General features: G+C 53.8%; 54 protein-coding genes, 1 tRNA gene and 2 pseudogenes (1 of these 57 cut by a window edge). 31 read left to right on the plus strand and 26 right to left on the minus strand.

The genetic code is table 11. The features are described 5' to 3' along the window. Positions 1-311: 311 nt before the first annotated feature. The 3 genes from RBR41_RS11075 to RBR41_RS11085 form a co-directional block, all read right to left on the minus strand. Positions 312-1,010 carry an outer membrane protein gene (locus tag RBR41_RS11075; protein ID WP_320352656.1) on the minus strand — a complete coding sequence of 233 codons (699 nt, stop codon included), beginning with the start codon at positions 1,008-1,010 and terminating at the stop codon, positions 312-314. Positions 1,011-1,293: 283 nt separating this feature from the next. Next, on the minus strand, positions 1,294-2,040 hold the full coding sequence (locus RBR41_RS11080) for a class I SAM-dependent methyltransferase (RefSeq protein WP_320352657.1): 747 nt from the start codon (positions 2,038-2,040) through the stop codon (positions 1,294-1,296). A 326-nt stretch (positions 2,041-2,366) separates the two neighbouring features. Next, complete coding sequence (locus RBR41_RS11085) at positions 2,367-2,618, minus strand: HypC/HybG/HupF family hydrogenase formation chaperone (protein WP_179980679.1); 252 nt, start codon at positions 2,616-2,618, stop codon at positions 2,367-2,369. A 293-nt stretch (positions 2,619-2,911) separates the two neighbouring features. Here RBR41_RS11085 and ileS point away from each other — a divergent pair, with 293 nt between their 5' ends. The 23 genes from ileS to RBR41_RS11200 all read left to right on the plus strand — a co-directional run bounded on the left by ileS (position 2,912) and on the right by RBR41_RS11200 (position 26,097). Continuing rightward, on the plus strand, positions 2,912-5,728 hold the full coding sequence (ileS, locus tag RBR41_RS11090; RefSeq protein WP_320352658.1) for an isoleucine--tRNA ligase: 2,817 nt from the start codon (positions 2,912-2,914) through the stop codon (positions 5,726-5,728). 5 nt (positions 5,729-5,733) lie between these two features. Continuing rightward, positions 5,734-6,270 (plus strand): signal peptidase II, encoded by a 537-nt coding sequence (gene lspA / locus RBR41_RS11095; RefSeq protein WP_413785152.1) that lies wholly within the window; start codon positions 5,734-5,736, stop codon positions 6,268-6,270. Next, the gene (locus RBR41_RS11100) at positions 6,267-6,473 is read left to right on the plus strand and encodes a PLDc N-terminal domain-containing protein (RefSeq protein ID WP_179980681.1); all 207 of its coding nucleotides are present in this window, start codon (positions 6,267-6,269) and stop codon (positions 6,471-6,473) included. The genes lspA and RBR41_RS11100 overlap by 4 nt, the downstream gene beginning before the upstream one ends. Before the next feature lie 13 nt (positions 6,474-6,486). Beyond that, positions 6,487-7,497 carry a tol-pal system protein YbgF gene (ybgF, locus tag RBR41_RS11105; RefSeq protein ID WP_320352659.1) on the plus strand — a complete coding sequence of 337 codons (1,011 nt, stop codon included), beginning with the start codon at positions 6,487-6,489 and terminating at the stop codon, positions 7,495-7,497. 87 nt (positions 7,498-7,584) lie between these two features. Then, a complete protein-coding gene (locus RBR41_RS11110) occupies positions 7,585-8,223 on the plus strand; it encodes a protein phosphatase CheZ (protein ID WP_320352660.1) in 639 nt (212 codons plus the stop codon). A 101-nt stretch (positions 8,224-8,324) separates the two neighbouring features. Beyond that, the gene (locus RBR41_RS11115) at positions 8,325-9,149 is read left to right on the plus strand and encodes a nitroreductase family protein (RefSeq protein ID WP_320352662.1); all 825 of its coding nucleotides are present in this window, start codon (positions 8,325-8,327) and stop codon (positions 9,147-9,149) included. A 182-nt stretch (positions 9,150-9,331) separates the two neighbouring features. Further along, on the plus strand, positions 9,332-10,129 hold the full coding sequence (locus RBR41_RS11120; RefSeq protein WP_320352663.1) for a flagellar hook-basal body protein: 798 nt from the start codon (positions 9,332-9,334) through the stop codon (positions 10,127-10,129). A 184-nt stretch (positions 10,130-10,313) separates the two neighbouring features. Then, positions 10,314-11,099: a flagellar basal-body rod protein FlgG gene (gene flgG, locus RBR41_RS11125; RefSeq protein WP_320352664.1), complete on the plus strand. Its 786-nt coding sequence runs from the start codon at positions 10,314-10,316 to the stop codon at positions 11,097-11,099. A gap of 14 nt (positions 11,100-11,113) precedes the next feature. Beyond that, a complete protein-coding gene (gene flgA / locus RBR41_RS11130; RefSeq protein ID WP_320352665.1) occupies positions 11,114-12,379 on the plus strand; it encodes a flagellar basal body P-ring formation chaperone FlgA in 1,266 nt (421 codons plus the stop codon). A gap of 50 nt (positions 12,380-12,429) precedes the next feature. Beyond that, positions 12,430-13,149 (plus strand): flagellar basal body L-ring protein FlgH, encoded by a 720-nt coding sequence (locus RBR41_RS11135; RefSeq protein WP_320352666.1) that lies wholly within the window; start codon positions 12,430-12,432, stop codon positions 13,147-13,149. Between the two features lie 594 nt (positions 13,150-13,743). After that, positions 13,744-13,830, plus strand: a tRNA-Leu gene (locus RBR41_RS11140). Between the two features lie 336 nt (positions 13,831-14,166). After that, positions 14,167-15,372, plus strand: coding sequence for a tyrosine-type recombinase/integrase (locus RBR41_RS11145; RefSeq protein ID WP_320352667.1), 1,206 nt, complete (start codon positions 14,167-14,169; stop codon positions 15,370-15,372). Position 15,373: 1 nt separating this feature from the next. Continuing rightward, a complete protein-coding gene (locus tag RBR41_RS11150) occupies positions 15,374-15,715 on the plus strand; it encodes a hypothetical protein (RefSeq protein WP_320352668.1) in 342 nt (113 codons plus the stop codon). A 33-nt stretch (positions 15,716-15,748) separates the two neighbouring features. After that, positions 15,749-16,318 (plus strand): hypothetical protein, encoded by a 570-nt coding sequence (locus tag RBR41_RS11155; RefSeq protein WP_320352669.1) that lies wholly within the window; start codon positions 15,749-15,751, stop codon positions 16,316-16,318. A 222-nt stretch (positions 16,319-16,540) separates the two neighbouring features. Beyond that, complete coding sequence (locus RBR41_RS14625) at positions 16,541-16,657, plus strand: helix-turn-helix transcriptional regulator (RefSeq protein WP_413785153.1); 117 nt, start codon at positions 16,541-16,543, stop codon at positions 16,655-16,657. 9 nt (positions 16,658-16,666) lie between these two features. Continuing rightward, complete coding sequence (locus tag RBR41_RS11165) at positions 16,667-17,770, plus strand: hypothetical protein (protein WP_320352670.1); 1,104 nt, start codon at positions 16,667-16,669, stop codon at positions 17,768-17,770. After that, complete coding sequence (locus RBR41_RS11170; protein WP_320352671.1) at positions 17,767-18,429, plus strand: DUF6475 domain-containing protein; 663 nt, start codon at positions 17,767-17,769, stop codon at positions 18,427-18,429. The genes RBR41_RS11165 and RBR41_RS11170 overlap by 4 nt, the downstream gene beginning before the upstream one ends. Further along, complete coding sequence (locus RBR41_RS11175) at positions 18,426-18,662, plus strand: helix-turn-helix domain-containing protein (RefSeq protein WP_320352672.1); 237 nt, start codon at positions 18,426-18,428, stop codon at positions 18,660-18,662. The genes RBR41_RS11170 and RBR41_RS11175 overlap by 4 nt, the downstream gene beginning before the upstream one ends. Continuing rightward, on the plus strand, positions 18,652-19,278 hold the full coding sequence (locus RBR41_RS11180) for a tyrosine-type recombinase/integrase (protein WP_320352673.1): 627 nt from the start codon (positions 18,652-18,654) through the stop codon (positions 19,276-19,278). The genes RBR41_RS11175 and RBR41_RS11180 overlap by 11 nt, the downstream gene beginning before the upstream one ends. Before the next feature lie 307 nt (positions 19,279-19,585). Further along, positions 19,586-19,858, plus strand: a complete 273-nt coding sequence (locus RBR41_RS11185) for a hypothetical protein (RefSeq protein WP_320352675.1) — start codon at positions 19,586-19,588, stop codon at positions 19,856-19,858. 44 nt (positions 19,859-19,902) lie between these two features. Beyond that, positions 19,903-21,546 carry a hypothetical protein gene (locus RBR41_RS11190; protein WP_320352676.1) on the plus strand — a complete coding sequence of 548 codons (1,644 nt, stop codon included), beginning with the start codon at positions 19,903-19,905 and terminating at the stop codon, positions 21,544-21,546. Further along, entirely contained in the window at positions 21,543-25,676 is a 4,134-nt protein-coding gene (locus tag RBR41_RS11195; protein WP_320352677.1) for an LPD38 domain-containing protein, read from the plus strand. Before RBR41_RS11190 ends, RBR41_RS11195 begins: the two co-directional genes overlap by 4 nt. Positions 25,677-25,869: 193 nt before the next feature. Beyond that, positions 25,870-26,097 (plus strand): hypothetical protein, encoded by a 228-nt coding sequence (locus RBR41_RS11200; protein ID WP_320352678.1) that lies wholly within the window; start codon positions 25,870-25,872, stop codon positions 26,095-26,097. A gap of 48 nt (positions 26,098-26,145) precedes the next feature. Here the strand turns inward: RBR41_RS11200 and RBR41_RS11205 are convergent, their stop codons facing one another. Both RBR41_RS11205 and RBR41_RS11210 read right to left on the minus strand, forming a co-directional pair. Then, on the minus strand, positions 26,146-26,370 hold the full coding sequence (locus RBR41_RS11205) for a hypothetical protein (protein WP_320352679.1): 225 nt from the start codon (positions 26,368-26,370) through the stop codon (positions 26,146-26,148). A gap of 73 nt (positions 26,371-26,443) precedes the next feature. Further along, entirely contained in the window at positions 26,444-26,656 is a 213-nt protein-coding gene (locus RBR41_RS11210; RefSeq protein ID WP_320352681.1) for a helix-turn-helix domain-containing protein, read from the minus strand. 232 nt (positions 26,657-26,888) lie between these two features. Between RBR41_RS11210 and RBR41_RS11215 the strand changes: the two genes are divergently transcribed. Beyond that, positions 26,889-27,452, plus strand: coding sequence for a recombinase family protein (locus tag RBR41_RS11215; protein ID WP_320352682.1), 564 nt, complete (start codon positions 26,889-26,891; stop codon positions 27,450-27,452). 196 nt (positions 27,453-27,648) lie between these two features. Continuing rightward, on the plus strand, positions 27,649-29,208 hold the full coding sequence (locus RBR41_RS11220) for an SIR2 family protein (RefSeq protein ID WP_320352683.1): 1,560 nt from the start codon (positions 27,649-27,651) through the stop codon (positions 29,206-29,208). A gap of 718 nt (positions 29,209-29,926) precedes the next feature. On the opposite strand, the gene RBR41_RS11225 is transcribed toward RBR41_RS11220, so the two are convergent. The 16 genes from RBR41_RS11225 to RBR41_RS11300 form a co-directional block, all read right to left on the minus strand. Continuing rightward, positions 29,927-31,006 (minus strand): glycosyltransferase family 1 protein, encoded by a 1,080-nt coding sequence (locus RBR41_RS11225; protein WP_320352684.1) that lies wholly within the window; start codon positions 31,004-31,006, stop codon positions 29,927-29,929. Next, a complete protein-coding gene (locus RBR41_RS11230; RefSeq protein ID WP_320352685.1) occupies positions 30,987-32,057 on the minus strand; it encodes a glycosyltransferase family 2 protein in 1,071 nt (356 codons plus the stop codon). The genes RBR41_RS11225 and RBR41_RS11230 overlap by 20 nt, the downstream gene beginning before the upstream one ends. Continuing rightward, entirely contained in the window at positions 32,057-32,908 is an 852-nt protein-coding gene (locus RBR41_RS11235) for a glycosyltransferase family A protein (protein ID WP_320352686.1), read from the minus strand. Before RBR41_RS11235 ends, RBR41_RS11230 begins: the two co-directional genes overlap by 1 nt. Beyond that, the gene (locus RBR41_RS11240) at positions 32,905-33,747 is read right to left on the minus strand and encodes a glycosyltransferase family 2 protein (RefSeq protein ID WP_320352688.1); all 843 of its coding nucleotides are present in this window, start codon (positions 33,745-33,747) and stop codon (positions 32,905-32,907) included. The genes RBR41_RS11235 and RBR41_RS11240 overlap by 4 nt, the downstream gene beginning before the upstream one ends. A gap of 6 nt (positions 33,748-33,753) precedes the next feature. Then, positions 33,754-34,704 (minus strand): glycosyltransferase, encoded by a 951-nt coding sequence (locus tag RBR41_RS11245; RefSeq protein WP_320352689.1) that lies wholly within the window; start codon positions 34,702-34,704, stop codon positions 33,754-33,756. A gap of 73 nt (positions 34,705-34,777) precedes the next feature. Beyond that, positions 34,778-35,758 carry a glycosyl transferase gene (locus RBR41_RS11250; RefSeq protein WP_320352690.1) on the minus strand — a complete coding sequence of 327 codons (981 nt, stop codon included), beginning with the start codon at positions 35,756-35,758 and terminating at the stop codon, positions 34,778-34,780. Further along, positions 35,755-36,732: an NAD-dependent epimerase/dehydratase family protein gene (locus tag RBR41_RS11255; RefSeq protein ID WP_320352691.1), complete on the minus strand. Its 978-nt coding sequence runs from the start codon at positions 36,730-36,732 to the stop codon at positions 35,755-35,757. The genes RBR41_RS11250 and RBR41_RS11255 overlap by 4 nt, the downstream gene beginning before the upstream one ends. Before the next feature lie 22 nt (positions 36,733-36,754). Further along, positions 36,755-37,903 (minus strand): DegT/DnrJ/EryC1/StrS family aminotransferase, encoded by a 1,149-nt coding sequence (locus RBR41_RS11260; protein WP_320352692.1) that lies wholly within the window; start codon positions 37,901-37,903, stop codon positions 36,755-36,757. Continuing rightward, a complete protein-coding gene (locus tag RBR41_RS11265; protein ID WP_320352693.1) occupies positions 37,900-38,646 on the minus strand; it encodes a class I SAM-dependent methyltransferase in 747 nt (248 codons plus the stop codon). The genes RBR41_RS11260 and RBR41_RS11265 overlap by 4 nt, the downstream gene beginning before the upstream one ends. Further along, complete coding sequence (locus RBR41_RS11270; protein ID WP_320352694.1) at positions 38,630-40,324, minus strand: methyltransferase, TIGR04325 family; 1,695 nt, start codon at positions 40,322-40,324, stop codon at positions 38,630-38,632. The genes RBR41_RS11265 and RBR41_RS11270 overlap by 17 nt, the downstream gene beginning before the upstream one ends. 6 nt (positions 40,325-40,330) lie before the next feature. Then, on the minus strand, positions 40,331-41,032 hold the full coding sequence (locus tag RBR41_RS11275) for a class I SAM-dependent methyltransferase (protein ID WP_320352695.1): 702 nt from the start codon (positions 41,030-41,032) through the stop codon (positions 40,331-40,333). Next, positions 41,025-42,251, minus strand: a complete 1,227-nt coding sequence (locus RBR41_RS11280) for a polysaccharide ABC transporter ATP-binding protein (protein WP_320352696.1) — start codon at positions 42,249-42,251, stop codon at positions 41,025-41,027. The genes RBR41_RS11275 and RBR41_RS11280 overlap by 8 nt, the downstream gene beginning before the upstream one ends. 9 nt (positions 42,252-42,260) lie before the next feature. Then, the gene (locus tag RBR41_RS11285) at positions 42,261-43,082 is read right to left on the minus strand and encodes an ABC transporter permease (protein WP_320352697.1); all 822 of its coding nucleotides are present in this window, start codon (positions 43,080-43,082) and stop codon (positions 42,261-42,263) included. A 5-nt stretch (positions 43,083-43,087) separates the two neighbouring features. After that, positions 43,088-44,029 (minus strand): GDP-L-fucose synthase, encoded by a 942-nt coding sequence (gene fcl / locus RBR41_RS11290; protein WP_320352698.1) that lies wholly within the window; start codon positions 44,027-44,029, stop codon positions 43,088-43,090. A 6-nt stretch (positions 44,030-44,035) separates the two neighbouring features. Beyond that, a complete protein-coding gene (gene gmd, locus RBR41_RS11295; RefSeq protein ID WP_320352700.1) occupies positions 44,036-45,184 on the minus strand; it encodes a GDP-mannose 4,6-dehydratase in 1,149 nt (382 codons plus the stop codon). Positions 45,185-45,299: 115 nt separating this feature from the next. Beyond that, complete coding sequence (locus tag RBR41_RS11300) at positions 45,300-46,727, minus strand: mannose-1-phosphate guanylyltransferase/mannose-6-phosphate isomerase (RefSeq protein WP_320352701.1); 1,428 nt, start codon at positions 46,725-46,727, stop codon at positions 45,300-45,302. A gap of 94 nt (positions 46,728-46,821) precedes the next feature. Between RBR41_RS11300 and RBR41_RS14630 the strand changes: the two are divergent. After that, positions 46,822-46,971, plus strand: a pseudogene (locus tag RBR41_RS14630) (hypothetical protein); the annotation flags it as partial. On the opposite strand, the pseudogene RBR41_RS11305 reads toward RBR41_RS14630, so the two are convergent. Both RBR41_RS11305 and RBR41_RS11310 read right to left on the minus strand, forming a co-directional pair. Then, positions 46,935-48,416, minus strand: a pseudogene (locus RBR41_RS11305) (hypothetical protein); the annotation flags it as partial. The pseudogenes RBR41_RS14630 and RBR41_RS11305 sit on opposite strands and share 37 nt — an antisense overlap. Positions 48,417-48,700: 284 nt before the next feature. Beyond that, positions 48,701-49,741, minus strand: a complete 1,041-nt coding sequence (locus tag RBR41_RS11310; RefSeq protein ID WP_320352703.1) for an ADP-ribosylglycohydrolase family protein — start codon at positions 49,739-49,741, stop codon at positions 48,701-48,703. Positions 49,742-49,822: 81 nt separating this feature from the next. Between RBR41_RS11310 and RBR41_RS11315 the strand changes: the two genes are divergently transcribed. Next, positions 49,823-50,836 carry a WYL domain-containing protein gene (locus RBR41_RS11315; protein WP_320352704.1) on the plus strand — a complete coding sequence of 338 codons (1,014 nt, stop codon included), beginning with the start codon at positions 49,823-49,825 and terminating at the stop codon, positions 50,834-50,836. Here the strand turns inward: RBR41_RS11315 and RBR41_RS11320 are convergent. The 3 genes from RBR41_RS11320 to RBR41_RS11330 form a co-directional block, all read right to left on the minus strand. Then, positions 50,824-51,495, minus strand: coding sequence for a hypothetical protein (locus tag RBR41_RS11320; protein ID WP_320352705.1), 672 nt, complete (start codon positions 51,493-51,495; stop codon positions 50,824-50,826). The genes RBR41_RS11315 and RBR41_RS11320 overlap by 13 nt on opposite strands. Beyond that, positions 51,495-52,361 carry a PD-(D/E)XK nuclease family protein gene (locus tag RBR41_RS11325; RefSeq protein WP_320352706.1) on the minus strand — a complete coding sequence of 289 codons (867 nt, stop codon included), beginning with the start codon at positions 52,359-52,361 and terminating at the stop codon, positions 51,495-51,497. Before RBR41_RS11325 ends, RBR41_RS11320 begins: the two co-directional genes overlap by 1 nt. A gap of 119 nt (positions 52,362-52,480) precedes the next feature. Beyond that, positions 52,481-53,005: a hypothetical protein gene (locus RBR41_RS11330; RefSeq protein WP_320352708.1), complete on the minus strand. Its 525-nt coding sequence runs from the start codon at positions 53,003-53,005 to the stop codon at positions 52,481-52,483. 727 nt (positions 53,006-53,732) lie between these two features. Between RBR41_RS11330 and RBR41_RS11335 the strand changes: the two genes are divergently transcribed. From RBR41_RS11335 to RBR41_RS11350, 4 genes are all read left to right on the plus strand, one after another. Continuing rightward, positions 53,733-54,512 (plus strand): ABC transporter ATP-binding protein, encoded by a 780-nt coding sequence (locus RBR41_RS11335; protein WP_320352710.1) that lies wholly within the window; start codon positions 53,733-53,735, stop codon positions 54,510-54,512. A 105-nt stretch (positions 54,513-54,617) separates the two neighbouring features. Next, entirely contained in the window at positions 54,618-55,649 is a 1,032-nt protein-coding gene (locus tag RBR41_RS11340) for an ABC transporter substrate-binding protein (protein ID WP_320352711.1), read from the plus strand. A gap of 9 nt (positions 55,650-55,658) precedes the next feature. Continuing rightward, positions 55,659-56,510, plus strand: a complete 852-nt coding sequence (locus RBR41_RS11345; RefSeq protein WP_320352712.1) for an ABC transporter permease — start codon at positions 55,659-55,661, stop codon at positions 56,508-56,510. A gap of 403 nt (positions 56,511-56,913) precedes the next feature. Further along, on the plus strand, positions 56,914-57,394 hold the 5' end (the start) of the coding sequence (locus RBR41_RS11350) for an acyclic terpene utilization AtuA family protein (RefSeq protein ID WP_320352713.1). The gene runs 872 nt beyond the window's last position; 481 of the gene's 1,353 nt are visible here — the first part of the coding sequence; the start codon lies at positions 56,914-56,916; its stop codon lies beyond the right edge, outside the window.

The raw sequence follows: 57,394 nt of genomic DNA on the forward strand, positions 1-57,394 counted from the left end.
GCCCCGCCTTGCCGCCCGCCGGAGGCGGCCCAAACAACAGAAAAGAAAAGCTCCCGTGCCCGCAGGGCACAAAAGCCACCTCTCAAAGGACAAGCCCTGCTTCATTTTCTTCAGAGCGCCAGTCCGCAGCCCACACTACGTCGCCCGCCGCGCAGGCGGCCCAAACAACATAAAATAAGAGCCCCCGTGAACGAACACTCTGAAATGTGAAGTATTTCAGAGTTAATCTGCCCTGATCCCAGGGGGCGAGGCGAGGAAAAAAAGGGCCGCGCGAGGCGGCCCAAGGAAAGGAAATCCATTAAAAATCCAGGTTAAAACGAGTACCGCAGGCCAAGACTGAATTCATTGGCGTAGGGAGCCACTCCGACGGAGTTTTTTTCTCCATCAAATTTTTTGCTGACTTCGGTGTAGCCCAATCCTACGAAGCGATACGCCAAGTCCGCAGAAAAATGCTCCGTGAAGGCATAAGAACAGCCTGCACCAGCGTTCCAGGCAAAAACTGTATCATACTGAGTTAAGCTGCCGCTGACTCCCTCGTCCGGATCGCTTAATTCTGACTTATATTTGCTCTTTATAAATCCCAAACCTGCGCCGGCACCAATGTATGGGGTAAATGCTGTGCTGTTATGAAAATCCCAGTAGGCGTTCAAAAACAGTGTTTGAACGTTCCATTCTCCCTTTGTTGATGCTTTTACATCCTTTCCTGCGAGGTTAAAATTATTATCCCATGTTTTGCTCATGTTGCTCCGGATGGCATATTCGAGTTCCGTCCTGACAGGAACTTGATACTGTGGGTAGAAATCATACCCAACAAAGATCCCCCCGCCTACAGTGTTCTGCGAATACTCACTCATGCCCAGCGAATTAAAATCTCCGCCTTTTGAAAATTTGCCCGTGCTCTGGATGGAGTCAAGGAATTTAAGCCCAGCATACACCCCAGAGGTCTCAGCCGCAGCGGGACCTGCAAGTGCAACCATTAGAATGAGGGGTAGAACCACACGCTTGAACATAGGAATCTCCTTCTCTAATGCCGGTTAAATGAAACCGATATAATTTCTACTACTCTCACTACTTTCGTATAGCAATAGAACCCTCAGGTCAGCAGATGATCTTTTTCATTTTACTACTAATGGTCAGGTTGACCAATGGCCAGGTTGACCAATGGCCAGCCCCCGGGGCGCACCGCCTATCTATTTTGGCTGGCCTCGGCATCAACACCGGAAGCAGCATACCGGCGCCTTGCAATCATTGGTCATGGCAGCGGGCTCTTGACCGGGCTATCCGCGATGGCAATTAGCGCGCCATCAGGGCAAACACGCCCCACCCGAGGTATTTACGGCTGTAGGTAACATAGCGCAAGGGCTCGGTCGTCAGCTGGTCCCGAACTTCCTTTGCAAAATCATCGTCAGGGTTGGCTTCGAGCCAGCGGCGCATGGTCAGCCACTTGGCCGCTTCGTACCTGTCCCACCCTTCCTGGTCGGCCAGCACCATCTCCACAACGTCGTAGTTGAGGTCGTGGAAATGGGCCACAAGATCGGGGAGCCTACGGAAATCGGCGATGGAACCGGCATGGCATCCCCTGGCGGCTTCTTCCGTTGGCGGCAGCTGCAGCCAGTAGGGTTCGCCCACAAGAATAATCCCTCCGGCGCAAAGGCTCTTTTCGAGAAGTTCAATGGTGCCGTCGATCCCGCCGCCGATCCAGGTAGCGCCTATACAGGCCGCCACATCAACCTTTACGTCCGCGATGTAGCCAGCGGCATCGTTGTGAATGAACGCGACCTTGTCCACAACGCCGAGCTCAGCGGCGCGCTGCTTGGCCTGCTCGGAAAAGAGCGTGCTCATATCAACGCCAATGCCGATAATTCCGTAATCTCGCGCCCAGGTACACAGCATTTCGCCTGACCCGCTGCCAAGGTCCAGTATGCGCATTCCTGCTTTGAGCCGTAAGGCCGCGCCCAGCACGGCGAGCTTTTCCGGCGTGTAGGGGTTATGGATGCGGTGGGCGCTTTCAGTAATGGTGAATATGCGTGGGATATCCAAAGTAGGTTCCCCTTCATTAAGTAGCTTCTGATGCTGTTCTGCGGATAAATACCTGTATAAAAGTTTGGTTATTAAATGGCAATATTTATAGGCCAGACTGATTCATCGACATCACGCGGTGCAGTGACCAACGTAGTTACGGCCAGCAGGGCAGTGCATGCATAAAAAAAGCCCTCTGAAGGTTCAGAGGGCTTCGCGGAAAGTACGGAAAATTTTTGCAGGGTGGCTGATTGACCGGTTTCGTCACGTGCCGGGGATCTGGCGGATGCCCGCCAAGGTACACAAGGCGGCTCAGACATGGTCAGGCCCAAAAGGAAGTCAGGTCGCTAAAATTGCGGCGGGCCGTCTTCCAGAGCCTGGGCCAGTTCGCGCAGGGCAGACAGGCTTTCTTCCGCTTCAATGGGAGTCAGCGTGTGCAGGGCAAAACCCGCATGCACAATAACATAGTCGCCGATATTGGGTTCTTCAGGCAAAAGCATGACAGAAGCGTTCAAAAAAGTCTGGCTTTCACCCACGCGAACGCGGGCCATACCTTCACCAAAAAGTTCTTCAATACGCGCGGGAATGGCAAGACACATAGTTACCTCTTGTCAGGCAGATAAACACTGTTGCGGTTTCGGCAAGCCTTGATGCGTCCACAAGCCACCGCAAACTGAGGGAAATGCAGCTTATCAGCCCGGACAGGAGTAGGCAAGCAGCCGGGGCGGAAGATCTTTTTGGCAAAATTGTTTTGTTTGCCGCAGCAGGGGCGTCACACAACGCGAGGTACTTGCGAATCCTTGACTTTAGGCGGCTCTTTGCCCAAACTACAGTGATTTTTCTCACTGCCAATGACATTTATTTTCTTGCGACATCAGTGCCGGGAGCCCCAATGAGTGATTATAAGAAAACGCTGAATTTGCCCCAAACCGCCTTTCCAATGAAAGCCAATCTGGCCCAGCGCGAGCCGGAAACCCTCAAGAAGTGGGAATCCATTAATGCCTGTGCCGCCATGGTGGAAGCTTCGGGCAGCAAGGGAACCTACATCCTGCATGACGGCCCGCCCTACGCCAACGGGCACATTCATATGGGCACGGCGCTGAACAAGATTCTCAAGGACATTATCGTCAAGTCCCGCAACATGGCGGGCTATACCTCGCGTTATGTTCCCGGCTGGGACTGCCACGGCCTGCCCATCGAACACAAGGTCGAGCAGGAACTCAAGGAAAAGAAAAAGGAACTGCCGGCCCATGTGGTGCGCAAGCTCTGCCGTGAGTACGCCTCCAAGTGGATTGACGTGCAGCGCAAGGAATTCAAGCGCCTGGGCGTGCTCGGCAACTGGGAAGATCCCTATATGAGCATGAAGCCCGCCTATGAGGCGGCCACGGCTGACGAACTGGCCAAGTTTGTGGCCACTGGCGGCGTGGTGCGCTCCAAAAAGCCCATTTACTGGTGCTGCTCCTGCCATACGGCGCTGGCCGAGGCCGAGGTGGAATACTATGACCACACCTCGCCTTCAATCTATGTGCGCTTCGCCCTGCCCGACGAGGGCCTCAAAAAGGTCTTTGCCGCTGCCGACCCCTCTCGCGCGCATGTGGTCATCTGGACCACGACGCCCTGGACGCTCCCCGACAACATGGGCGTCTGCCTGCACCCCGAATTCACTTACGCCCTGGTGGAAGCCGACGGCAGCCAGTATATTCTCGCCGAAGAACTGGTGAAATCCTGCGCCGCCACCTTTGGCTGGAGCGACTACACCATCCTTGACCGCGCGCCCGGCGTGAAGTTTGAAGGCCTCAAGGCGCGGCACCCCTTCTATGACAGGGACTCCCTCGTCATTCTGGGCCAGCATGTGACCCTGGACGCGGGTACGGGCTGCGTGCACACCGCGCCTGGCCATGGCCGCGAAGACTATGAGGTGGGCCTCAAATACGGCCTGGAAGTCTATTCGCCCATGGACGACGCGGGGCGCTTTTTGCCCAGCGTGGAATTTTTCGCTGGCCTGAATGTTTTTGAAGCCAACCCCAAGGTTATCGAAAAGCTGGAAGAAGTTGGCGCGCTGTTGCAAAAGGCCAAGATCAGGCACTCCTACCCGCACTGCTGGCGCTGCAAGGAGCCTGTCATTTTTCGCGCGACCACCCAGTGGTTTATCAGCATGGAAAAGAATGACCTGCGCGGCCGCGCCCTCAATGCCATTGACGAACAGGTGCGCTGGATTCCCGCCTGGGGTCGTGAGCGCATCCATAATATGGTGGAGTTCCGCCCCGACTGGTGCATCTCGCGCCAGCGCCAGTGGGGCGTGCCTATCATGGCCCTGCTGTGCGAAGACTGCGGCGAGGCCTGGAACGATGCCAATTGGATGCATGAAATGGCCGCGCGCTTCGCCAGCCATCCCACGGGCTGCGACTACTGGTACGAAGCCGATCTGAAGGATATCGTGCCCGAAGGGCTGGCCTGCCCGCAGTGCGGCGGCAATCACTGGAAGCGCGAAACGGACATCCTGGACGTGTGGTTTGACTCCGGCACAAGCTTTGCCGCTGTGTTGGAAAAACGCCCCGAACTGGGCTTTCCGGCTGATCTGTATATGGAAGGCTCCGACCAGCACCGTGGCTGGTTCCACAGTTCCCTTCTGGTCAGCGAAGGCACGCGGGGCTGCGCGCCTTACCGCTCCGTGCTTACCCACGGCTACGTGGTGGACGGCGAAGGGCGCAAGATGTCCAAATCCATCGGCAACGTCATCGCGCCGCAGGAACTCATTGAAAAATTCGGGGCCGAAATCGTGCGCCTGTGGGTTTCTTCCGTGGAATACCGCGAAGACATCCGCATTTCGGACGAAATCCTTGGCCGCCTTGTGGACGCCTATCGCCGCATCCGCAATACCTGCCGCTACATCCTCGGCAACCTGAACGACGTTTCCGCCCACGATCTGCTGCCGCTGGACACGCTGGAGTCTCTTGACCGCTTTGCCCTTGATGCGGCCGGTCGCGTGCACGAGCGTGTGCAGCAGGCCTATATGGATTTTGACTTCCACAAGGTTTACCACACCCTGCACAACTATTGCGTCACCGACCTTTCGTCCGTGTATCTGGATATTCTTAAGGATCGTCTCTACGCTTCGGCCCCGGCCAGTCACGAGCGGCGTTCGGCCCAGACGGCCCTGTGGCACATCCTGTGCCTGCTGCTGCGCGACATGGCTCCGGTGCTGTCTTTCACCGCCGAGGAAATCTTCAGCCATCTCCCCGAAAGCCTGCGTGGCCCGGAACTCACGGTGTTTGCCCTGCCGCCGCTGGAAGCCGCGCCCTACCTTCTTGACGAAGGCACGCGCGACGACTGGAACGTGCTGCTGGCCGTGCGCGGCGCTGTGACCAGGGCCATCGAACCCATGCGCCGCGAAGGCATCATCGGGCATTCGCTGGACACGCGCGTTACCCTTTTTGTGGCCGACGAGCTGCGCCAGCGGCTTGAGGGCCTGCATACCGACCTGCGTGCCGTGTGCATTGTGTCGCAACTGCATATGGAAGCTCTGGACCGCGCGCCCCAGGCGGCGTATCAGGATGAAGAGGTGGCGGGCCTTGCCATTGGCGTTGAAAAGGCGCGCGGCGAAAAATGCGAGCGCTGCTGGATCTACAGCACCGAGCTTGGAACCGATCCCGCTCATCCCGCCTTGTGCCCGCGCTGCACGGCGGTTATCAAGGCTATGGAATCCTGAGGATTATGCGCAAACGCTACCGTATTCTCGGGGGCATGGCCCTGCTGGCACTGGCGCTTGATCAATTGAGCAAGTATATTGTCATGCAGACCATCCCGGAGCACAGACCCGTTCCGGTGATCCAGGGTCTGTTTGACCTTGTGAACATACGTAACCGTGGAGCGGCCTTTGGTTTTTTGAACCGCTCCGATATCGAGTGGCAGTTCTGGCTGTTTCTGGTCGCAACGGCAGTGGCCGCGTGGGCCATATTCATGCTGGTTCGCAGCTCGCATGAAGACCCCTGGCTGTTTGCAGGCCTGGGGCTGGTTCTGGGCGGGGCATTGGGCAACCTGGTGGACCGCGTCCGCTTTCGGGCGGTTGTGGACTTTCTGGATGTCTACTGGGGCGACTGGCACTGGCCTGCCTTTAACGTGGCCGATTCGGCCATCTTTGTGGGGGCCGCCCTGGCCTGCCTCGCCATGTGGCGTCAGCCTTCCGGGGCCGGAGACAAAACGGGCCGTAACGCCGGGAAAGCCTCCGGCAAGGGAGGTAATGCCGCATGATGTTTCATTGGTGGCATGTGGTTCTGGTTATGATTCCTATGATCCCCACGCTGTGGAGCCTCATCCACATATGGGGGCATGAGTTTCCCACACCGCAGCAACGGGCGCTGTGGCTCGTGCTGGTGGTTTTTTTACCGGTTATCGGCGGTATCATCTATATTTTCACAGGGCGTAAAAAAGCCCTGGGAAAAGTGCAAATTTGAAAAAGAGGATATTATGCGCACATTCCGTACATTGTGCTTTGTCACGCTGGCTTGCGCTGCTCTGCCGCTGAGCGCCTGCGTATCGGGCGGCAGCTCCAGCGGGGGCAGCCTCAGCCTTGAACAGCAGGTGCAGCAGCACGATGTGCAGCTGCGTCAGATGCAGCCCTCGCAGGCTGACGCCTGGAATCAGATTCAGGCTTTGCGGCAGGAACTGAATACCATGAAAGGGCAGATGGATGACCTTAACAATGCCGGCGGCGCGCGCGCCCTTGTGGATCGTGTGAACCGGCATGACGAGGCCCTGCGCCAGGTTGAGCGCAGCATGGCGCTGAACCTGAACCTTGGCGAAGCGCCGTCCGCCACTTCCGCTGCCGCGCCTGTCGCACCCATAAGTCAGGCCACGCCTTCCACCCAGACAGCGCTTCAGACTCCCAGCTACGGTCAGCCCACCTACGGGCAGGCCGCTGCAGCCGGTGCAGCCGGGTCCGTGGCCGCCGGTTCCACCGGTTATGCCGCGGCCGTGCCCGAAGGCGTGCAGCCTTACGGCGGCCAGGCCGCTGCCGCCCAGGCGTCCGCTGCGGCTCCTGCCGCCAGCACCTGGGGCCAGCCCTCTCCGCAGCCGCAACCGCAGGTACAGGCGCCGCAAAAGGACATCTCGCTGGCGCTCTATGACGCTGGCGTCAACGCCTATAATGCCCGCAAGTACGACGAGGCCCAGCGCTCCTTTGCGGACTTTCTGAAAAACTACAAGAGCCATAACCTGGCTCCCGAGGCCCAGTTCTACATGGCCGAGTGCTACTTCCAGCGTAATCAGTATGCGGACGCGGCCCTCGCCTATGACAAGGTCATCAAGGACTACCCCAAGTCCTCCAGTGCGCCCGGCGCTTACCTCAAGCAGGGCATAAGCTTCAGCAAGCTCAATCAGGGCGCGGCCTCCAAGGCCCGTCTGGAAGAGCTCATCAAAAAGTATCCCAACTCGCCCGAAGCAGCCCGCGCCAAGACCTTCCTCAAGACCAACAAGTAGATTCTCTTCATGCCGCCGTGCCGAACCTCGGCGCGGCGGCCATCTATTGCCTTTCCCCAACAGCGCCCGAAGCGCAAAGGTACACGCATGAGCGACAAAAAGGCCGAACCCGCCGTGTACAGGCAGTTGAGCGCGGACATGCGGCAGGGGCTCAAGGATATCTATCAGCAGATTTCCACAGCCTCGCAGAGCAAGCCTCTGACCGATGCCGACACGGATGCGCTTTTCCACGAAGCCACCGCCCAACTGGCCGAAGTGCTCAAAGCCACAGAAAGCGCCACCATGTCCATTATGGAAGTTGTGGAGCGGCATCTTGACTTGCAGGCGCAGAATACGGAACTCCTGGCGGCAGTGCGCGAGGGCAGGGCGTCGCAGGGGCAGATTTCGCGGCTTGAAAAAAATAATGCCCTGCTTGGCGACGATCTTACCGGCCTGCTGACTGCCCTGAGCTTTCAGGACATCACGGGGCAGCGCATCAAACGGGTGGTGACGGCGCTGAACAAGATCGAAAATACCGTGGTGGAGCTGTATATTTCTTCGGGCCTCATCATGGACGGAGCGGCAAAAGACCCGAACAAGGATACGGAGTCCCTGCAGACCGAGGCCCGTAAAGCTGTGGAGGATTTTCGCCAGAACCGCATGAAAGCCGACGGCCTCAAAGGCCCCGACGGCAACGGCGTGTCGCAGAGCGCCATTGACGATATGCTCAGTCAGCTTGGCATGTAACACGCCTGCTTCCCGGTATTTTTCAAGGCATCTTGTACATGCGAGATGCCTTTTGCTTGCCGGGCACGGCACACGCTGCCGTTGCCCCAGAGGAGAAAGTCATGAACGTATTTACTGTTGACCACGATCTGTGCCGTAAGGATGGCATCTGCGCCATGGTTTGTCCGGTGCATATAATTGACGCCGAGGTGGGCGCGTATCCCACCATGGACAAGCACAAGGCCGCCTATTGCATTGGCTGTGGCCAGTGTATGGCCTTTTGCCCTACCCAGGCCTGCGCAGCGCCAGGGCTTGACCGCAAGGACTGTAAGATCCTGCGCCCAGAGCACATGCCCACGGCGGAACAGGTTGAAGAGCTTGCGGTGTCCCGCAGGTCTGTGCGCAATTTTAAGAACAGGAACATTCCCAGGGAGCAGTTTGAACGGCTGCTGGCAGCGGCCCGTTTTGCCCCCACTGCCAAGAATACCCAGAACCTGCGCTGGATTGTGCTTGAATCGCGCGAGCAGGTGGTAAGGCTGGCGGAACTGGTGGTGGACTGGCTGCGTATTCTGCCGCAGGCCGACGCCACCATGAGTGAAGGCGTACATGCCCGCGGCCTTGTGAGCGCATGGGACAAGGGGATTGACGTGATTACCCGCACGGCTCCGCACCTGGCGGTGGTGGTCGCCCCCCAGTGGCACTGGGGACGGACGGATTCCGCCATTGCCGCTACCTATCTTGAACTGCTGGCCCACGCGCAGGGCATAGGCTGCTGTTGGGGCGGCTACATCTGCACGGCCCTGGAACACCCGGAGGCGCAGCCTGTACGGGACTTCCTCGGCATCGGGCCGGATGAGATGGCCTTTGCCGCGCAGATGATGGGCTATCCCCTTTTCAAGTCCAAGGCGCGTCCTGTGCGCAAACAGCCTGATGTGACCTGGAAGTAGACGGCCTGGCCCGATCTGACGCGCCAACGTAATTCAGCCCGGATCACGCTTGCAGCCCCCCGCCTGTGCGGGGGGCTTTTTTTTGGCCCGTACTTTGCAATGATTCTGGCACGGGCCACCGGGCCCGGGGAAAAGATGGCCGCGCACCCGTTTCAGCGCGTCTGCCAACCAAGGAGAAGCACATGCAAGCTGGCATGTTTAGCGGACTTTTTGCCGCACTCAGCACCGAGCACCGCATGAATTATGTCGCCAATAATTTGGCGAATGCCAATACGCGCGGCTATAAACGCGACACCGTGGCGTTCAAGGACACCATGGTCAGCTATGCCTTTGACGAAATTCGCGAGCCGCTCCTGAACCTCAAGTCAGATCCCCTGTTTCCCGAGCCGCTCAATGCCTCAAGGGTTCGGCTGGCGGTGTCAAAGATAGATTTTGCCCAGGGCTCCATGCAGTACTCGGGCAATCCTCTGGACGTGGCCATAAACGGCGAAAACGCCTTTTTCCGTGTGGCCACGCCAACAGGACAATTCTTGACGCGCAACGGCGCCTTTGTGCTGTCTGAAGACGGCACCATCATGACGCCGCAGGGCTATCCGGTACAGGCGCAGGGCGGCGGCAACATCACCATTCCGCAGGGTACGCGGCATATCCAGATAAGCGGCGACGGCCAGGTCATTGCCGACAACGACGTGATAGGGCAAATCGCTCTGGCCAATGTGGATAATCCGCAGAACCTTGAGAAGATGGGCAATAATCTGTACCGCCCGCGGCAGAACGTGCAGGTGGCAGAAGGCGACGCCTACGCAACCGGAGGCCGCCTGGAACAAGGCTTTACAGAAGCCGCCAACGTCGAGGTGGTACCCGAGATGGTGAACATGATTGAAGTGCAACGCCAGTTTGAAGCGTACCAGAAGGTCATGCAGACCTCGGATACGCTGGATCGCGCGGCCACGGAAAAATTGGGCCGCCGACAGGGTTAGGGCATTTTCATTCTGAAAGATCTCTTACGGCTGCGTGAGCAGACGCTCGCCGTGAAGGCGCAGGCGCGGTTCATCTGCGCTGGCAAGCGCCGGAACGGGCGTACCGTAAACTTTGAGAATGCGTATTCGCAAAGGTAGTCTGCTCAAGGGCTGACAGCGAAGGCTGAAACAAGGAGAGTTTTCCATGATGCGTTCCCTTTGGACTGGAGCCACCGGCATGGTGGCACAGCAACTCAATATTGACGTCATTTCCAACAACCTGGCCAACGTCAATACGACGGGCTTCAAGAAAAGCCGCGCCGAATTTGAAGACCTCATGTACCAGACCATGCGTATGGCCGGGTCCATAACCGAGGGCGACAACCGCCTGCCGGTGGGCATCCAGGTGGGCATGGGCACGCGCCCCACGGCCGTACACAAGTTTTTCACCCAGGGCGACTTTCAGAATACCGGCAACACGCTGGACGTGGCCATTGAAGGCGACGGCTTTTTTCAGGTGGATGTGAACGGCGAGCTCATGTACACCCGCGCCGGTTCCTTCAAGCTCAACCAGGACGGCACGGTGGTCACGGCCAATGGCTACATTTTGCAGCCGGAATTTGCCGTGCCTGCGGAAACCAAGAATATTTCCATTTCTTCGTCCGGGCATATAGCCGCGTTGGACGCCCAGGGGCAGGAACTCGCGGGAGCGGAAATTCCGCTGTACACCTTCATCAACCCCGCTGGTCTCGACGCGCGCGGACGCAACCTTTTCACGCCCACGCAGGCTTCGGCCGACGCGGTGGAAGGCGTGCCCGGAACGGCCAATGTGGGCACTCTGGCACAGGGATTTTTGGAAATGTCCAACGTGGAAGTGGTGGACGAAATGGTCAACATGATTGTTGGCCAGCGCGCCTATGAGGTCAACTCCAAGTCCATCCAGACGTCAGACTCCATGCTTGGCATCGCGGTACAGCTCAAGCGCAGTTAGGCGGTAGCAATATCATGAAATTATTGGCGGTACATATATCCACAACGGCAGATACGGTCGGGGCAGGGCGCAACGCGCGGCTTGTCAGGCTGGTCTGGTTTGCCGTGTCCGTTGTTCTGCTGGCGCTGACGCTGGCCTGCCTGTGGCAGGCCGGGCCTGTGCTGGCGGCGGGCGGTGTGCCGCAGGCCGTATGGCAGGATACTGACCGCAATCACCGGCGTTCGCCCGCACAGGTGAAAACCCAATTGCGGCAGCCACAGGTTCGCGCCGGGCAAATGCCCCTGAGCCCCGAAGCCCAGGACGCCAGAGCCGCCAAAACTAGTTCTCAACTGGCCGCCAATGCTGTGCCCCTGGCCCAGGAAGGGCAGCTGAACATGCTGGAGCAGGGCGACTGGCGGCTCAAAATCGTCTCCGCCGCCGTGACCGGTACCAGCATGGTGCTGCTGGGAGATATCGCCGTGCCCATCGGGCATATGGATCAGGCGCAGTGGGACGCCTTGCGCGCCACCCCCCTGTGGGAAGCGCCGCCAGAAGAAGGCAAGCCTCTGCAAATCAACCGCTCCCGCCTGTCGCAGGCATTACGGCAGGCCCTGGGGCAGGATGTGGCCGGGCGCTGCATTTTGCCCACGTCCCTCGTGATCCAGCGCGGCGGCCTGGTCTTCAGGGAAGACGATTTGCGCAACTATGTCGTCAAAAGCCTGACTCCCCAAATGGCGGCCATGCCGGGAGAGGCCGAACTCACGGATTTTCGTCTGCCGGAATACATTTTTCTTGCCCACAGCCAGCAGCGCGTACAGCTTGAGCCGGGCAAACTGGCTCCGGGGCGTGTGCCCCTGCGCTTTGCCGTGCAGGAGGCGGACGGCACGGTTCTGCGGCGGGTGGCGGGCACAGCCACGCTGGCCCTGTGGCTTACGGTGCCCACGGCGGCCCAGTCCATGAACAAGGGCGACGCCCTGACAGCCCAAAGCGTCACCTTTATGCGCGTCAACGCCGGGCAGTTGCGCGACCTGCCCTGGGACGGACACGGCGGCCCCTGGCAACTGGCCCGCGCCATCAATGCCGGAGACACCATCCTGCAAAGCGATCTGGCCAACCAGCTTATGGTCAAACGCGGGGATGTGGTCACACTCATATTTTCCAGAAATAACCTGCGCATCACCACGCAAGCGCAGGCTCTGGCCGACGGCGAACCCGGCGCGACCATTCCGCTGCGGAACTTGCAAACCAAAAAACAGGTCTTCGGCATTGTCAAAAACGGCAATACCGTGGAGATACACTAGGCGTTGCGGCCGTACTGACGGCAGGGCGCGGTCACCAAGGAGAGAAGCAAATGCAGGCACGTCATGTCATACCCGTTCTGGCGCTGGTCTTTGCGCTGTGCGCCGCCTGCGGCGGCGGGCCGCGCAAGCATCCGGCCTTGCAACCGCCTGTTGTCGATCCGCAGGAATACAGGCAGGAAGCCAATGCGGCAAACAACCCCGGCTCGCTTTTTGCGGCCAGTGAGCAGGATACGCTTTTTTCCGACAGCCGCGCCCGCAGGGTAGGGGATATCGTTGTGGTCAAGCTGGTGGAAAACACCAAGGCCCAGAACAAGGCTGAAACCTCATCGAAAAAGAACAGCGGCAACGATTATCAGGTGGGCGCGCTTTTCGGGCAGAGCTCTAGTGGTTTTATTCCTTTGCTGGGCGTTGGACCCACCAGCAAGGTGGGGGTTCCGGCCCTGACCTCGAGCTCGGCCAGCGACCTTTCTGCCACGGGCAAGACCAAGCGCGAAAACTACGTCACCACCTCACTGGCGGCTCGCGTCATCCGGGTGTTGCCGGGTGGTCTGCTGCAGATCGAAGGCGCGCGTGAAATCCGCGTCAACGAGGAAACAGAGTATATGGTGGTGCGCGGCATGGTGCGTACCAAGGACGTGAGCGCAGACAACAGCGTGCTTTCAACCCAGATCGCCGATGCCAGCATTGAATACTATGGCCGCGGCGTACTGGCCGACAAGCAGAAGCCCGGATGGTTCACGCGCCTTATGGATAACGTCTGGCCGTTCTAGCTTTAGCACGCCCCTTCTGGATTGGCGTGGCGCTTTGAAGTGCGTAGTGGGAGAGGGATGTGAACGCAGGCCGATCCGACAGAAACGCACCACGGTGAAGTGCTTTGTGGGGAAGGGATGTGGTTGGCCCGTCGATGGCGATGTGGAATGTTTTGTGGGGAAGGGATGTGGTTGGCCCGTCGATGGCGACGCGGAATGCTTTGTGGGGGAGGGACCCTTTTGCAAAAGGGTCTCCTCCCCCACGCCCCCACCCCCTAAAACCTTTATTGCCGTTAGGGCGTATTGGCTTTGAATGGGTTGCGCACTGACGCTGCACTACAGGGACGGACGTGGGCCGGGGCGCGTGTGGGCTGGGACGGGCGCTGTACGAGAGTGACCGGCGTGGGCGCAGGGATGGGGTTGCGCGGACAACGACAGGCTTGGACTGGAGCGGTTCGCAGGGCAGAGCAGGCCTGCTGTATGGGTGCCGCTTGCACTGCGTGGAAGGATATTTCCGGCCCAGCATTGTATACTGAGCCGAAAAGCCATAATTTTTTGACCCGCAGGCAAAAAAAGCTTGCCAAGCCCTGCCCGTTCGGGTAAATCAATCTTCGCGCCGAAGTGGTGGAATTGGTAGACACGCTAGGTTCAGGGTCTAGTTCTCGCAAGGGAGTGGGAGTTCGAGTCTCCCCTTCGGCACCATCTTGAACTCCAAGAGAGTTCAAAGAAGCCCGCTAAGCTAACAGCTTGGCGGGTTTTCTGCTTTTTAAGGCTCCAACTAAGTTCATCTACGTCTTTTGACATACCCCAATATTGGGGGTAGTTCTGGGGGTACGGAGTCTAAAGAGGTGGTTGGAAGCCATTTCAATACCCCCAGAGTGCAAAGCATTGCTGGCCGCCTGTTTTCCAACATTTCCCGTCTTCCACCTCTCGCAGACCGCACCGATACCCCCACGGGGGAAGCATATACCCCCAAATTGTAGGTTCGATACCCCCCCACCGTGAGGAATACCCCCACAAAGCGGAGGCGATACCCCCATGCCCCTTTCTGACATCAGCGTTCGCAATGCCAAGCCACAACAAAAACCCGCCAAGCTGTTCGATGGTGGCGGCCTCTTCCTCTTTATCGCCCCAACTGGCGGCAAGATGTGGCGGCTAAAATACCGCTTCCAAGGGAAAGAAAAGCTCTTGGCCTTGGGGGTATACCCAGACGTGGGTTTAAAAGAGGCCCGCAAAAGGCGGGACGAAGCCAGAGAACAACTTGCCATGGGCAATGACCCCGGCGAAGTCAAAAAAGAAATCAGGGTCACTGCACGAGCGATAGAAAGAGAACGGCAAAATACGTTTGAAGTTGCCGCGCGCGAATGGTTCGCCTCATACTCTCCAGCGCTTACCCCAAAGCATGCGGCCAAACTTCAGCGTTACCTTGACACAATCCTATTCCCTTACCTGGGCAATAAATCCGTAACCGATTTAGAACCGTCTGACTTTCTAGGGGTTATCCGCCCCACTGAAAACAAAGGGCATATCACCACCGCTCACAAGCTCATGCAACTTTGTGGGCAGGTAATGAAGTATGCCCACCTGACAGGAAGGATCCGTTACAACCCGGCAGCAGGCTTAAGCGCAGCATTACAGCCGCTGCGCCACGAGAACCTTGCAGCGGTTACTGACCCTGCGGACATTGGCCGACTACTGAGGGATTTAGATGCCTATGAAGGGTTTCCTTCTATAACGGCCTTTTTGCGAATACTGCCCTACGTCTTCACGCGACCATCTGAATTACGCCGCGCTGAATGGAGCGAGTTCAATTTTACTGAGGCTCTTTGGCGCATTCCTGCGAGCAGAATGAAAATGCGCCGACAGCATACCGTCCCCCTATCCTTGCAGGTAATGGACCAGCTTGAAGAACTGCGGGCGTTTTCTGGATCAGGAAAATATCTTTTCCCCAGTGTTCGGGCCAGGACGGCAGTTATTTCAGACGCTGGCCCTTTGGCTGCCCTTCGGCGCTTGGGCTATGAATCTGGAGAAATGTGCCTGCATGGCTTCAGGGCCATGGCCAGCACCCGGCTTAATGAGCTGGGCTACCGCGCGGACGTAATAGAGGCGCAGTTGGCCCACAAGGAGCCAGATGCGGTGCGCTTGGCATACAACCGGGCGGAATACACCGATGAACGCCGAAAGCTTATGCAGGAATGGGCGGATTACTTGGACAGCTTAAAAGCCACCCGCGCAGGAGTGTAGAATGGACACAGAATTATTCAACCGTGCATTGGGCCTGGTAGAACCTTGGACGGTATCTGGCTATAAAATTGATGAGGACAAAGAAAGAATAACATTTTTTGTTGAGCCTGAAGAAAATTCTTTATTAATGTGTCCACATTGTAAAGAAAGCTATGCGACATGCAATGACTATAAAATTTTTGATTTCGATTACTTAAGTTTTTTTAAATATGAATGCTGCTTAGAAGTAAGAGTTCCATTACTTACCTGCATAGAGCATGGAAAAACTCCCGCTTGTTTTTACATTAAACTTAATAAATATTCTGAACTCTATCCTTTTCCAGAGTCATATAAGCTTAAATAACTTTAAAACAATATAAACAGAGAATTTTTACATATGAAATGGAACAATATTGAATACATGACATTTCAAGAAATATTTGAATCAAGGAATGTTAGCGAAATAGACACAATACATCACATTGAGATTGCATTAAAGCAAGAGATTTATTTTGCTTACTACGAGCAAAACGGAATTCTCGTTCAATATTCTGAAACAAAACTACCAGATTCTTTAGCATTTAGATTATATAATAAAAACACGAACCCTGGTAGATATAAAAGTTCAGATCACTTAATGTTTTTCTTACAAAGACTTTGCCCAAAAGAACGTATAGCAAAAGCAACTTCTATTGAAAAAATTACAGTGAATATTTCTTCATCACTTTGGGCAGGGCTTACAAAAGAGAAGTCCTTCTCAGCATTGAGCGCAGAAGGTTTTTCAGACGAAGTAATAGCATTTATTCTTATAGAAAAACTATCCACCGCCAAGGGTGAGGCGGGTCGCTTATTTTATTCAGATGAAATAGCAAAAGGAGAAGAACGAGACCTTTCAACTTACATAAGAAAAATTGACAGCTTACTTAATCGCGCCAACAAGAAGTATTTATTTACTTTTTCAGAATAAAATATGCCTAATGCAAGCGTTGTGCAAATAAAGCGCAATTTTTTTGCATAGCACTTTGCGGCAACGCACTGGTTTACTCTTTCAAGAAGCTCACAGAGATTCAAGAAGGAGTTTTTTTATGTCTCAACAACAGCCTGCCCCATCAATCCCTCACACTGGTTTTCTTCGCTTAGATCAAGTTCTCCAACTTTCCCCATCAGCCAAAGTTCTTGGTATTCTGGTATAAAGACTGGTCGATTCCCTCAGCCCGTTAAACTTGGGCCGAGAACTACAGCATACCGCGCTGAAGACATTCGCAAACTGATTGACGAACTTAGTGTTCAGAGCCCCGCTCAATAGGCGGATGTCATGAACACTGACATTCGGCTTTCCGTCAATTTCTTCACCCACCCCAAGACGGTGAAATTAGAACGCCAGTTAGGGCTAGACGGCGTTGTTTCGCTTCTTCGCCTATGGCTGTGGGCTGTGCAAAACAGGCCAAGCGGCGCGCTCACAGGCATGGATGATGAAGATATTGAAATCGTATCCGGCTGGCCTGGGGACGCTGGCGCATTTATCAGAGCCATTGTTGCATTAAGGCTTCTTGACCTCGCTGAGGCCATATACCACTTGCACGATTGGCAAGAACACAATCCATGGCAGGCAGAAGCTGAAGACCGCGCGGACAAGGCACGCTTTTCACGCTTGCGGCAGGTATACCCTGAAGCATTTGAACGCCTAAAAAATTCAGGCACCAACGCCATTTCAAAGGCTGAATACGCCCAATTAACCTCACGGCGGGGCGCTGGCGACCGCCAAGCGACCGCCGAAGAAATGCCGAGCGATACCCCGGCGACCGCCAGCGCATCACTGGCCCCGCGCCAGCTCCTTTCCTCTCCTTGCCTTTCCTCTCCCTACCATGCCGAAGAAGAAAGAGAGTCTTCACTACGTTCTGACTCTTTGTCAGGGCCAAGCGTCCCTGACGTGACGGCGGGGCCGCCATCTGAAGCCGCACAAGAAGAGACTCTTCGCAAAAAGCAGGCAAAGAAACACCCCACAGAGTTCCCCGAAACTTCAGATGCCTACCAACTCGCGGTTGTCATGCGGAACACGCTCAAGGCCAATCTGCCAACGCTCAAGGAGCCAGACCTGCAAAAGTGGGCGCAATGCTTCGACGTTGCCATGAGAAACGATGATCGCATGAAGGACCCGAGCTTTGTTACGCAGGTAATAGCCTGGGCCTGTTCAGATTCCTTCTGGCGGGCAAACATTCAAAGCCCCGGAAAACTGCGCGAAAAATTCGACCAACTCACGGCAAAAATGGAAACAGAAGCGGCAAAAAAGCGAAATTCTCCGCAATCAATAACGTGGAAATCACCGGCACAACGCAGGTTGGAAGCCAATCAGCAAGCGGGAAGAGAAGCAAAACGCCTACTCTTCGGCGAGCAAGAAGTCAGGGAGTACCAGCAATGAGGGCTGAAGACTTTGACCGATTTGACGCGCTTATTCAGGGCGTAGCCGATTGCTACGGGCAAACGCTGACTGCGCAGGGGATTGCCTTGCGGTTCAAGATGCTAACCCCGTTTGAGTATGCCGCAGTTGAAAAGGCCGCACTTGCGATCATGACCACACGTAAATTCACCACAATGCCCACGCCCGCAGATTTTATTGACCATTTGAACGGCGGGAATATTGAAGATCAGGCCGAGGTCGAATCAGGCAAGGTATTGCAGGCTATTTCGGCACATGGAGGGTATGCCAGTGTGGTTTTCGATGATCCTACCACGCAGGCAGTTATTGTGCAGGCATATGGCGGATGGGTGCGGATGTGCGCCCAGTGTGGCGTTGAAGAGTCTGAAAAATGGTTTCGTACCAACTTTGCCAAAACTTGGGCTGCATACAAAAGGCAAGGCATCAAAGTGTTCGGCGTGCTGGGGGGAAGGTGTGAAATTCAAAATACCGCCAACGGCTTTGTTGAATACCAGGACAAACCCAAGCTGGTAGGCAATCAGAAAAAGGCAATTGCTGTGCTTGAATCTATTGAAAAAAACAGCCTCGAAAGCTCGTCCGCTGGAATCATTTCGTTGCTGGAAGCAGGGCTAAAAAATTCAATTCAAGGTATCAGCCAATGACAACAAAATTTTCCGAGGGCTGGCATACACTGACCGAGGTAGCGGAAATCTTTCGCGTTTCCCCCACTACAGTGCGCCGCCTCATCACGACCGGCAGACTGAAAGCGAACAACACCTCCTGCGCAACAAGGCCGCGATGGCGCATCCATGAGCAATGGATAGACGACTACGCTCAAAACACCCCAGAACAAAAGGAAGAAAACAATGCCCCCATGCAGACCGTTGAAGATTGAAGAATGCGCCGCGATGTACAGCGCCTATACTGGCCGCCACAAATTGCGCAATCAATGCTTGCACTTGCTCTGCCTTACTACTGGCCTTCGCATCCATGAGGCTCTTTCCATCAGGGTTTCAGACGTGCTCCAAAACCGGCAGGTGGTTCAGGCGCTTCAGGTACAGCGCGGCAAGATGAAGCAAGCGGCACAGGGCCGCACCATCCTGCTGCCAGCACAAACCCGCGAAGCAATCAGGCTTCAGATAGATTGGCTGCTCCAGTACGGCCACCTTGGCCCAGATCAGTTTTTATTTCGCAGTCAACTGGGCGACCGCCCCATGCAAGTGGCAGAAGCGTGGAAGATTTTCAATGACGCTGCGAACAAGGCAGGGCTTCGCCGGGACTTGGGAACTTTGGGCACACACTGCTGGCGTAAGACCTTCGCGACAGAAATTTTTTGTGCTGCGGTTGAGCGAATGCAGGCCGGGGAACGCATCGACCCAATGCGCGAAGTCGCTCGCGCCCTCGGACACGCAGACATGAAGAACACAGAAAAGTATTTGCCGGTTGATCCTGAAATCGCCTTCAAAAACATGCAGATGTTGGAAGCCAGGCACAGTTACGCGCTGTCTTGAACACCCCCGACTTTTCCACAGGGCAAAACGTTTCCTTTTGAAAAAGAAATGTACCTGGAAGATTAGAAAAAAGTTAGTGTAAACATCCGAATTTTTTTGAAAACATATATGTAAAAAAGAAATTGAGGTGAGCAGATACTCGCTGCACGAATACAGACCCGCCACGCGGGCACACAGCGCCACATAGAATCCCCAGAACCTAACTCCCGACGTTCATGCAGTCTGTTTCCTTTTTAAATCGACACTTATAAACATGCCTGTGGAAAACTTTTTAGCCACACGTTTACTACCCCAAAGGAGAACCATTATGCACCCCGAAAAAAGAATAAAAATGCTGACCCTGCTCAATGAACTGCAAACCCTTTTGCTTGATGATGACAGCAATTCCAATACGCCTGCCGCGCATCCTGCCCCCATAGCCCCTCTTGCGCCGAAGAATGAAGGCGAGGCAGCAATTCAGGATCACTCACTGGAAATGCTTACCTGGGATGAAGGCGCGGCAATGGCCGCTTATCAGGAAGGGCTGGATAGCGCCAGAAAGCGTGAAGATTACCTGTGGAATATCGAGGGCAAGCGATGAACAGAACTTCCTTTCGCGTCCCTCTCAATCAACCCAGCTCCAGTATGCCGCAATACAACCCACAACAGCTTCCCACCACTCCCGGCGCTGGCGTTTCGGCCCGTCTTTCAGATAGTGCAGCCCAAGTCTACAGCCAGGGCACAGACCAGCAGGCCCGTCAGCTTGATGTGCTGGGCCGTGGCATGCAGCAGGTCGCCAAGGCCGGATATGACCTCCACACCGACTACCAGACAGGCAAAGCCCGTGAAGCTTTCAACCAGCTTCGCGCTGAAGAAATGGACATAAAGGCTCGCCTTGCCGCGATAACCGGAAAAGAAGCCATCGACCCTGAAAATGGCGTTCAGGCCAGCATTGCCAAATGGCAACAAGACGCTCATGCCCGCCTGACCAAAGACCTGGGCGGCATGGCTCGTGGCCTGTTTGATCAGGCTGCGGAGCTTCACCTTGCGAACCTCACGGCGTGGGGCATTGAAAAGCATACTGGTGAAGAGCGCACCTACTTGAATCAGCAGGATGAGGGCACCATTGCGCTGGATGCCTATGCTATGCTTTCCGATCCGTTGAATACCGCTGCAGTTAAAAGCGGATTTGAAAATATCAAGGGCCGTTATCGCGCCCTTCGTGATCGCAACGGCTGGTCTGATGAAATCACCCAAGCCAAGCTTACTGCACAGGCGGAGAAAGTTTTCAGTAAAATGGTTGATAGCCAGCTTGATGGTGACAACCTGGGCGCAGCGCGTGAACTGCTTGGCCGTTATGGTGAGTACATGGGCGGCAGCCGCAGCGCCTTGGAAGCCCGCATAACTGCCAAAGGCCGTGAACTGCAGGCCCGTGCGCGGGCTGAACAGGAAATGCGCTTTGTCAGCACCTTCGCCACCGACCCACTACAGGGCATTGCAGAAATATCCACCCCAGAAGGGCAGGCAAAGTATGGCCTTGACGCCAAGGCGGCTTTGGGTGTGCGCAGCATGCTTCAGGCGCAGTGGAGCTTCAACAAGCAAGTCGAGAAAGAGCGACGCGATGCCTATACCACCGATGCTGTGAATGGCATTTACGCCACACTCACAGGCGACCCCAGCAAGAATATCCCGCCTGACCCTGCCAAAGCCTATCAGAATTTGCAAAATTCCAACCTGGACGCCCTGACCAAGCTTGAAATGGGCCGCAAGCTCGAAGACGGCACCATCGGCAAAACACGCGATGCCGCAGCCGTCAATGACATGGCCCGCCTGATTGTCAGCGGTGAGGTAGATTCCGACGCGCCCATTGATGTCATGCTGGCACAGGGCAAGGCCAGCGTGGGCGATGTGGCCATGCTCAAGGGCATGCGCAAGGATATGGACGGGCCCCTCAAAGATTACCTCAAGCGCGGCGATGCTCTTGTGGGCAACGCTTTCGCCCGGCCTCAGTTCGCAGCCGGAACGCCCGAAGCCGCCATTAAAGAAGACAGGGCACGCAATCAGCTTCAGCGCGCTATAACAGAGGCATACAATAAAGGCGGGCCGGAGGCCGTGGAAAAACTGTTCAATAGCGATTTGCCCATGTCCATCATGAGCAGCAACGCCGTTTCTGTTGAAGATGAACTGAACAATCTTGACCGCGTTCTCAATGTCGGGCGCACCGATAAACGCCCCATTGAAAGCGCTGATGACTATGTAAGTCGGCGCACAAAGGGGGCTGCTCAATGAGCCAGGCCAATACAAACCAAGATTTTTACCTTGAAATGCGCGGTCAGGGCTACAATGATCAGGAAATCCGTAATGCCATGCGCCCCATGCTGGTTGAGGGCGGCTTTTCCGATCAGGAAATTAACGGCTATTTCAAAAAATATGATCCTGTCACCCTGTGGGATTCAGTAGTTCATGGCTTTCAGGGCTCGGTAACGGGCCTTGCAGCGCGTGAAAAGCTGCCAGACAACCTTTCACAGCCCCAACTTTCACAACTTTCCACCATGCAGCGCGTGGGCCTTCAGGTGGGAACACTGGCGGGCGACCTGCCAACAATGGCCCTTGGGGCTGGCCTTGGGCTTTTGGGTGGTCCTTCTGCTCCGGTCACTGTTCCGGCTTCAGCCATGGCCATCACGGAAGGCACCCGGGCTATTTACATGGATCATATCAAAAACGGCGAAGTGCAAAATGCGGAACAATTTGCTCAGCGCATGGGCACAGTACTTACTGAGGCAGGTAAGGGCGGCGTCATTGGCGGCGCGACGGGCGGCATGGGCAAGTTGGCTGGCATTGGGGCAAAGACTGCTGGTGCCGGAGCCATAACAACAGGCGCGGCCACCGTCACGGCTGAAGTGGCCACCATGCCCACCGTGGCCGCAGGGCTTGAAGGCCGCCTGCCAGAGCCCCATGAATTTGTTGATGCCGCCATTCTTGTGGCCGGGCTCAAAGGGGCTGGCGCAGCAGGTGGCAAGGTCGTGGACGCGGGAGGAAAGCTTGTGCCCAAACTGCGCGATATATATACCAGAATCGGCAAAGACCCCATGCAGGTTCTTGAAGAAGCCCGCACCAATGACGCCGTGCGTCAGGATTTGCTTTCCCTCAATCGCGAGTTGCCAGAAGGCTACAAGGTTGAAAGCCGTCAGGGCAGCATGCCACGTGAAGCCAGAGAAACAGGCGGCAATCCCAATGAGGCTATACGGGCGGCAGAAGGCTCTAACGTGGCCATGCCCCTAAGCAGAGATGCCGCACCTGCCGCAGTTGTCGCCATTGAAACCTACAGGCTTTCCAGCGTCATTGACCAGTTGGCGGACGATCTGGGCGTTCCCTTCCGCGTTGGCCGCCTGGGGCCGCACCTCAAAAATGCAGAAGGCATTTATAAGCCCTGGGAAGAAGTCTCCCGCGTCCGCATCGCTAATGATATTGCCACCATTGCGCATGAGGCCGGGCATCATCTGCAAAAAAAGATTTTCGGCACGCTGGATGAAAAGCCGCTTCTGGCTTTTGCCGATGAACTGGCACCCATTGCCACTGTTCCACGCAAGGGGCAATCCCCCCTGCCCGAAGGCTTTGCGGAATTCATTGCCCGCTACGTGGTAGATCCGCAAGGCGCTCGGGAAAAAGCCCCGCGCTTTTATGACTATTTTGAAAGGCATCTTGAAAGCGGCAACCCGGCTTTGTTGCAGTCCCTGCAAAATGCTCGCGCAGGTGTGCGCCGCTGGAATGAACAACCCGCCGTTAATGAGGTTTTGTCGCAAATCAACGCAACTGAGTCAGGGGCGACAGGTTCACTTCGGCAAACCTGGCGGCAGGCATACACCACCTTTATTGACGACCTGCACCCACTGAAAAAGGCCGTTGACCAAATGGCCGGCGGCAGAGAACTTCCAGCCGCTCTTGACCCTTATCTTCTGGCCCGAACCTACCGGGGCGCAGCAGGCAGGGCCACGCACTTTCTTGAGCGAAGCCCCTTTGACTTCCATACGGGCGAAAGCGTCGGCAAGCCGCTGAAGGCCATCCTTGAGCCTGTCAAGAATCTGGACGAGCTGCGGGCCTATCTGGTGGCAAAGCGTGGCCTTGAGCTGGACGCGCGCGGAGTTCTGGCAGGCATCCGCAAAGGTGCAATGGAAAAGACCGTCAGCAAGCTGGAAGCGGCCTACGAAAAAACCGCTCAGGAACTCTATGCCTATCAGGACCATGTACTGAAATACTATGCGGCCTCCGGCATGCTTGGCAAAGAAACTCAAGCGGCCATGCGCGCAGCCAACAAAAACTATGTGCCCTTTTACCGCTTCATGGGCGACATGGCATCCACCGGGCCAAATACTGGCAGTAAAGGCTTTTTACCGCGCGAGGCAATCCGAAAAATCAGGGGCAGCGGGCGTGAGATCATCGACCCGCTGGAAAGCATCCTCAAAAATACCTACGCCCTGATTGAAGCGGCGGAAAAGAACAAGGTGGGCCTGGCGCTGGCTGACCTTGCCCGAACCACCGAAGGGGCGGGCGGCCTTGTGGAAAAGCTGCCAGCGAAAATGCTGGGCACCCGCATTTCTGGCGAAGAAGTTATGCGCACCTTGAAGGATGTTGACCCTGAAGCGGCCCGCGCCTTTGCTGAAGCCGTGGAGCGTGGCGACCTGGATGTAAGCGCATTCCGGCCAGACTATCGCATAGACAAAAAAACGGAAATTTCCGTCATGCGTGACGGAAAGCGTGAGGTGTATCAGGTAGACCCGGAACTGGCCAAGATCATGAACGGCCTTGATGGTGACGCCCTGGGCACGGTCACAAAAATACTGGCCTTTCCCGCCAGAGTGCTGCGCGCTGGCGCCACGCTCACGCCTGAATTCATTGCCCGCAACAGCATGCGTGACGGCATGGCGGCCTTTGTGCAGTCTGAATATGGCTTCAAGCCGTGGGTGGATGTTCCTCGTGGGCTGTTCCACGCCCTGAAGCGTGATGATCTGTACTGGCGCTGGAAGCGCTCCGGTGGCGACCAGGCCACCATGTTGGGAGTGGACCGCACAACAGTGCGCCGCTCCCTTGACGACCTGACCAGAACAGGCGCGCTCAACAAAACCTGGAACATGGTCAAAAATCCTGTTGAGCTTTTTCGCATTGTTTCCGAGCTTTCCGAACAGGCTTCGCGCTTGGGTGAATTCTACAGGGCAGAGAAAGCCCTTGGCAACGGCACAGATGCATTGACCAAGGCGGCCCTTGCCTCGCGCGAGGTGAGCATGGACTTTGCCCGCATCGGTGCCCGTATGCGCGCCGCCAACGCGCTTATTGCCTTCACCAATGCCCGCGTTCAGGGGCTGGATAAGATGGCTCGCGTGTTTGTGGAGCATCCCGTCAGGTCAACCGTGCGAGCCGTGAGCGCCATTACACTGCCATCTGTTCTTCTGGCCATTGCCAACCACGGAGATGAACGCATCAAGGAAATACCGCGCTGGCAGCATGATCTTTTCTGGCTGTTGCCCGTGGGTGACGTGGTGTGGCGTATCCCCAAGCCCTTTGAACTGGGTATCATCTTTGGTTCCATTCCAGAGCGCATTACGGAATGGACTTTGGACCAGATGAACGAGCAGGAAAAGAGCGATGCCTTTCGCGGCCTGGGGGCCACCATGACGGATATTGTGAAGCCGCCTGTGCTTCCCACTGCGCTGGTGCCCATTGTGGAAGGCTGGTCGGGCAAGTCCTTCGCATTCGACAGGCCCATAATCCCGGCTTCGCGTGAAGGCATGCTGCCGGAATACCAGTACACGGAAAACACCACTGAACTGGCCAAGGCTCTTTCCCGCTTCGTGGGCACCCTGCCGGGCATGGACCAACTGAAAACATTCAGCCCCGCCGCAGCGGAAAATACCATTCGCAACTACACGGGCGGCAGCGGCGTCTATGTGCTTCAAGGTGTGGACTTTGCCCTGCGCAAGTTCGGCGCACTGCCTGCCCCGGTGAAGCCCACGCCCACCCTGGCCGAAATTCCTTTTGTGCGGGCCTTTGTGGCCAGGCACCCGAGCATGGGGGCGGAGTCCATCGCCAAGTTTCGTGAGCATTGGCAAGAGGCCAGCGCCTATCTGAAGACCATCAACGGCTTGCAGAAGGAATATAAATATCAGGACGTGGCCAACCTGATGCCCTATCATGTCTATTCAGCGCTGGAAGGTACAAATCAAGCCCTGAACACACTTTCCCGAACCATCAGAGATATAAACAATGTGCCCGAAGGGCAGATGACCGCCGACGAAAAGCGCCAGTTTGTTGATGCCCTGTACTTCAAGGCCATCACTGTGGCGCGCTACGGCAATGAAATTTATGACAATCTTCAGCCCATGATAGAGCAGTTGAAAACACGGGCGGCGGAAGCAAAGAGATAAAAGACGGGGGGGATTATCAGTTCAGCAGGGTTTCAACCATCTTGCGGCGTTCTTCCAGCTTTTCCTGTTCGCCGCCGTGATAGTGAGGATCAAACAGATTAAAGTATTTCACAATCGAAGCCTCAGAAAATCCATATTCTTCCAGAATTGGGCGTATGTATTCTCGTGTTTCTGAGTCGGAAAAACCGCCCTCATGGAGCATACTGTAAACCCCGGTTCTGTAATCCACGACTTCACCGGCGAGCTTTCGCCGGGCGTCATCTACCACCAGAGCCTTTACGCGCTCGGTAGGCTCACCGCCAATCACAGACGGTATTGGGGCCGCAAAATAAAGTATTGCGGCAAGAAGAAAGCAGAATGGGAGCTTTCGCATGCTTCAAGTCTAAAAAGCATATCGCAGCAAGGCAAGGGTCAAAAATAAGGGCCGGGAGTCTTCCCGGCCCACGTAGCGTACATCTATAGCAGGTTATTACTCAACTACCGGAGAGCATTTATTAATTCCCCTATGGATTGTATGTGCGGCATGGGCAATTAAGCCAAGCCCTCCAAATATCGCATGGTAATCTTGATCAGAAAAACCATCAGCTCCCATCATCTTTTCGCGTAGCCCTATCACAATATCTTCAATGGATACCGCCAGGGAGGCGAAGTCTTCAAGCTTGTCATAATCAAGTGGTGTTAGTAGGTTATCCATAGCCTTCAATCTCCTTCTTAGGTTGAGGGTTAGGCCCGGCCTGAAAGGTGCGATCTTTCAGGCCGGGCTGTTTTTATCCTTCATCGTTTTCCGTAACCTGCACAGCGTTGCCAGTGGCAAGCCAGGCTTTGACCGCATCGGGATCAATCCGCCAGCTTCGCCCAACCTTACGTGCAGGCAAGCCCGCCTGAAGGGCTTGGAAAAGAGTTTTCCGATCAATGCGCAAAGCATCTGCGCATTCTTCAACGGTCATACCAATGGGTGGCCAGTTTATTTTCTCAACCATTATAACCCCATATTGGAACCTAAACTGTATTTAAAAGGAATTTAAATGGGATTAAATAAGATGTCAAGACCAATTGATTTCACTGAGAACTAGAAGTCTAGATAGGGTATAGGCTAAGTGGACAACTGACTTCGGCCTAAAAAGTGTCTAAGTAAGGTGGTAAAAATAATTTATTGACATAATCAATTTTGACTCTTAAATTCTAATTAGACACTTTACGGGAGAATACCCCATGAGCAAGCAGATTGGATATGTCCGTGTCAGCAGCATTGACCAGAACACAGGCCGCCAGCTTGAAGGCATTACCTTGGACAAGGTCTTCACCGACAAAGCCAGCGGCAAGAGCAGGCAGCGCCCGCAACTAGAGGCTTGCTTAGAATATCTGCGCGACGGTGACACTCTGCATGTCCACAGCATTGACCGCCTGGCCCGCAACCTTCAGGATCTGCTTACGCTGATTTCTGACTTAACCAGCCGGGCAGTGACGGTGCAGTTCCACAAGGAAGGCTTGATTTTTACCGGAGAGGATAGCCCCTTTCAGCGCCTCCAACTGCAGATCATCGGCAGCGTGGCTGAATTTGAACGGGCCATGATTCGGGAGCGCCAGCGCGAAGGCATCGCACTGGCAAAGAAGGAAGGCAAATATAAGGGGCGCAAGGCAGCTTTAACCCCCATCCAGGTGGAAGAGGCCCGCGCGCAGATCAATGCTGGCGCAAAGGTCGCTCAAGTTGCGCGAGAGTTTGGCGTATCTCGACAAACGCTCTATACCGCCTTAGATCGCAAGCAAGTATATTGATACAACGAAGGTACTCGTGTAACTGACGGAGTTGCATTAATGAGCAACAGATAATAAAAACGGAATTAAGAAGTCGATAAAATTGAGTAAATTGCGTTACATGTGCTTAATTAGTGCAATTACGTTAGACGATAACTAGCGATGTTATTCGGATATTTTCGAAAGCACACATCTTCTGCAAGCAGAGAGGTTGCAAATGGATTTAGCCTCATTAGTAAAAGATTTTAGCACAACCCCCTTTCTTTTTGTTGGGTCTGGGTTTTCCAGAAGATACTATGGCCTTCCTGACTGGACAGGCCTTTTACAAGTTTTTGTCCACAGAATGAGCCAAGATGAATTTGCCTTCAGCAAATACTTGAGCCTGGCAGATGAAACTATAAACTCTGGAACGGCAGGAATTCGCCTTGCCGTTGCTGCGGAGCTCATCAAGCAAGATTTTGATAAGCGTTGGTTTGAAGATCCTGATTTCCGCAAGGCAAGCGATCCTTACAAAGAATTCGTTAAGAAAGGACAATCCCCTTTCAAGGTTGAGCTCGCCGAATATATCGATCAACATTCAGTTCCCGTCGAAGCTATGCGAGACGAACTGGCAAAACTAAAAAAGCTTTCCTGCCGCAGCTTGGCTGGCATAATTACCACCAACTATGACCGCCTTCTTGAATCGGAAATGGAAGATTATAAGACATTTGTGGGGCAAGAAGAACTTGTTTTTTCCGCACTCCAGGGATGGGCAGAAATTTATAAGATACATGGCTCTGTTACTAACCCCGACAGCATTATTATAACGAGCAAAGACTACAATGAATTTAAGGAATATAGTCCTTATCTTGCAGCAAAACTTATGACAATATTCATGGAGTACCCAATTATATTCATTGGATACTCAATAAACGATCCCAATATACGCATTATACTGGAAGAGCTTGGCAAATGCCTCTCGAAAGAAAATCTCCAGAAACTTCAGCGTCGTTTTATTTATGTAGAGCATAAAGCTGGGCAACAGCACATTGAATTTTTTGAGCATTCTGTAGTAATTCAAGATGACTATATTCATATGACAGGCATAAGAACTGACAATTTTATGGCTATTTACGATGCTCTCAGCGAAAAGCGAGCCTCTCTACCTGCTAAGTTTATTCGTATGTTCAAACAAGAATTTTATAACTTCGCACTAACCAACGAGCCTAATGCCAGAATACGGGTGGCGAATATTGATGATGATCGCATCAAAGATGAAGATCTCATGATCGCGATTGGAAAGCCCTCGGAATTTGGTGTACGGGGATTGTCTGGCATGGAAACGAAAGAATGGTATCAGCATGTTATCTTGCATGATTTAGAATTTTCTGCAGACGACATATTGACCTATGCATTTCCTGCCTTGCAAAGGACAAACATTGTCCTCCCCTTAAACATGCTACTTAATGAGGCCAATAAGCCATATCCAGATTGTGAAGCAAAAAGATGTGCAAGTTTTGATTCTATGCTCAATTCTAATTATAGAAAGGGACGAAACAGGGTCATAGCAGCACGAAGCATAAATGGAATAATTCATAATCATAACAACAATACGCACAATATACTCTATGAAATTCCATACCTTCAAGAACAAGAAATTGATATTAACGAATTGGAGGCATACTTGAGAGAATTATACTCGCAAAACGATCTTTATGACAGACTAGACAGCCATGAAAAATCAAATTTACATCGTGTCGTTAGAATATTTGATTATCTCAAGTATGGAAGACCGTAAAAAGCCTTGGCTTAGTGGATACTATCTATCCACAAAAAACCAAGGCTTTTTACATACCATTATCTGATTAGGTGAGAGGTACACAAAATACGCAGTCCACTCAACAGTAGACACCTCGGATCCGGTACCTGCCGAAAAAATAGGTGAAAAATGAATTTTGTCAACTATCGGGATCCCAACGCGCTCTCAGATTTACAAAAGCTGCATAACGGCTTGTAACTTTGCAAGAATATTGTAATAGTAGCTACTTTTTGCTGATAATTTGCAATTTTTTTTAACGAGCAAAAATGAGATCGGTAAGTTAGGTTTCATTTTTTCAAATTTGACAATTTGCAATTATTCTTAAGATTCCACGCATTCTGCGGACTGGGGCGGCCCCACCCGTTATTATCTTGCCTGGCAGAATTGATTTTAGCACCACCATTACACTATTTTCATGCGGGGGTATTTTGGGGGGTATAAAGTATTTTTATAAAAATTTTATATAACTATTATCAAGCAATACATATAAAAACTAAGTCTCCCCTTCGCACCATCTTGAACTCCAAGAGAGTTCAAAGAAGCCCGCTAAGCTAACAGCTTGGCGGGCTTTCTGCTTTTTTAGCATCCTGCTATGGCTAGCGACGAACTCTGACATGCCCCAGTATCGGTGGGGGATAGCTCTGGGGGGGGGCATTACATAATCACTGGTTTTAACCTCTTGCTTGTGGCAAAAAAGCTACGTCTCCAGCGTCTTTTTCAGTATCTGCGCCGTTGTTTCCGCAGATCTTGCCCAAGAGAAGTGTCGTGCATGCGCACGTCCCGCTTCACCGCGTTGCTGCCGTTCATGGGCGGAAAGAGCAAGCGTTTCCAGCATGGCTTGCGCAAGTTGTTCTTCGTTGTTCGGCGAGAAATACTGGGCATGCTCGTCGCACACTTCGCGCACGGGAGGGATGTCGGACGCTATCACAGGTACGCCGGCAGCAAGCGCTTCAAGAGGAGGCAAGCCGAAACCTTCATAGCGTGAGGGGAAAGCCAGGGCCGTGGCGCCGTGCATCAGGCGCATCAGTTCGGCCTGCTCCACTGCGCCGGTAAAGCGGATGCGGCCAGGGCAAATGGCAGCGAGTGTTTCCGTGGATGCCTCCGCGCTGCGGAAGCCGTTGTGTTCGCCCGCCAGTACGAGATCCGTTGTGCATTTTTTTGCAATTTTCGCGAAAGATCGGCACAGCAACGGAATGTTTTTGTGCGGCTTGATGTTGCCGATTGCCAAGAAATATGGGGGGCGGGCAGGTTCATATGCCGGAGGGAGCTTGAACCAGTCCTGATCTATCCCGTTGTGCGTTATGGTCATGCCTCCCCGTGGCGTGCCGACCAGCCGCAGAAATTCCTGCCGTGAAAACTCTGAAACAAAAAGAAGTTCTGCCGCCTTGCGCCGCACAATCTGGAACATGAGGCGGGCGTATACTTTCTGGATGCCTGTGAACAGATCCGGCAGGGCCAGGTGGGCCACATCGTGTATAGTTGTCACCAAAGGGATGCGCGTCAGCAGCGGCACAGGATAGTGCGGCAGCCACAGGGCATCACAGCCGCGCAGCAAGGGCGGCATGCGCAACTGCTCGGCAATACTGTAGATGGGCGCGTCAAATGGGACAGCCTCCCAGGAAATGCCATCTGGCACAGGGAACGCGCCGTCATATCCCAGCAGGCGAAAGCGGGCGACATCGGCCAGCAACTCCATGCAAAGGGGGGCAAGATTGCGCAGATATACCCCGATGCCCGACATGCGGGCCATGCGGCAATCAATGGCCAGAGTTTTCATGAGTATCCCGCAAGGCAGGAAAAAGGTGGTCGGGTTTGCCCATACGGCCGCGCAATCCGTCCCAGGCCGCCCGGAAGATCAGGGGAATGCGGTTCGCCTGGCCCCGCCGGACACGATTAAGTATGACGCCCAGATAACTCAGCAACACCAGAGGCAATGCCCAGGGATAATGCTTGCGCATCATGTACACGCGGTTGCGCAGGCTAAGGTAGTCCACCCATGCGGGGCGACGGAATTTCCTGCCTTCGGCAGCGCTCTCGGCCCCGGTGCTGCCGCCCTCTTTATGGTAAACTACGCTTTCGGGAGCCCAGGCAAAATTGAAGCCCGCTTTGCGCACACGAATGCAAAACTCCGTTTCTTCACCGTAGAGAAAAAAGGCTTCATCCAGATAGCCTGTTTGCACTAGTGTTGCACGCCGGATGAACATGGACGCGCCGATGATGTCATCAAGCTGCTGTTCGACGCGGTGCTGCGGCCATTGGCGCAAGGCTTCAGGCAGTTCCATGCCGCCACCGAAGGAGTGCGTTGTCCCCAGCAGGCTGTTCAGCCTGCCGCCAGCCAGAGTCTGGACCGTGCTTCTGTTATGCGCATAGATAAGGGTTGATCCCACAATGCCGGGCTGCGGATCCGCAGACATTCGCTGGCACAGGGCATTCAGGGCATCCGGTTCAGGATCGGTATCATTATTGAGCAGCCAGACGGCCTTACATTCACTGTCTTGCAGGGCCAGCCGAATGGCTGCATTATTGCCGGCAGAAAAGCCATCATTGGTGGATCGGGCGAGAAGGATGCGCGTTGCGCTGGTTGGCAGTAAGGGGGCGTGGGCGGGCTCTTCCCGAAGCAGTACGGGCTCGGTACTGGTTTGCCATGCAGCCATAATCCGTTTCACCGAATCGTCAGGGGAAGAATTGTCAATGACGATGATTTTCCCCGGTTGGACAGGCATGGCCGCCAAGGCGCGCAGGCAGGCGATGGTATCGGGTGCGTTGCGGTAATTCAGCAGAATTACGGCACAATGCGCGGCGGTGCATGCGGGACATGGGTGGGGCATCAGCATCGCCCTAAAAGTTTTTTTATGCACTGACGTAATGACCACTCCATACGGAATAACGGCGCGCAGATTTTCCAGCTAAAAAGGCATTCCCTGCGGGCACGGTCATTTTGCAGGACGGCGATTCTTTGCCGCAGCACGCCGGAATGTCGGGAAAAAATATCTGCACAGGTGTCATGCACCATTGCAAGGGCGCGGAGATGTTTGTTCTCTGGAGCAAGTTGCGCGGTGCGCGACCCTCTTTTGATACGATAATAAAACAACTCTTCCTTTAATTGCTGCACCTGCGCGCCTTGATCTGTAAGCCGTAGCCAGAAGGCATAATCTTCAAGCCCCAAAGTCAGGGTTTCGTCATAGCCGCCAACCCTGATCCAGTCCGATTTACGGAACAAAGCCGTTGCAAAAATTATATTGCCGCAAAGAAGCTCATCAAAGCTGTACGGGAGAAGGCTCCAGGGGCCTGACTTCAAGCCAAAGAAGCGGGCGTGACAATAACAGATGCCGACAGCCGGGTTTGCATCCAGAACTGCGACCGCCTTGCTGATATATGAGGGCGCGATGGTGTCATCGGCATCCAGGGGGAGAATATAGTCACCGGTGGCGGCAGCAATGCCTGCATTGCGCGCGGCCGAAGGGCCTTTTTTACCCAGGGGTGTTTGAAGAACCGTTATGCCCTGATTCTGCAAATTTTCGTATACAGCCAATGTGTGTCGATCAGTGGAATGATCATCCACCACGATAATTTCAATTGACGGATGTGTCTGGGCCTGGGCAGCAGCTATGGCCTCCAGCAAATATTGGCCATCATTGTAGCAGGGGATGACTATAGTGACCCGTGATGACGTGCTCATAGCCCCGTCCAGGCCGATGGCAGGCCCCGCCAGCGTCTGAGCGTGTCTAAAACCTCAGGGGCGTTTTGCGGTCCCACAATTTTACATACGCTCCACAGAAGGTAACCTTTCAGCAAGCCCATGCAGCGAGAGGGCGTCCAGATGCCAGAAAAATAACGGGCAGCAACCCTGGTGTTTTCCCACCGAACACGAAGCACATGCTGCGGAGAATCAGAAACACCGCCGCGGCGCATTCGTGTGATAGGGATGGGGATGCTGTTGGACCCGTTTTCGCTTGTCCATGTGTGGCAGACAAAATCGTAGTCAGCCGCAATGCGTAAGGATGTATCAAACGACCTTGTGGTAAAGAGTGTGCGGCGATGCCAAAGCCCCGGATGTGGAAAAGGCATGCCCCCCCGCATCAGATTCTCTGCTCCTGCAGGAATATAGGGTACGTGTGCCACAACTGCGTCATCGCGGCCCACAAGGTCAACTCCGCCACCGGCGTAGAGGGATGTTTCTGGCAGGCTGCTCAGAAACAAATGGCACTGCTCCAGAACAGTGGCGCCAGCCAGTTCGTCATCAGCCCCCAAAAACAGCACCCACTCGCCTTGAACACGCGCCAGCGCCTTGTTCCATGCGTCATAAATGCCCGAGTCCGGTTCGCTGGCGAGCGACAGGGCAGGTAGCTTGCCTCTGTAGGATTCGGCAATGGCCACGGTGTCGTCCGTGGACGCGCCGTCCTGAATGATAAGCTCAAAGTCGCTGCTCGTCTGCCCGGCCAGCGAATCCAGCAGGCGCGGCAGCGTGTCGGCGGCATTGTAGGTGGCAGTGATAATGGTGAAGAAAGGTTCTCGCATGCAAGGTCAACCTTTATTCCCTTTTAAAAAACGTAATAGACTCTGACAAGCAGTAACAAAAGACCGTAACCCAAGACTCAGCAAAAATAACCGTATTTTCGTTTTGCATCCAAACCTAGCGCTGAGTGGCACTTCCATCAGGAGAAAATGGCCATCGTCAGTGGTTGAAACGGTTAGTGCAAAAAAATTTGATGCCTTTAGAAATACATTTCGCAGATGTTTGCAGCGCGTGGCAATTGGTAAGATGTTCTCAATTTCTTCATTGTAGGCAGAAATATTCGAGCTAAGCTGCCCTTGGCGCTTGCGAAACACACCCATATGCCAAGGCAGCTGTATATATGGCGCGTGTCTCGCCATGCGCCGCCATAGATCCCAATCTCCCGCCAACTGCAGGTTCGGGTTAATTCCGCCAACTGAATCCCAAAGGCGCTTTCGCCAAAATGTTCCTTCTTGTTGTATATATGGCCAATGTATCCCGTCGCATAGGCCATTTTGAATGAGCGCCTGCCCATACCAGTCGGAACCTTTGGGGGTAATGGTATTTCCACTCATATCTATCACCATTGCCTGTCCGCCAACCCATTGTATCTGAGGCAGAGACTCCACCACCGTAAAGAGGTGAGCAAGGCATCCTGCATAGAGAAGATCGTCTGAGTTGATCCAGCTCATAAATGCATCTTCGGGAATACTAAGATGCGCAACGGCTAAGCTGATGGCATGATACATTCCTTTGTCGGGGTGTGAACACCAAGAAAAAATAAATGAACCATCATTACTAACATCGCGGATGTCGCTGGAAAATTTTTCAAGCTTATCTTGTGTCCCATCGCACGACATGCCATCTTGAACATGGTAATGTATTGTGTATTTGCCTCTTTGGCTAAAGACACTATACAGAGTTTCATCTATTGTTTTAACGGAGTTAAAGCTTGGCGTGATGATATATATACTTTGCATGTGGTAATATTATCTGTGTTGTTTGTGCTAGAAATATAGTGTTAAAAGTAATTGTAATAAGAGAGTTTTAATTCTAGAATAAGAAAAAAAGTGTATTTTTTTTGTATTCATAAAAAACTTGCAATGCAAAGCGATATAGAGATTTTTCCCTATTCCCCCGTATCCCGTTATTGTTTTTTTCTTTTGAAATGCGCTGTGCACTCTTCATCGCAAATTTAAATTTTTGTGCGTACGCCTTAAAAAGAGAACGAAGATTTTTTGAAAAAATGTCGGTTCTGTATTCGTATAATCCCGAAACAAACACTGGACCCCAAAGATGTTTAAAACCGTGGGCGTGATAAAAAATTATGGGTGAGCCATTTGCGTATGGGTTTGAATTGCGCCACTCAATGACTGAGCCATGCAAATTCCAGGGGGCGATACCACCTCCACCGTGTCTCATGACATGAATACCGTGAAATTGCAGTTGAAAAAAATTGAGATATTTTTGATCTGCAAATCGATCTTCGTCCAGTTTATCTTTGCACCAATTCAGGCAAGCATCGCGATACCAACGCAAACACTCTAAACCACCGCTTGTTTTGGTGAACGTAAGCCAGCTTACATTGTACAGCCCGTAACATTCTTTGTCCTTCAGGTTTGCGGCGAATCTGTGGGGAGTTATAATGACAGAAGCCTCAGGAGCTTCTTCAAAAATTGGTTCGGGCGATGAAAAAAACATCATATCTGCATCAAGATAAGTGACTTCCTTGATGTCACTGGTTCGCGTCAACAGATGCCAAGGCAGGCACGGCGTAATGGTAAAGTAGTACTCAACCAGACTGCGCGTGGGGCGGGTTGCAGCCAGTTCCGGGTCTGCCGCTTCCAGGTCGGCCAGTCGAAGCAGCGAAACGTGAGGATAGGCGAGTTTTGTCAGCGCGGCGTAGCATTGGTCGGAAAGGCAGAGAACATGTACATGCGCGTGGGGGCAGTGTTCACGCAGGCTCTCCAGCATGACCATGCCTCGCGGCAAGTAGTTGTGGTCAAAGTAAGTGCAAAAATGGCGGATGGTCACAGGTACCGCTCCAACTGGGGCGCAAAGTAGGCAAGCGTACGCCGCAGTCCCTCTGCCAGAGGAATCTTTGGTTTCCAGCCAAGCTCTTTACGGATGCTTGCGTCGTTGGAATAATAGTCACCGATATCAATTTTTTTTCGCTCTGCCGGAAACTCCCGTAGTTCATAATTTCCGCTGTTGTGCGCGGCAATGAGCGTTTCAGCGAGTTCGCGCAGGCTCACCACACTGTCACCGCCCAAATTGTAAACGCGTCCATTTGCCTTGGCACTTTCAGCCGCCAAAAGCAGGGCGTCAACGCAATCACCCACATAGGTAAAGTCGCGCAACTGCTCGCCCCCCCAGACTTCAAAAGGCTTGCCTTCCAAAATCAGGCGAATCCATATGCCCACAAAGGTTTGACGAGCATCCTTGATGCGCATGCAGGGGCCATAGGTATTGGTCAAGCGTAGCACACAAGCACGCAGGCCGTAGACATTGTTGTACAGCAGGTGGTACCACTCGCCCGCAACCTTATGAATGCCGTTGATATCTACAGGGCGCACAGGGTGATCTTCATCCACGGGCAGATAGTCTGGGCGGCCGTATATTTGTCGGGTGCCAGCAAAAACGATTTTTACGTCTGGGTTGTGAACGCGGCACGCCTCCAGAATGGAAAGCTGCGCTCTGGCGTTGATTTCAAGGTCTGTGAAGGGATCTGACATGGAGTCCATATGGCTGGTCTGCCCTGCCAGATTGAACAGAAAGTCTTGCCCCTGAATCAGGTGGCGCATGGCGTGGGGATCGCGCACATCCGTGATATTAAGAAAAATATTATTGCGGAATCCTTCCAGATTGGCCATATTGCCGCCATATTCTGGAATAAAACTGTCAGCGATGGTTACTGTCGCCCCTGCGTCCACAAGACGCCGGGCCAGATTCGAGCCGATAAAGCCCGCCCCGCCAGTGATAAGAACATTGGCCCCTGAAAAGTCCACATCGACTCCCTATGTGCCTGTTTTATGCGCCAGCACCGCACCATTCCCGCACAGCCCCGCAAACCCGCTGAACCTCGGCTTCGCCAAGCTGCGGAAACATTGGTAGACTGACCAGTCCGTGCATGATTTCTTCAGTAACAGGAAGCCCCGCAGGCGCGAGGATACTACGCGCTTTGTATGCAGGCTGCAAGTGTACGGGCTGTGGATAGTGGATGGCCGTGCCGATGCCTCTTTTGCGCAAAAAGTGCATAAGCGCATCTCTGTCTTTTGGGCAGCGCACAACGTATAAATGAAATACGGACTGCGCACAACTAGCTGTTTGTGGCAGTATCAGGTCGCTTGTGCCAAGCTCTTTTGCGTAGATCGCTGCCAGACGCTGCCGGGCTGCATTGTCTGCATCGAGATGGCGCAGTTGTATCTTCAAAATGGCGGCCTGAACCGGGTCAAGGCGGCTGTTGATGCCCGGAAGCGCACTGATATATCGCGCCTTCCAGCCATACTGGCGCAGGGCAGCCAGTTCGTCAGCCAATGTCGCGTTATTGGTGGCAACCGCGCCGCCATCGCCCAGCGCCCCCAGATTTTTTGTGGGATAGAAGCTGAAGGCGGCAGCAGCACCCATAGTTCCGACTTTACGCCCTTTATGGCATGCGCCGTGTGCCTGGGCGCAGTCCTCCAATACGGACAGGCCATGTTGGGCGGCAATGGACAAAATGGCGTCCATATCGCAGGGGTGCCCATAGAGATGTACGGGAATGACTACCGCTGGAGTCACCGCCGGGTGATGGTTTCGCAAATATGTTATGGCTTCATCCAGAGAAGAGGGCGACATGGTATAGGAGGCGGCATCAATATCAACCAAAACCGGCACCCCCCCGGCGCGTTCAATCGCTGCCACTGTGGCCACAGCCGTGTGTGACACGGTAAAGACCGCCTTGCCTGCCCCAACACCCAGTGCCCGCAAGGCCAACTCAATGGCATCTGTGCCGTTGGCGCAGGCGACGGTGTGTCCAAGGCCGAGCCAAGCGGAAAAATCTTTTTCAAAAGAGTCCACTTCCGGCCCAAGAATATATTGACCTGAATCAAAAAACCTGGCTACGCAATCCAGAATTTCCTGTCTGCGTTGGGCATAGGCAGCGTGGGGATTGGCGAAGGGAATAAAGGGGAGGGTCATGTTCGCATCCGTTTAGCAAGAACCATGTTATCCATATATGTATTTGTATTTTGAGGGGTAATTTTTGAAAGCGCAGTGGCTGCAAGAGATACTGGAGCACATAAGAAGGCAGCAAGTAAAAGCTGCACTGATGGACGCTGGGTGCCAAATTTCAGAATGTCGTAGAGCCATGCCAAAAAAAGCTGTGCTGGAGCACGACAGTCGCAGAGCAGGCGTTCTTGGCTCAAAATTTCAAATCCATTTTTTTCCAATATATTACGCAACCCGTTGGTTGTATAGCGTTGAAAATCATAGGGCATTTCGTGCTCGGGCCACATAAAGGGCATGGTGAGTAACAAGTGGCCTTCAGGTCGTAAGATTCGTGCCCACTCAGATACAATTCGATCAGGGTTGGGAACATGCTCAAGGGTCTGTGTGGAAAGCACGCTATCTATAGAGGCGTCATCTAAAGGAATTGTTTCGCCATTGTAGTAAATATCCGCCCGTTTATACATTCGATTTTCCGGGCTATCATACTCAAGGCCAATATATTCAGTAGCGGAGGTCAGCAACGCGCGATATGGCCCCGTGCCACAGCCAAAATCAAGAGTGCGCCCCAAAAGATGCGGGGCATATTCACCGAGTTTATGATAAAGCGCTCGTCGGCAAAGCCAAAAGGGATTAACCAAAAAGCCTGCAAAAGAAGGATGGAATTGGTTGGTTGCGACAAATGAAAGGAGTAGATGTTTACTTTTTTGTAGCATGTAGCTCTCTCCGAATTGCAACAATTCCATAGAATCCAGGAGGATCAATGTGCGTGCTATGCTTGGGTAAGAGGCGATAGGACGAGTTTAAGATAGTAGAAATCTTTGTTTTATCCAGCCAGCGGCATGCATAGCTCGCCGGGTAAATTTCCGGGGGGACGTTTTGTACGGTTATTCGTTCACCTTTTTCTGCAAAAGGAGTTCGGTCAAGGATGATGGCTTGCGGATTCAGGGCGGCAGCCTGCTCCAGCAGGGTATAAGGGGATTCCAGATATTGCAACACGCTGGAAAACAGTACCACATCTACCGGCCCATTGGCGGCACAGGACTGCATGTCGGGCCAAAACTGCAATCCGTCAGAACTGAATTCTTCTCTGCCCCAGGCCACAACGTGCGGCTGCTCCACCACATTCCAGGAAAGGGTGTCCAAATTTTGCAGCAGTGGCTTGTGTTGCCAGTAGGTGCTACCGAACGCGCCGCCAAAATCAAGAACCCGCAAGCGCCCCTTGTTCCAGGCAGCTACGCTCATGAGGGCTGAAAGTAGGGGCAGGTTATACTCTTCATGATAAAAGCAAACGGAATCGCGCTCCCATAGTGCCTTGCCGGCACGCACCGCCCGGGCTGCATCGCGAACCCTTACAAAAATAGCATCCTGATCGTAGCCGGAGGAAGCCGCTACTGCAGTTGCCCAGTCGGGGTAGTCGCCCTGCCATGTCACTGTTTGTACAGTGTGGCTGCGGTGGCGGAATTTCTGTATGCAGCGCAACAGGACGGGGGGTAAAAAATCCTTAAGTAAGGATTTACCTTTGGCTCGAAAAGAATTTGCTGCGTCGTTACCGTGCTTGTAAAAATTCATTTGAGCCTGCCGCATGACAAGACTCTCTATTACTTGCTGTGGGACAATCTCTGCAGTTCTTTTTGCAAACGGAGCACTGTATGATGTTTTTTTGCTACAATGCGTCCCTGACGAGTCAAAGCCGATATTTTGCACCAACGAGTGTTCCGGGTAAAGTGTATACATATCAGCCAAAAAAGCTGAGGCATGCCAGCGCACAGCCCAGGAACTGACTCTTTTTTCAATAGTGTCCCGCAGCATTCCTGTATAGTTGTATGTCCCATCAAGGTCAAAAGCTGCAGCCAGATCGCGCTTGTATAATTGCATCAAAAGCTTGCCCGCATCCGGCTCAAAAGCGTTCCAGGCGCGTTTCCATGTGCCCCAGCCCCAACAGTCCGCGCCACGCAAAAAGAAGGTCTTGGGTGGATCGGTCACAGTATGAGGAAAGCACCACCCGTGAATGGAGGCTACTTTAGGGTTGGCGGCATAGACATCCAGGCCCTGGTTCATATATTGTAAGAAAAATTGGGATGTTATAAGGTCGTCCTCCAAAACGATAATGCGATCATGCTTCTCAAGAACGTCTGTGACACCAGTGATTATGCTGGTGGCCAAACCATAATTTTTTTCGCGTTCCACCACGGTCACACTGTGAAACCCGGATGCAGCGCGGGCTATCGTTCGGACAGCCTCTGTACGCGGTCTTTCTTCATCAGTGCGCGGCCCGTCACAAAAAATGGTTATATCACTTTCAGCTGCCAAGTCGTTGGCGGCCAGAGCATCTAGGGAGCGGCGCAGGTGCCCTGGCCGATTGAACGCGAAAATGGCAATGGGCACACACATTGTATTTCACACTCCTCGTTGAGGAGCACAGCCAAACGTACTCGCGCTGTCTGAGATTACTGCGTAACGGGAAAAGGATGTCAAATGGACATTGTGTAAGCGCTTTGCCCATTCTTCCGCAAGCTGCTTCTCTTCATTTCTGTCTGTATCGTGAAAAAAAATGGCAAAAGAATCACATAAATAATCTTTAATTATTGGCATTGATTCTAATCGAGTAAAATCGTGTCCACTCGCAGGTCCGTCTATAATGGCACAGTCAAATTTTTCTTTTTCAGAAAAAATACGCTGTTGTGTTTCAGTTATATCTCCATATACGCCCGGCTTTATGGGGTTTAAGACAAATTTAATGTACTGGTCAACGCAATCACGCACAGCTATTTGTTTAACAATGTTTTGCCACTCCTTACTTTGATCTATCGTTGTTATATTTAAATTAATAGAGTTGATTTTAGCCAACCTAGCTAAAACGATTGTGGTCACGCCTGAACCGAATTCGATAATATTCCGCCTGTTGTTTATGCAAATTTCATTCGAAATATGACATAAAAATTCTGGCCCAGTTGCCCAATCCGTCAGCGGCAGGTATGTCCAATTTGCAAACAACGGTGTAAGCTGATGTGAAAATCTTGTTGCTGCAATTTGCTCTGCAATGTCCGCGAAAGCAAAACGGGCCAACTTTCGAATGAATTTTTTTATCCGACTACGCATCAAGGTCCTCCATATAAAAGTCACAGCAAGTGGATGTCTGCTGCGGAGAGGGCAATACGCCGTTTTTGTAATATATCCCAGACTCTACAGCCACATGATATTCTTGCACCCAGTCTATTATTTCAGAACCTTTATGAGCAAAAAAATTGAGGGAATAAACACCTGCGACAAGGGGAAACTTGGGAAAAACAAAATGAAAATCGCCTCTACGCGAGGAGTGAGGGAACAAGGTCGAACTCGCCCACAATACGGACTGCTGCCTAGAATCCATCATTCGTATGTCAACATCCATTTCATGCAATAAGGATTCTTTAATTTCGCCGTACTCTAAAACAATATGCACATTACTACCAGTAGCTGCTGCACAGCGGACATTATCTTTGACAGAATAAAAGGATATTGTTTTTAGCCGTGCGGCTCCATTGCCTTTTCTTGGCATATTTTTTATATTAGAACCGTACAGTTTTTTATCAAATGCATAAGAACGAATAACTTTATCAATAGGGCCTGAGTCTTTAATGGTTCCGTCACTGAGAAAAAAACCAAGGTTGCATAACGATGCAGTTGCTCCAATATTATGGCTTACAAATAAAACTGTCTTTCCCTCTCTGCCCGCATCTTCCATCTTGCCTAAACATTTTTTCTGAAATTCGGCATCGCCCACGGCCAGCACTTCATCCACGATCAGGATTTCAGGCTCAAGGTGGGCAGCAACAGCAAAAGCAAGGCGTACATACATGCCTGAAGAGTAGCGCTTTACCGGAGTATCCAGAAACTTTTCAACACCGGCAAAGTCCACAATTTCATCAAACTTGCGGCGAACTTCGGCACGGCTCATGCCCAAGATAGCGCCATTGAGGAAAATGTTTTCCCGGCCAGTCAGTTCAGGGTGAAAGCCCGTGCCAACTTCAAGCAGGCTGGCAACACGGCCTCGCAAGGTAATGCGGCCCGTCGTCGGCTCGGTGATGCGTGAAAGTAGTTTGAGCAGGGTCGATTTGCCCGCGCCATTGCGTCCGATAATGCCAACACGGTCGCCGGGCATGACGTCAAAGCTAACGTCCTTGAGCGCCCAGAATTCTTCCTGACTTTGGCCGCCCCTGTGCAACAAGCGCTTGGGCAGCTGAAAAATTTCTTCGCGCAACGACTTGTAGCGCGTTTGGCCTTCATGCCGGATAGTATAGCTCTTGCCGAGCCCTTCAACGGAGATAATGGGTTTCATATACGTATCCTAAATCACGTCCGCGAAGGTGCGCTCAGTCTTACGAAAAATCTTGATGCCCAAAAACAGAAAAATAATTGCACAAACAATGCTTATACACAGCGCCCGCTGCGGAAATTCGATGGAGCCCAACACCGCCCAGCGAAACCCGTCAATAACGCCAACCATAGGGTTGCATTCATAGAGCAGACGCCATTTTTCAGGCACAATGCTGGACGAGAAGCCCACGGGCGAAAGGTACAGGCCAAACTGGGTGATGAAGGGGACAATGATGCGAAAGTCCCGGTACGTCACATTCAGCGCGCAAAGAATCAGCCCCGGACCAAGGGCCACAAGGGCAGCCAGAAACGTCAGCGGCACAACAGCAAAAAATTGTATGGGCGGAAGGTACTGATACCACAGCATCATGGCGCACAGCAGCACAAAGGATATGGCGAAGTCCACCACAGCCACACCAATGGTGGCGGTCGGGACGATGACTCTGGGAAAATACACCTTTGAAACAAGGTTGCTGTTAACAACAAGGCTGTTGGCCGTGGCCGCGATGGCTGTGGCGAATAGCTGCCAGGGCAGCATGGCCGCAAAAACCATCAAGGGATACGGAGCTGAGCCTTCGGAAGGCAGCTTTGCCACCTTTGCAAACACAAAGGTAAAGGCCGCCATGGTCAGCAGCGGACGCAGCACAGCCCACAATATGCCCACCACAGTCTGTTTGTACTGCACGGCCACGTCGCGCCACGTTAGAATGAGAAAAAGCTCCCGGTAGCGCCACAGGTCTTTCCAGTACTGGCGTTCGGCGCGACCTGCTTCAATAACAAGTTCATGTGACATGGATGCTAATGGCCTCGTTTATGCTGGTTTTGCAAAAAATCGTTGTACGCGTCACGCAGGCCTTCTTCCAACCTCACGCGGGGCTGCCAGCCCATACTGAAAATTTTGCTGCAATCCAGGAGTTTGCGCGGCGTACCATCGGGCTTTGTGGGGTCAGTGTCAATCGTGCCAACAAAGCCCACAATCCTGGCAATAAGCCGGGCGGCCTCAAGGATGCTGATGTCAGAGCCGCAGCCCACATTGACGTGTTCAAAATCCGAATAGTTTTCCAGCAGAAATACGCAGGCCTCGGCCATATCATCCACATACAGGAATTCGCGTAAAGCGTTGCCCGAACCCCAAATGGTCACTTTCTCGGCTCCGGCCATCTTGGCTTCGTGAAAGCGCCGGATAAGCGCGGGGATCACATGGCTGTTTTCCGGATGATAATTGTCTCCGGGACCATACAGATTGGTGGGCATGGCGCTGATGGCGTCAAAACCGTACTGCCTGCGGTAGGCCTGGCACATCTTGATGCCCGCGATCTTCGCGAGGGCGTAGGCATCGTTGGTGGGTTCCAGCGGCCCGGTGAGCAGATACTCCTCCTTGATGGGCTGTGGGCACATCTTGGGATAAATGCACGACGACCCCAAAAACAGCAGCTTCTTGCAGGCGTTGCGGCAGGCGCTGTCAATGACGTTATTCTGTATCTGCAGGTTTTGGTAGATAAACTCCGCCGGATAGGTGGCATTGGCATGGATGCCGCCCACCTTGGCCGCAGCAAGCACCACAATGTCAGGCTTGTACTGCGCAAAAAAATCCCGCACCGAGGCCTGATCGCACAGATCCAGCTCCGCATGTGTGCGCGTGAGCAGATTTTTATAGCCAGCGCACGCCAGAGCCCGGCATATGGCACTGCCCACAAGGCCGCGGTGTCCGGCTACATAGATACGTGAATCTTTGTCCATGCGGGCTTACTCGTTATGGCTGAACGTCTTGAATCCAGCCACTTTGCACACGGCGTCGCGCATGCTGAGGGCCAGATCTTCTCGTGCCATTTCGGCCACCATATCTTCAAAGGTCGTGCGCGGCTCCCAGCCCAGTTTTTCCTTGGCTCTGGCCGGATTGCCCAGCAGGGTTTCCACCTCTGTGGGGCGGAAGTAGCGCGGGTCTACCCGCACAATGACATCGCCGGGTTTGACGTGGCACTCCAGCCCCTGACGGTTGCCAGCGGCCTGTTGCAGCCTGACCACGTCTACGGCGGCGACCGTGCCGGTCTCGTCTACGCCTTTGCCCTGCCATGTGAGCGTCAGTCCCATTTCTGCCGCTGCCGCATTGACAAAGTCCCGCACAGAAAACTGCCGCCCCGTGGCAATAACAAAATCCTCTGGCTTTTCCTGTTGCAGCATGAGCCACTGCATCTCCACATAATCGCGGGCATGCCCCCAGTCGCGCTTGGCATCCATATTGCCGAGATAGAGGCAATCCTGAAGACCCAGCACCATACGGGAAAGCGCGCGGGTGATCTTGCGCGTCACAAAGGTTTCGCCGCGGATGGGGGATTCGTGATTGAAAAGGATGCCATTGCAGGCGTACATGCCATAGGCTTCACGGTAGTTGACCGTAATCCAGTAGGCGTAGAGTTTGGCGCAGGCGTAAGGCGAACGGGGGTAGAAAGGCGTTTTTTCGGTTTGCGGCACTTCCTGAACCAGACCAAAAAGTTCGGAGGTAGACGCCTGATAAAATTTTGTTTTTCCTGTCAGTCCGGCAATCCGGATGGCCTCCAGCAGGCGCAACGTGCCCAGAGCGTCCACATCCGCCGTATATTCCGGCGATTCAAAGGACACCTGAACATGGCTTTGCGCAGCCAGATTGTACACCTCGTCCGGCTGCACTTCCTGCATGATGCGGATAAGGTTGCTGGAATCGCTCAGGTCGCCATAATGCAGTATAAAATGTCGAGCGTTGGTGTGAGGGTCCTGATAGAGATGGTCAATGCGGTCTGTGTTAAAGAGCGAGGCGCGGCGTTTGATGCCGTGCACTTCATAACCCTTGTGCAACAGAAATTCTGCCAGATAGGCGCCATCCTGACCAGTGATGCCCGTTATAAGCGCTTTTTTCATAATTCTATAGTGTAACTACGTATAGTCTTGTGTTGTTGGGTTGGCGGTTAAAAAGTCAAACGAATAAACATACTCATTATTGCAACTATTGTCTACTCGGCAGCCTGTGGGGCATTCAAGGCGTATCTGTTTTTTCTTCCCGTCCGTACACATCTGCAAAGCGAACGATATCATCTTCGCCCAGGTACGTGCCGGACTGGATTTCAATAAGTACCAGAGGGATGACACCGGGGTTTTTCAGCCGGTGCTTTGTGCCAACCGGGATGTAGGTGGACTGATTTTCTGAGAACAGGCGAACCTCGTCGCCGTTGGTCACTTCCGCCGTGCCGTTCACCACGACCCAGTGCTCGGCGCGGTGATGGTGCATCTGGAGGGAAAGCTCCGCGCCGGGATTGACGATGATGCGTTTGACCTGAAAGCGGCCGTCCATGACAAGGGTTTCGTAGCTGCCCCAGGGGCGGTAGACTCGCGGATGTTGCCTGCATTCGGCCCGTTGGGCTGACTGCAGACGCCCCACAATGGCTTTGACGTCCTGGACACGTTCGCGCGGGGCCACCAGAACGGCGTCGCTCGTCTCAACGACCACAAGGCCGCGCACGCCAATGGCGGTCAGCAGACGGTGCTGGGCGTTGAAATAGCAGTTTTCCGCATCCTGGGTCATGATGTCGCCGTGGCAGACATTGCCGCTGTCGTCGGCCTGTTCTGCCTGGTACAGTGCCTCCCACGAGCCAAGGTCGCTCCAGCCTGTCATCAGGGGAACGACGGCCGTAAGATCAGTCTGCTCCATGACCGCATAGTCGATGGAGTCGGACGGCGAAGCCAGAAAAGCATCGGCGTCCGGGCGGCAGAACGCGCCGTCCGCCGTGTGGCCTTCCCAGGCGGCGCGGCAGGCCGTGTGTATTTCGGGGGCAAAGCGTTCAAGCTCTTTCAGATACACTGAGGCGCGCAAAAGAAACATACCGCTGTTCCACAAAAAGCCGCCCTGATCCAGCATGGCCTGGGCAGTCGTTGCATCGGGTTTTTCCACAAAGCGGGCCACGCGGTAACCGTCGGCCAATGCTTCGCCCTGTTCGATGTAGCCAAAGCCCGTTTCGGGGCTTGCGGGCGTGATGCCAAAGGTGACGATATGCCCTTGCTCCGCCAGAGCAGCGGCAGATCTTACCCCTTTGAAAAAGGCGTCTTCATCGCTGATGGCATGGTCGGACGGCAGCACCAGCATAAGCGGATCCGCCCCGTCGTCCATAAGGGAAAGGGCCGCAAGAGCGATGGCTGGCGCGGTGTTGCGCGGCGCTGGCTCCAAAAGAATGGTGGCGCGAACATCACATTCGTACAAGGCCGCTGTTACGTAAAAGCGGTGCTCTTCATTACAAATGACGGTAGGTTCGAGACTGTTTGGCGCGCGCCGCGCGCGCAGGAGCGTATCCTTGAACAGCGTGCGCCCCTCGCCCATATCCACAAACTGCTTTGGATAGGTTTCGCGCGAGAGCGGCCACAAACGCGTGCCGCTGCCGCCGCAAAGTATGACGGGGGCAATGTTTTGCATGGTTTTACTCATATGTGCTCAGGTGAACGTTACCCACAGCATATCGTTTGCATATCCGCTGTGATGAGGCATCCTGAAGGTACACTATTCACGTATGCAGAACAAGGCTGTCACGCGGGAGCGGCCTGCTTGCGTCTATGCAGGAACAGCCCCGTCCCGTTCTTCCAACAGGCGCAGGAGTTCGGCGGTTTTGTCTTCCAGCAGGGGGCGGTTGCCGCGGGTTTCCACATTGAGGCGCAAGAGTGGTTCGGTATTGGACATGCGCAAATTGAAGCGCCAGTCCGCAAATTCCAGATTCACGCCGTCAATGCTGTCCTCCTGGATGGCCTGGGACGCATAGCGATCCCTCACCAGTTGCATGAGGGCGGGCGCGTCCTGCACGCGGCGGTTGATTTCGCCGCTGCACGGGTAGGCGTCCATGCGCTCGGCCACAAGTTCCGCCAGGGGGCGGCCGGTGCGGTGCAGCAAGGCCGCCGTCAGCAGCCAGGGCAGCATGCCGGAATCGCAGTAGGCAAAATCACGAAAATAATGGTGGGCGCTCATTTCGCCGCCGTAAACGGCGTCTTCGGCGCGCATGCGTTCCTTCATGAAGGCATGGCCGGTCTTGCCCATGACAGGCTGGCCGCCTGCGGCCAGCACCACTTCACGGGTGTTCCAGTAAACCCGCGTGTCATGCACCACCTTGCCTCCGGGAGCGCGGCGCAGCAGTTCCTGCGCCAGCAGGCCTATGCAGTAATAGCCTTCAATGAAGTTGCCCTCGCCGTCATAAAAAAAGCAGCGGTCAAAATCTCCGTCCCAGGCAATGCCCATATCCGCTCCTGCCTCGCGCACGGCAGCGGCTGTGGCGGCGCGGCGTTCCGGCAGAAGGGGGTTGGGCACGCCGTTGGGAAACGAGCCGTCAGGCTCCATATGCAGGCAGGTGAAATCAAAGGGCAGGTCTTTTACCAGTTCTTGCAGCACAAGCCCCGCGCAGCCATTGCCCGCATCGGCCACGATTTTGAGAGGCCTGCGGCCCTCCGCAGACGCACTCTGGCCTGCGCCGCTCTGGCCAGCGCCGCTGTAGTCGAGCAGCCAGCGCAGGTATTCGGCCCTGAAGGAAGCCTCATGCAGGGCAGGACGCGCCGCAGCCGCAGAGAGGGGGCGGGCATCTGTAGAGAGGGAGTGGGCATCCGTGGAGAGGGCGCGGGCATCGTCCGCCAGCAGCTCGGCCACACGGTCGCGCAGGGCGAACAGGCCGGAATCGCCGCTCACGGGAATGGCCCCGCCGCGCACCAGCTTGAAGCCGTTTTCGTCAGCCGGATTATGGCTGCCGGTGATCATGATGCCCGCATCAAAGGGCCCGCTTGCAGACTGATTGGCGGCGTGGTTGGCGGCGTGATCGCCTGCGTGATTGGCGGCGGCATAGTATATTTCTTCCGTGCCGCAGAGGCCGATGTCCGTAACACTGGCTCCGGCCTGACGCAGCCCGCTGGCCAGGGCATCGCGCAGCAGAGGCCCGGAAAGGCGGGCGTCCCGACCCAGCACAACGTGGCGAGCGCCAAGCACGTCCACCACGGCCCGGCCCAGGGCATGCGCCAGGGAGGCATTGAGAACATCGGGCACACGGCCACGAATGTCGTAGGCTTTGAAGCAGGAAAGGGTGTTACTCATGCGGTCCCCGGCGTTGTCGCGCCTGCGCGCGGCTGTCATGAAACAAATCTCGTGCGCCACCGTTGTAGCCAACTTGAATGGATTTTGCCAAGCCTGTTTTTGCGTGCTGCGGCGCGGAAAAAAGAAAAAACGCGGTGCCACATGGTAATGGCAGTGTTGCGCACCGCAGTGCCCGTGTTGCTCCAGGTAATTGTTCGTCAAACAAGGCGAGACGGCAGCAGTGCAACTGTGAGAATGTACGTTTTTAAAGCTCTAAGGAAGCTGCCCCCTTTGTGGCGCGGCAGCCCGCGCAGGCAGTAGAGCACTTGTACCGCCAAAGTGCGCTAAAGAAAGCACCTGACCCGGTATTGTGACTTATTCTTGTCTCCCAGCGCTTGGCTTTGCGCCAATAGCTCATATGCCAGCTTTCGCAAACTGACAGGCCAGGACATCAGTGTGCCATAGGCATCCTTGTGGTCTTGCAGGGGAATATAATCAACGATTGATTCAAGCCATAACCGTGGCATGCTGCGTGCGCCATGTAGCGCGCCGAGAAGAGCCCCGCAAATGGCGCTCTGTGCGGAAAAATTTTTGTGTGTGGTACCGAATAATGAAGCTGTTTCCATCAATGCACATGAAAAGCTGTCGTTAAAAGCAGGGTATCCAAGCTGCAAAAGGTGCCAAAAGGCATTATGCATAACATTAAATAAATGATCCTGCCAGCTTTTACCGCTTGAATCAGGTCTGACACATGTTGCTTTTCCCAGGCAGAACATGAGGTCGTGATTTATGTTATTTGCTGAACCCCAATCAAGAATCCTGTTATACAGCTCGTCAATAGTGCCCATGTGTGAAACCGCGCCAGCTATGGACACAGCCAGTACAGCGCTGGCGTCAGCATACAGGGGGTGCGGGTGTGTCAGCATGGCGTCTTGCCGTGCGGCATCGGCAACTGCCTCCATAGGGCGTTGCGCCCCCCAAATTCCCAAAGGAATGCTGCGCAGCAACCCGCTGAAAAGGGTTGGTGCCGTGCCAGATTCTTCCTCCCAATTTTTGGTTGAAAGAACTGCGCCATCCATTTTATATGCGCCAATCTGCACAACTGCGGAATATGCCCTGCAGGCGTCATCTGATTTGTAATCAGCGTTCAGAATAAGCACGCGGGCCAACTGAAGCAGCATCATGCCGTCATCATTTGGCCTCCCGATCAGCGAGCACTCCAGCCCGTGGCCTGGTAGGGGCGAAATTTGTGGGCCGATGGGCAGTTGTAGCGCTCCGCCAGCAATAAAACCGTAAAAGCAGCCCAGGGCTCTGTCCATCCGACGGTAAGGCAACAACGCATGGTGTGCAGTCATCATTTTCCTCTTGATTTGTATGATGAGCACTATAGATTTACTTTATTGCAAGTTTTGCAATAAATATCGCATAAATTACTCTTTCATACGTACAACCATCAGGTCAGTATCATGCCGCAAAAAATGCACGAGCGTACCTCATCGGAAAAAATGCTGATTCTGTATTCACTGCTGTTATCGTCGTCCCGCCAATGGTCATTGACGGAAATAGCCGAACATTTGCAGTGCGCAAAATCAACGGCCCTTCGACTGCTGGCCAAGATTGAAAGCTTTGAGGGGCTGCGCCTTGTCAGCCGCACACGTGGTACCGCTGCTGGCAGGCCGGAAAAATGCTATGAGCTTGAAAAGACTTTGAGCGATGGGGAGAAATCCCACACCGTCGTGAGCGCCGAAGAGATGCGCCTTTTGCACCTGTGCCGCGACATCGCCTTGCCCTTGCTGCCGCCAGCCCTGCAAAAAACGCTGGCCGCCGTTCTGCGGCGGACATCGGTGCTAGTGCCGACCAAGGACGTTTGGAAGGAGCCGCAATGGCCTCAGTTACGAATGGCCATGCTGGGAACCATTGATTACGGGCGATTTCAGGATATTTTGCAAGGTCTTCTGCTGGCAATGACAAAAAAGCAGGTCTGCCAGATAGGGTATAAAGCTCAGGACAAGCCATCCCGATCGTACGAGATGGCAGTTACGGGCCTTTGCGGCAGTCGCCAGGCCTTGTACGCGAAGGGCTGGCTTGTGCGGGATAAAGGCGCTGTTGAGCCTTTGCACCCCCTGTTTCTGGCTGTGCATCGTATGGAAAACGTCGTCCCGACCCGTCGCACGCACCAGCTGCCAGCGATAAACGAGGATGGTCAATATTTTGGTCTCATTGAAGAAAAGCCATTTTCCGTAAAGATATTTTTCGAGAGCGAGCTGGAAACGTATATCCGTGAGCGCCGTTTCAGCAGTGAACAAAGGATTGAAAAAGTAGAGGGCGGCATTGAGCTCACCTTCACGGCGCACAGTGATATGGAGGTGGCGGCCTGGCTGTTGGGTTTCGGCAGCAAGGCCAGAGCCATAGAGCCCGCATGGCTTGTGCGGCACATGCGGGCTGAGCTGGCGGTCATGAATGGGCTTTATTCTGATTGAGAATTGTTCTGACCGTCATTGAGATACGTGTTGACGGCCTTGAGGGCCTGTGCCGTTATGTTTGAAAACGCTGATAGGTCCAGAGTGGTTTTTCCCTTGATTGAGGGGCAAAATTCTTTTTTCAGGCAATACTCGGTGTTGTCCGCATCGTTTTGTTCCCAGCAGTCATCCAGATACATCTTGCTCGGTTCTTCATAAATCCACTCGCGGCCAGGAATGTACACGTAAAAGCAGGTGCAAAGCTTGAGATCATTTTCAATGCCGGCAATATAGCAGCTTGCGCGTAACTGAGCGCTCTTTACCGTGGTTGAAGCGAAATCCCAGGAAAGCGCGTGAAACTTGTCTTTCCATACGGCGGCGTGACTGAAAATCTCATTGACGTTTTTAAAACTGAGGTCTTTGACTTTTTTGGGAGAAAAGCAGCCGCCCTGAGCAGGCAACCATGTTTTTTGATAAGCCTCCGCCATAAATTGAAACAAATCCATTTTACACAATGCGGCATTTCGTTTTGCCTGGAAGAAGCTTACTACTTCTTCTAAATTAAATGGCGGTGGGGGACTGGTGCTTAAATCAAATTCGGTAATAAGAGTACGGTTGTTGTCTAAAAAAAAGAAACGGACGCTTTCAGGTATTGTAATGGTGTTTGTAGTCGGACACATTAAACGCCTCCATAGATTTTGTTAAAAATGCTGTGACGTACTGATGCGCCCGTACTATTGGGGATGGACGTTACATGATCTTTTTTCAGGTGTTCTTCCCACAATTTCAAAAAATCTTGCCAATACGCAATTCGCCACGGGTTTTCCTTACGTGTAAAATTTTTTTTGCCAGTAACATATTTTTCACTGGATGCGTGCTGTATGACAAAAAAGCAGGCAATATTGTTTCCTGTATCTATACATTTTCTGCGTTCCAGACGGGATTTCGCTTGTGTTTCATAGTCGGTAAAAGGGTTGTCAGCGCTTGCGTCAAACTTTACTTCCAGCACAACAGCCCTTGCGGTCTCCGCGCATCCCCACTCAAAAAGGATGTCGATCCTTTTATTGTTTTGTGACAAATCCTCTGCACGGATTGTAATATCCTTGCCTGAAGGCAAAAACTTTTCCGCTTCGCCCTTTGGTAAGCCACTGGCTTGATACAGGGCGCGTAAAAAAGCGCGCGCACTTAGGATGTCATCCTGCAATGTCGCAACAATCAACTTGGTGATGTTTGCTTCGGTTAATGGCCTGTGCCAAAAAACAGGCTGGTGACGCAACGCGTGGCCGGGCCAATCGGGGCCGAAAAGCTTTGAAATGGCTTTTGGCGGCATGAAGGCATGTGAAAAGAGGTCCGCGCAGCGTTGCTGGCATAGAAGTGCTACGGCTTCACGGGTGCTTTCAAGCAACGCTGTGGAAAATGGGCCCTCGATAAACGCCACCATCGCATCATGAGAAAATTTTCCTGGAGCTGACTGCCACGTCTTTGGCGCGATGCGCCGCATTTGCGCATGCAGCACAGCAGCAGGTTTTTCGATACATTTTGCCATTACAGCCCCCAAGGCCAACGTAAAAAAAAAGCGCGTTTTCCCGGCGCGACAGGATGCTCCGCCTCCTGCCGTCAAGCAGGCTTGGCTCAAATCCGGCAGACGCCACGAGTAAGCAGCGCTCAGCGTGGATGCACCTGAACCCGCACCACCGTCTGTGATTTGGTATCGTAAAGACAGGAATATTCCATGGGAATCATAACGCCAAAGGCATTTTTGAACAACAATGCCTTGGCATTGTTACTGCCTGACAACAGGACAAGGTTTTCATCACCCTTCACGGTGTCAACATATGGAAAACGCGGAACAAATTCCACCGCAAAGGTTTGCCATTCAAAGCCGTACCGTGCGTTGTTTTCAATGGCGCTGGAACATTGGGGCACGGCATCCCGCCGCAGGGATTCCGCCCAGTCATGAGGGGTCGGTTCTTTAAAGTAATTCCAGCCCAGCACAAGAATAAACAGGACCAATAGCGCCCAGCGATTATGTTTTTTCTCAAGCCGTGCCTTCTCGGCCTGAACCTGCTGGCTTTCACGAGCCTGTGCCCGAAGGGCAGCATCAACAGGTTGCCCGCAATGTGGGCAACTGGGTGCCGCGATTGCAATTTTTTTATGGCATGCGGGACAAGACATAAGTTCCTGCGGCATTTTTTCCTCCCGGTCCACTGCGTGGAATCATGATGTATTTGGGGCGCCAGCGCACGTTACCGTTGAAAGCGGATAGATGGCCCAGGCCCGCTCAAGAGTGCAGCACGTCACAATTGGCGCGGGTTCTGCCGAAAAATGTACTTTTCGGCAGGACGCCAGCTTGAAATGTGCAGCATTTCAACGTTGATCTGATATATAGATGAGCTTTGTTCCAGAAGGTGAAATCAATGTCCGATTTTTTTTGTCCCCGCTGTGTAGCGAGGCCCGCGCTGCCGGTGTTTCCGGCACGGATCAGGGAAGTTGACCTGGCAGATATATTTTCTTAGGCTACGTTATGCAATTACATGCTGAAAGAAGCCACAAGGCATTCTGCCCTGGCAGAGGGCCTGCCTCTGCCACACGTTCACCCCTTGTCCGAAAAAAACCGGGATGGGGTGATTCGTGAGTCTGTGCTTTTTCCCGGCAGGTTGTCGGGAACTCTTTGAAGTAAGAGCTTCTCTCTGCACAAGGCCGCGCTCTGACGGCCCGACAGCGTTGCCCCTGGTTACGGCAGCATACAGTCCACGTCCTTACTCTCTGTCTTTCTTCGCACAGAGTCTTTTTTTCGCTCTCCTGTCTGTTCTGGGATCATCCAGGCAAAAATGTTGCCTGTACCGTATGGCACCCCGGCGCTCTTCGCTTCCGGGGTCTTTGCATTGTGGCGTACACCGCAATGCCATGGAGCAGTATGTCCGCCATTAGCATTGAAAATGTGGCATTTGCCTATGATTCAGAACCTGTTTTGCAGGATCTTTCCGTGAATATTGCCTCCGGGGACTTCGTCTGCGTTCTGGGGGAATCCGGGTGCGGCAAGAGCACGCTTTTGCGCATTCTGGCAGGTCTGGCGCGCCCCACGCAAGGCCGGATTCTTATTGGCGACAGGGAAATCACCGGCGCGGGCATGGACAGGGGCGTTGTTTTTCAGGATTACAGCCTGTTTCCCTGGCTGACCAATGGCAAAAATATCGTGCTGGCCCTGAAGGCGCGGTTTCCTGAAAAAACCGAAAGCGAGCTGAAAAATATCGTGTATGAGGGGCTCGTGAATGTGGGGCTTGAGGCCAGCGTTTTCGACAAATACCCCTTTGAGCTTTCCGGCGGCATGCGGCAGCGGTGCGCCATTTGCCGCGCCTTTGCCCTGGATCCGCCCGTACTCCTGATGGATGAACCCTTCGGCGCGCTTGACGCCATCACCAGGGTCAAGTTGCAGCGCCTGATTCTCTCGCTGTGGCAGAAGGACGAGAGCAACAGAAAGACCATCATTTTCGTCACGCACGACGTTGACGAGGCCCTGCTGCTCGCCAACAAAATTCTGCTCTTCGGCTCAAGCCCCAGCGGCATCATCTATACGCACAGCTTTGCAAAAGACAGCAAACCGCCCCTGGACAACATGTTTGAGGATCACTCCATCCTCGCCCTGCGCAACGAACTGATACGCAATCTGAACAAGGATATCATGAAGCGGGTATGACCCGTCATTGTTCGTTTTCCTTCACTGAGGGAATGCTTTTTTGTCTTATAATTGACTGAAACGGCTGACATTTTACATTTACTTAATTACCGTGGAGACTCCAGTATGAAAAATGTGTTACGTGCCAGTGTTTTTTGCCTGTTGCTGTCCTTATGTGCCTTTGCGGCTTTTGCGGCGGACGCCCCGCAGACCTTCAAGGTGGCGTACAATCCGCAGACCGGCAATATCCTTGGTTTTATAGCCCTGGATAAAGGCTATGACGCTGAAGAAAACATCAAGATCGAGCTGGTTCCTTTCTCCAATTCAACGGACGCGCTGAACGCCCTGCAATCGGGCAAAGTGGACGTTGCCGTTTCTTTCGGCACCACGGCCCCGCTGACCTTTGTGACCAAGGGCGCGGATTTCACCATTTACGGCGGCTATGTTTCCGGCGGCATGCCAGTTTATTCCAGGCCCGACTTTGAATACAAGGGCATGCAGTCCTTTGTGGGACACAGCGTGGCCGTTCCCCGCATGTACACGCCGGAAATCGTCTGGCGTGGAGCCATGGCCAAGGCGGGTCTGGACCCCAACTCGCAGTGCACGGTTCTGGAATTCAAAAAACCCACGGAAGTGCTTGAAGCCGTCAAATCGGGTAAAGTCGATGTGGGCATCGGCACCAACTCCACCTATCTGCAGGCCGTTGCCGCCGGGCTCAAGATCGTGACCTGGACCAATGACCTTGACCCCATGCACGTCTGCTGCCGCCCTGTGAGCAAAACCTCCCTGCTGACAGACAACCCGGCCCTCGTGGTTTCCTTTCTCCGCGCCTGGATCAAGGCCGAGCACTTTTTGATCACCAATCCCGAAGACTGCGTGCCCATCAACGCCAACTACCTGAAGCTCGACGAAGTGCAGGCGCGGCAGATGCTGCTTGAAACCAACCAGGTGTTTGAATCAGATCCGAAAACCAACGGCGTGCGCTACATGTGGAAGCTGCTGGGTGACCTCAACTATGCGCAAACAGGCGGCATTGATATTGAAAAGCATCTGAATTCCGCCCTGTACGAGAAGGCCCTGAACTCCCTCGCGGCGGAAAACCCCAATGACAAAGTTTACGCCATGTTCAAGGAACGCTACGTCAAGTACAACAAATAGGTATGCATGATGAGCGCCATTATTGACAATCAGGACCTGCATTCGCGGGCTGGCGGCAATAAAGCCGCCGCCCCGCGAGGGCAGGGGTTTTTCGCCCGCTGGAGCGCCGCCGCCGGGACGGCGCTCCTGGTGGGGATAATCCTGCTGGTGTACGAACTCTGCACCGACGTTTTCGGCCTTCTGGACGCCATGCTGTTTCCCGGGCTCGGCAAGATCGGCGCGGCGCTGGTGCGTTCTTTGCCGCAGCTTTTTGAATCCTGCGTAAGTTCCATGAGCCTGCTTGTTCCCGGCTATATCATCGGAGCCTTGAGCGGCATTGTTCTTGGAGTCTTTGTGGCCATGCACCCCTGGTTGCAGCGGGCGGTACGGCCCCTCATTTTCGCCCTCAGCCCCGTACCCCCGTCCATGCTGACGCCCTATCTCATCGCCGTGCTGCCCACGTTTTATGCCTCATCCGTGGCCATCATCTTTCTTGGCGTGTTCTGGCCGTATCTTGTGGGCACCATCACCGGCATAAACCTCATTGACAAGAAATACCTGGACAATGCGGAGATTCTGCAACTGAAGGGCGCGCGAAAGCTGTTTTTCGTCATCCTTCCGGCAGCCGCGCCCCATATCTTGTCCGGCGCGGGCACGGCATTGACCTTTTCCTTCATTCTTCTGACCGTGGCCGAGATGTTCGCCACAGATTCCGGCCTGGGGCATTTCATCCAGTACTACGCCGACTTCTCCGATTACGCGCGCGTGCTGGCTGGCCTCTTTTTCACCGCCGTTGTCTTTGTGTGCATCATGCTGGTGTATGAATACATTAAACGTAAAACGCTTTTCTGGATGCTGTATGGCGCAGCCAACGGCAGATAGCCAGCGGGAGTTTTGGCGCGGCCGCCCTGTGGCCGCGCCCCGCAGGCATCCTGAAAAAACTTCAGGCCGAGACGGCCCGCCGCGCTAGAGCAGTTTACGAATGAAATGAGTTAAATGCTCTGCAAGGATTTTTCTGAAAAATCCTTGCCACGAAATGCGAGCAGGCGGGCTTTTGCCTGCCGTACGCGAGCATTTCAAGTGTTAAATGCTCTAGGGACTGTTTCTAAATAATTCTTTTGTCCAATTGGCTGCGCAAAAGGCTATTTTTTACTCTCGTCATGTACCGCAAAAGTACACTCCTTTCGTAAAAAACCCTTTTTCCTCGCCCTTGGCGCAAAATCATTAATTTAGAAACAGCCCCTGGCGAACCGATGGGCCGCCCCCGTGTCGCAAGGAAGAATCCATGAAAAAAATCCGTATGAGTTGCGCTTCCGGCGGATGCACCTATGAGCGCATGGAGCCGGCCATTGAAGTGCTGGAAAAGGGCGACCTCGATTACATCGTCTTCGAGTGCCTGGCGGAAAGAACCATCGCCAATGCGCAGATGGAAAAGCTGAAAGACCCCTCCAGGGGCTACAATCCCATGCTTGAGGAGCGGATGCGGGCCATTCTGCCCCTGGCTGCCGCAAAAGGCGTAAAGATCATTTCCAACATGGGCGGAGCCAACACGCCGGGCGCTGTGGCGAAAATTCTGGAAATAGCGGCGGAGAAGGGCGTGCGTGGGCTGAAAGTGGCCATGGTGCGCGGCGACGATATCACCGCCATGACGCCGCGCTATTATGACGTGCCGCTGTGGGATTCCGGCCAGCCTTTGCGCACGCTTGCCGACAGCATCGTTTCGGCCAACATCTACCTTTCCGGCGATCCCATCAAACAGGCCCTGG

Source organism: Desulfovibrio sp., assembly GCF_034006445.1.
Taxonomy (GTDB): Bacteria; Desulfobacterota; Desulfovibrionia; order Desulfovibrionales; family Desulfovibrionaceae; genus Desulfovibrio.

What these genes read in the sequence shown, in the direction of transcription:
- RBR41_RS11075 (WP_320352656.1), bottom strand. Translation starts at nt 1,010, where the DNA reads ATGTTCAAGCGTGTGGTTCTACCCCTCATTCTAATGGTTGCACTTGCA.
- RBR41_RS11085 (WP_179980679.1), bottom strand. Translation starts at nt 2,618, where the DNA reads ATGTGTCTTGCCATTCCCGCGCGTATTGAAGAACTTTTTGGTGAAGGT.
- ileS (WP_320352658.1), top strand. Translation starts at nt 2,912, where the DNA reads ATGAGTGATTATAAGAAAACGCTGAATTTGCCCCAAACCGCCTTTCCA.
- lspA (WP_413785152.1), top strand. Translation starts at nt 5,734, where the DNA reads ATGCGCAAACGCTACCGTATTCTCGGGGGCATGGCCCTGCTGGCACTG.
- RBR41_RS11100 (WP_179980681.1), top strand. Translation starts at nt 6,267, where the DNA reads ATGATGTTTCATTGGTGGCATGTGGTTCTGGTTATGATTCCTATGATC.
- ybgF (WP_320352659.1), top strand. Translation starts at nt 6,487, where the DNA reads ATGCGCACATTCCGTACATTGTGCTTTGTCACGCTGGCTTGCGCTGCT.
- RBR41_RS11110 (WP_320352660.1), top strand. Translation starts at nt 7,585, where the DNA reads ATGAGCGACAAAAAGGCCGAACCCGCCGTGTACAGGCAGTTGAGCGCG.
- RBR41_RS11115 (WP_320352662.1), top strand. Translation starts at nt 8,325, where the DNA reads ATGAACGTATTTACTGTTGACCACGATCTGTGCCGTAAGGATGGCATC.
- RBR41_RS11120 (WP_320352663.1), top strand. Translation starts at nt 9,332, where the DNA reads ATGCAAGCTGGCATGTTTAGCGGACTTTTTGCCGCACTCAGCACCGAG.
- flgG (WP_320352664.1), top strand. Translation starts at nt 10,314, where the DNA reads ATGATGCGTTCCCTTTGGACTGGAGCCACCGGCATGGTGGCACAGCAA.
- flgA (WP_320352665.1), top strand. Translation starts at nt 11,114, where the DNA reads ATGAAATTATTGGCGGTACATATATCCACAACGGCAGATACGGTCGGG.
- RBR41_RS11135 (WP_320352666.1), top strand. Translation starts at nt 12,430, where the DNA reads ATGCAGGCACGTCATGTCATACCCGTTCTGGCGCTGGTCTTTGCGCTG.
- RBR41_RS11145 (WP_320352667.1), top strand. Translation starts at nt 14,167, where the DNA reads ATGCCCCTTTCTGACATCAGCGTTCGCAATGCCAAGCCACAACAAAAA.
- RBR41_RS11150 (WP_320352668.1), top strand. Translation starts at nt 15,374, where the DNA reads ATGGACACAGAATTATTCAACCGTGCATTGGGCCTGGTAGAACCTTGG.
- RBR41_RS11155 (WP_320352669.1), top strand. Translation starts at nt 15,749, where the DNA reads ATGAAATGGAACAATATTGAATACATGACATTTCAAGAAATATTTGAA.
- RBR41_RS11165 (WP_320352670.1), top strand. Translation starts at nt 16,667, where the DNA reads ATGAACACTGACATTCGGCTTTCCGTCAATTTCTTCACCCACCCCAAG.
- RBR41_RS11170 (WP_320352671.1), top strand. Translation starts at nt 17,767, where the DNA reads ATGAGGGCTGAAGACTTTGACCGATTTGACGCGCTTATTCAGGGCGTA.
- RBR41_RS11175 (WP_320352672.1), top strand. Translation starts at nt 18,426, where the DNA reads ATGACAACAAAATTTTCCGAGGGCTGGCATACACTGACCGAGGTAGCG.
- RBR41_RS11185 (WP_320352675.1), top strand. Translation starts at nt 19,586, where the DNA reads ATGCACCCCGAAAAAAGAATAAAAATGCTGACCCTGCTCAATGAACTG.
- RBR41_RS11190 (WP_320352676.1), top strand. Translation starts at nt 19,903, where the DNA reads ATGCCGCAATACAACCCACAACAGCTTCCCACCACTCCCGGCGCTGGC.
- RBR41_RS11195 (WP_320352677.1), top strand. Translation starts at nt 21,543, where the DNA reads ATGAGCCAGGCCAATACAAACCAAGATTTTTACCTTGAAATGCGCGGT.
- RBR41_RS11200 (WP_320352678.1), top strand. Translation starts at nt 25,870, where the DNA reads ATGGAGCATACTGTAAACCCCGGTTCTGTAATCCACGACTTCACCGGC.
- RBR41_RS11205 (WP_320352679.1), bottom strand. Translation starts at nt 26,370, where the DNA reads ATGGATAACCTACTAACACCACTTGATTATGACAAGCTTGAAGACTTC.
- RBR41_RS11210 (WP_320352681.1), bottom strand. Translation starts at nt 26,656, where the DNA reads ATGGTTGAGAAAATAAACTGGCCACCCATTGGTATGACCGTTGAAGAA.
- RBR41_RS11215 (WP_320352682.1), top strand. Translation starts at nt 26,889, where the DNA reads ATGAGCAAGCAGATTGGATATGTCCGTGTCAGCAGCATTGACCAGAAC.
- RBR41_RS11220 (WP_320352683.1), top strand. Translation starts at nt 27,649, where the DNA reads ATGGATTTAGCCTCATTAGTAAAAGATTTTAGCACAACCCCCTTTCTT.
- RBR41_RS11225 (WP_320352684.1), bottom strand. Translation starts at nt 31,006, where the DNA reads ATGAAAACTCTGGCCATTGATTGCCGCATGGCCCGCATGTCGGGCATC.
- RBR41_RS11230 (WP_320352685.1), bottom strand. Translation starts at nt 32,057, where the DNA reads ATGCCCCACCCATGTCCCGCATGCACCGCCGCGCATTGTGCCGTAATT.
- RBR41_RS11235 (WP_320352686.1), bottom strand. Translation starts at nt 32,908, where the DNA reads ATGAGCACGTCATCACGGGTCACTATAGTCATCCCCTGCTACAATGAT.
- RBR41_RS11240 (WP_320352688.1), bottom strand. Translation starts at nt 33,747, where the DNA reads ATGCGAGAACCTTTCTTCACCATTATCACTGCCACCTACAATGCCGCC.
- RBR41_RS11245 (WP_320352689.1), bottom strand. Translation starts at nt 34,704, where the DNA reads ATGCAAAGTATATATATCATCACGCCAAGCTTTAACTCCGTTAAAACA.
- RBR41_RS11260 (WP_320352692.1), bottom strand. Translation starts at nt 37,903, where the DNA reads ATGACCCTCCCCTTTATTCCCTTCGCCAATCCCCACGCTGCCTATGCC.
- RBR41_RS11265 (WP_320352693.1), bottom strand. Translation starts at nt 38,646, where the DNA reads ATGCTACAAAAAAGTAAACATCTACTCCTTTCATTTGTCGCAACCAAC.
- RBR41_RS11270 (WP_320352694.1), bottom strand. Translation starts at nt 40,324, where the DNA reads ATGTGTGTGCCCATTGCCATTTTCGCGTTCAATCGGCCAGGGCACCTG.
- RBR41_RS11275 (WP_320352695.1), bottom strand. Translation starts at nt 41,032, where the DNA reads ATGCGTAGTCGGATAAAAAAATTCATTCGAAAGTTGGCCCGTTTTGCT.
- RBR41_RS11280 (WP_320352696.1), bottom strand. Translation starts at nt 42,251, where the DNA reads ATGAAACCCATTATCTCCGTTGAAGGGCTCGGCAAGAGCTATACTATC.
- RBR41_RS11285 (WP_320352697.1), bottom strand. Translation starts at nt 43,082, where the DNA reads ATGTCACATGAACTTGTTATTGAAGCAGGTCGCGCCGAACGCCAGTAC.
- fcl (WP_320352698.1), bottom strand. Translation starts at nt 44,029, where the DNA reads ATGGACAAAGATTCACGTATCTATGTAGCCGGACACCGCGGCCTTGTG.
- gmd (WP_320352700.1), bottom strand. Translation starts at nt 45,184, where the DNA reads ATGAAAAAAGCGCTTATAACGGGCATCACTGGTCAGGATGGCGCCTAT.
- RBR41_RS11300 (WP_320352701.1), bottom strand. Translation starts at nt 46,727, where the DNA reads ATGCAAAACATTGCCCCCGTCATACTTTGCGGCGGCAGCGGCACGCGT.
- RBR41_RS11315 (WP_320352704.1), top strand. Translation starts at nt 49,823, where the DNA reads ATGCCGCAAAAAATGCACGAGCGTACCTCATCGGAAAAAATGCTGATT.
- RBR41_RS11320 (WP_320352705.1), bottom strand. Translation starts at nt 51,495, where the DNA reads ATGTGTCCGACTACAAACACCATTACAATACCTGAAAGCGTCCGTTTC.
- RBR41_RS11325 (WP_320352706.1), bottom strand. Translation starts at nt 52,361, where the DNA reads ATGGCAAAATGTATCGAAAAACCTGCTGCTGTGCTGCATGCGCAAATG.
- RBR41_RS11330 (WP_320352708.1), bottom strand. Translation starts at nt 53,005, where the DNA reads ATGCCGCAGGAACTTATGTCTTGTCCCGCATGCCATAAAAAAATTGCA.
- RBR41_RS11335 (WP_320352710.1), top strand. Translation starts at nt 53,733, where the DNA reads ATGTCCGCCATTAGCATTGAAAATGTGGCATTTGCCTATGATTCAGAA.
- RBR41_RS11340 (WP_320352711.1), top strand. Translation starts at nt 54,618, where the DNA reads ATGAAAAATGTGTTACGTGCCAGTGTTTTTTGCCTGTTGCTGTCCTTA.
- RBR41_RS11345 (WP_320352712.1), top strand. Translation starts at nt 55,659, where the DNA reads ATGAGCGCCATTATTGACAATCAGGACCTGCATTCGCGGGCTGGCGGC.